46 protein-coding genes and 1 pseudogene are annotated in these 47,002 nt (G+C 67.7%); 23 read left to right on the top strand and 24 right to left on the bottom strand.

Annotation, left to right across the window (positions count from 1 at the left end; genetic code table 11):
* Positions 1–308: 308 nt before the first annotated feature.
* Genes rpsN through rpmB form a run of 3 tightly spaced genes read right to left on the bottom strand, consistent with a single transcriptional unit; the run spans position 309 to position 1,022 of the window.
* Positions 309–614, bottom strand: coding sequence for a 30S ribosomal protein S14 (gene rpsN / locus AC1DGD_RS20640; RefSeq protein ID WP_026266887.1), 306 nt, complete (start codon positions 612–614; stop codon positions 309–311).
* A 4-nt stretch (positions 615–618) separates the two neighbouring features.
* Positions 619–786: a 50S ribosomal protein L33 gene (gene rpmG / locus AC1DGD_RS20645; RefSeq protein WP_003798558.1), complete on the bottom strand. Its 168-nt coding sequence runs from the start codon at positions 784–786 to the stop codon at positions 619–621.
* Positions 786–1,022, bottom strand: coding sequence for a 50S ribosomal protein L28 (gene rpmB / locus AC1DGD_RS20650; protein ID WP_011693744.1), 237 nt, complete (start codon positions 1,020–1,022; stop codon positions 786–788). Before rpmB ends, rpmG begins: the two co-directional genes overlap by 1 nt.
* Before the next feature lie 506 nt (positions 1,023–1,528).
* Between rpmB and AC1DGD_RS20655 the strand changes: the two genes are divergently transcribed.
* The 3 genes from AC1DGD_RS20655 to AC1DGD_RS20665 are packed head-to-tail and all read left to right on the top strand — an operon-like array spanning position 1,529 to position 4,330.
* Positions 1,529–2,971: a ferredoxin reductase family protein gene (locus AC1DGD_RS20655; protein WP_476858069.1), complete on the top strand. Its 1,443-nt coding sequence runs from the start codon at positions 1,529–1,531 to the stop codon at positions 2,969–2,971.
* Entirely contained in the window at positions 2,968–3,519 is a 552-nt protein-coding gene (locus tag AC1DGD_RS20660; RefSeq protein ID WP_476858070.1) for an FMN-binding protein, read from the top strand. The genes AC1DGD_RS20655 and AC1DGD_RS20660 overlap by 4 nt, the downstream gene beginning before the upstream one ends.
* A 40-nt stretch (positions 3,520–3,559) precedes the next feature.
* Positions 3,560–4,330: an FAD:protein FMN transferase gene (locus AC1DGD_RS20665; protein ID WP_476858096.1), complete on the top strand. Its 771-nt coding sequence runs from the start codon at positions 3,560–3,562 to the stop codon at positions 4,328–4,330.
* Between the two features lie 9 nt (positions 4,331–4,339).
* Here the strand turns inward: AC1DGD_RS20665 and AC1DGD_RS20670 are convergent, their stop codons facing one another.
* Both AC1DGD_RS20670 and AC1DGD_RS20675 read right to left on the bottom strand, forming a co-directional pair.
* Positions 4,340–5,101 (bottom strand): SGNH/GDSL hydrolase family protein, encoded by a 762-nt coding sequence (locus AC1DGD_RS20670; RefSeq protein WP_476858071.1) that lies wholly within the window; start codon positions 5,099–5,101, stop codon positions 4,340–4,342.
* Between the two features lie 82 nt (positions 5,102–5,183).
* On the bottom strand, positions 5,184–5,663 hold the full coding sequence (locus tag AC1DGD_RS20675; protein WP_223915074.1) for a MarR family winged helix-turn-helix transcriptional regulator: 480 nt from the start codon (positions 5,661–5,663) through the stop codon (positions 5,184–5,186).
* 102 nt (positions 5,664–5,765) lie between these two features.
* Between AC1DGD_RS20675 and AC1DGD_RS20680 the strand changes: the two genes are divergently transcribed.
* Positions 5,766–6,053 (top strand): YciI family protein, encoded by a 288-nt coding sequence (locus tag AC1DGD_RS20680; protein ID WP_018776102.1) that lies wholly within the window; start codon positions 5,766–5,768, stop codon positions 6,051–6,053.
* Between the two features lie 10 nt (positions 6,054–6,063).
* Here the strand turns inward: AC1DGD_RS20680 and AC1DGD_RS20685 are convergent, their stop codons facing one another.
* From AC1DGD_RS20685 to AC1DGD_RS20710, 6 genes are all read right to left on the bottom strand, one after another.
* Positions 6,064–6,918 (bottom strand): SGNH/GDSL hydrolase family protein, encoded by an 855-nt coding sequence (locus AC1DGD_RS20685; RefSeq protein WP_476858072.1) that lies wholly within the window; start codon positions 6,916–6,918, stop codon positions 6,064–6,066.
* 440 nt (positions 6,919–7,358) lie between these two features.
* The gene (locus tag AC1DGD_RS20690) at positions 7,359–8,381 is read right to left on the bottom strand and encodes a siderophore-interacting protein (RefSeq protein ID WP_476858073.1); all 1,023 of its coding nucleotides are present in this window, start codon (positions 8,379–8,381) and stop codon (positions 7,359–7,361) included.
* A 119-nt stretch (positions 8,382–8,500) separates the two neighbouring features.
* On the bottom strand, positions 8,501–9,331 hold the full coding sequence (locus tag AC1DGD_RS20695; protein ID WP_476858074.1) for an ABC transporter ATP-binding protein: 831 nt from the start codon (positions 9,329–9,331) through the stop codon (positions 8,501–8,503).
* A gap of 1 nt (position 9,332) precedes the next feature.
* On the bottom strand, positions 9,333–10,370 hold the full coding sequence (locus AC1DGD_RS20700) for a FecCD family ABC transporter permease (RefSeq protein ID WP_476858097.1): 1,038 nt from the start codon (positions 10,368–10,370) through the stop codon (positions 9,333–9,335).
* A 134-nt stretch (positions 10,371–10,504) separates the two neighbouring features.
* The gene (locus tag AC1DGD_RS20705; protein ID WP_476858075.1) at positions 10,505–11,572 is read right to left on the bottom strand and encodes a FecCD family ABC transporter permease; all 1,068 of its coding nucleotides are present in this window, start codon (positions 11,570–11,572) and stop codon (positions 10,505–10,507) included.
* A 9-nt stretch (positions 11,573–11,581) separates the two neighbouring features.
* Complete coding sequence (locus tag AC1DGD_RS20710) at positions 11,582–12,691, bottom strand: iron-siderophore ABC transporter substrate-binding protein (RefSeq protein WP_476858076.1); 1,110 nt, start codon at positions 12,689–12,691, stop codon at positions 11,582–11,584.
* A 253-nt stretch (positions 12,692–12,944) separates the two neighbouring features.
* Between AC1DGD_RS20710 and AC1DGD_RS20715 the strand changes: the two genes are divergently transcribed.
* Entirely contained in the window at positions 12,945–13,073 is a 129-nt protein-coding gene (locus AC1DGD_RS20715) for a hypothetical protein (RefSeq protein ID WP_476851701.1), read from the top strand.
* Between the two features lie 119 nt (positions 13,074–13,192).
* Positions 13,193–13,687 (top strand): FBP domain-containing protein, encoded by a 495-nt coding sequence (locus AC1DGD_RS20720; protein WP_476851702.1) that lies wholly within the window; start codon positions 13,193–13,195, stop codon positions 13,685–13,687.
* 96 nt (positions 13,688–13,783) lie between these two features.
* On the opposite strand, the gene AC1DGD_RS20725 is transcribed toward AC1DGD_RS20720, so the two are convergent.
* The 3 genes and pseudogenes from AC1DGD_RS20725 to AC1DGD_RS20735 all read right to left on the bottom strand — a co-directional run bounded on the left by AC1DGD_RS20725 (position 13,784) and on the right by AC1DGD_RS20735 (position 19,889).
* On the bottom strand, positions 13,784–17,323 hold the full coding sequence (locus tag AC1DGD_RS20725) for an ATP-binding protein (protein ID WP_476858077.1): 3,540 nt from the start codon (positions 17,321–17,323) through the stop codon (positions 13,784–13,786).
* Between the two features lie 212 nt (positions 17,324–17,535).
* A pseudogene (locus AC1DGD_RS20730) lies at positions 17,536–18,414 on the bottom strand (DUF4194 domain-containing protein); the annotation flags it as partial.
* Positions 18,415–18,416: 2 nt separating this feature from the next.
* A complete protein-coding gene (locus AC1DGD_RS20735; protein WP_243178016.1) occupies positions 18,417–19,889 on the bottom strand; it encodes a DUF3375 family protein in 1,473 nt (490 codons plus the stop codon).
* Between the two features lie 164 nt (positions 19,890–20,053).
* Here AC1DGD_RS20735 and AC1DGD_RS20740 point away from each other — a divergent pair, with 164 nt between their 5' ends.
* The 4 genes from AC1DGD_RS20740 (at position 20,054) to AC1DGD_RS20755 (ending at position 23,960) form a co-directional block, all read left to right on the top strand.
* Entirely contained in the window at positions 20,054–20,434 is a 381-nt protein-coding gene (locus AC1DGD_RS20740) for a PepSY domain-containing protein (RefSeq protein WP_476858078.1), read from the top strand.
* 203 nt (positions 20,435–20,637) lie between these two features.
* The gene (locus tag AC1DGD_RS20745; protein ID WP_476858079.1) at positions 20,638–20,976 is read left to right on the top strand and encodes a hypothetical protein; all 339 of its coding nucleotides are present in this window, start codon (positions 20,638–20,640) and stop codon (positions 20,974–20,976) included.
* A 63-nt stretch (positions 20,977–21,039) separates the two neighbouring features.
* A complete protein-coding gene (locus AC1DGD_RS20750) occupies positions 21,040–23,076 on the top strand; it encodes an acyl-CoA dehydrogenase family protein (protein WP_476858080.1) in 2,037 nt (678 codons plus the stop codon).
* Between the two features lie 116 nt (positions 23,077–23,192).
* Positions 23,193–23,960: a hypothetical protein gene (locus tag AC1DGD_RS20755; RefSeq protein WP_476858081.1), complete on the top strand. Its 768-nt coding sequence runs from the start codon at positions 23,193–23,195 to the stop codon at positions 23,958–23,960.
* A 26-nt stretch (positions 23,961–23,986) separates the two neighbouring features.
* Here the strand turns inward: AC1DGD_RS20755 and AC1DGD_RS20760 are convergent, their stop codons facing one another.
* Positions 23,987–24,403: a YchJ family protein gene (locus AC1DGD_RS20760; RefSeq protein WP_476858098.1), complete on the bottom strand. Its 417-nt coding sequence runs from the start codon at positions 24,401–24,403 to the stop codon at positions 23,987–23,989.
* Positions 24,404–24,693: 290 nt separating this feature from the next.
* Here AC1DGD_RS20760 and AC1DGD_RS20765 point away from each other — a divergent pair, with 290 nt between their 5' ends.
* The 4 genes from AC1DGD_RS20765 (at position 24,694) to AC1DGD_RS20780 (ending at position 28,511) form a co-directional block, all read left to right on the top strand.
* Complete coding sequence (locus AC1DGD_RS20765) at positions 24,694–25,302, top strand: hypothetical protein (protein WP_476858082.1); 609 nt, start codon at positions 24,694–24,696, stop codon at positions 25,300–25,302.
* 40 nt (positions 25,303–25,342) lie between these two features.
* Entirely contained in the window at positions 25,343–26,347 is a 1,005-nt protein-coding gene (locus tag AC1DGD_RS20770; RefSeq protein WP_223915020.1) for an aldo/keto reductase family protein, read from the top strand.
* Positions 26,348–26,356: 9 nt separating this feature from the next.
* Entirely contained in the window at positions 26,357–27,211 is an 855-nt protein-coding gene (locus AC1DGD_RS20775; protein WP_230007270.1) for an SDR family oxidoreductase, read from the top strand.
* 166 nt (positions 27,212–27,377) lie between these two features.
* A complete protein-coding gene (locus tag AC1DGD_RS20780) occupies positions 27,378–28,511 on the top strand; it encodes a sulfite oxidase (RefSeq protein WP_476858083.1) in 1,134 nt (377 codons plus the stop codon).
* 24 nt (positions 28,512–28,535) lie between these two features.
* On the opposite strand, the gene AC1DGD_RS20785 is transcribed toward AC1DGD_RS20780, so the two are convergent.
* From AC1DGD_RS20785 to AC1DGD_RS20805, 5 genes are all read right to left on the bottom strand, one after another.
* Positions 28,536–29,417, bottom strand: a complete 882-nt coding sequence (locus tag AC1DGD_RS20785) for a cytochrome c oxidase assembly protein (protein WP_476858084.1) — start codon at positions 29,415–29,417, stop codon at positions 28,536–28,538.
* A 136-nt stretch (positions 29,418–29,553) separates the two neighbouring features.
* A complete protein-coding gene (locus AC1DGD_RS20790; RefSeq protein WP_476851716.1) occupies positions 29,554–30,333 on the bottom strand; it encodes an SDR family NAD(P)-dependent oxidoreductase in 780 nt (259 codons plus the stop codon).
* A 91-nt stretch (positions 30,334–30,424) separates the two neighbouring features.
* Positions 30,425–32,119 (bottom strand): DUF4389 domain-containing protein, encoded by a 1,695-nt coding sequence (locus tag AC1DGD_RS20795; RefSeq protein ID WP_476858085.1) that lies wholly within the window; start codon positions 32,117–32,119, stop codon positions 30,425–30,427.
* Positions 32,120–32,274: 155 nt separating this feature from the next.
* Positions 32,275–33,330, bottom strand: coding sequence for a zinc-dependent alcohol dehydrogenase family protein (locus AC1DGD_RS20800; RefSeq protein ID WP_079555420.1), 1,056 nt, complete (start codon positions 33,328–33,330; stop codon positions 32,275–32,277).
* On the bottom strand, positions 33,327–33,662 hold the full coding sequence (locus tag AC1DGD_RS20805) for a hypothetical protein (protein WP_028276886.1): 336 nt from the start codon (positions 33,660–33,662) through the stop codon (positions 33,327–33,329). Before AC1DGD_RS20805 ends, AC1DGD_RS20800 begins: the two co-directional genes overlap by 4 nt.
* A gap of 246 nt (positions 33,663–33,908) precedes the next feature.
* On the opposite strand from AC1DGD_RS20805, the gene AC1DGD_RS20810 reads away from it, so the two are divergent.
* Entirely contained in the window at positions 33,909–35,438 is a 1,530-nt protein-coding gene (locus AC1DGD_RS20810; protein ID WP_476858086.1) for an amidohydrolase, read from the top strand.
* Here AC1DGD_RS20810 and AC1DGD_RS20815 read toward each other — a convergent pair.
* Positions 35,435–35,944, bottom strand: a complete 510-nt coding sequence (locus AC1DGD_RS20815) for a hypothetical protein (RefSeq protein WP_476858087.1) — start codon at positions 35,942–35,944, stop codon at positions 35,435–35,437. The two genes, AC1DGD_RS20810 and AC1DGD_RS20815, sit on opposite strands and share 4 nt — an antisense overlap.
* A gap of 72 nt (positions 35,945–36,016) precedes the next feature.
* Entirely contained in the window at positions 36,017–37,741 is a 1,725-nt protein-coding gene (locus tag AC1DGD_RS20820; RefSeq protein WP_476858088.1) for a serine hydrolase, read from the bottom strand.
* Between the two features lie 230 nt (positions 37,742–37,971).
* Here AC1DGD_RS20820 and AC1DGD_RS20825 point away from each other — a divergent pair, with 230 nt between their 5' ends.
* The 3 genes from AC1DGD_RS20825 (at position 37,972) to AC1DGD_RS20835 (ending at position 40,952) form a co-directional block, all read left to right on the top strand.
* Positions 37,972–38,316 carry a hypothetical protein gene (locus tag AC1DGD_RS20825; RefSeq protein ID WP_230007308.1) on the top strand — a complete coding sequence of 115 codons (345 nt, stop codon included), beginning with the start codon at positions 37,972–37,974 and terminating at the stop codon, positions 38,314–38,316.
* 3 nt (positions 38,317–38,319) lie between these two features.
* Complete coding sequence (locus tag AC1DGD_RS20830; protein WP_476858089.1) at positions 38,320–39,879, top strand: HNH endonuclease; 1,560 nt, start codon at positions 38,320–38,322, stop codon at positions 39,877–39,879.
* Between the two features lie 455 nt (positions 39,880–40,334).
* Positions 40,335–40,952 (top strand): uracil-DNA glycosylase family protein, encoded by a 618-nt coding sequence (locus tag AC1DGD_RS20835; protein WP_028276890.1) that lies wholly within the window; start codon positions 40,335–40,337, stop codon positions 40,950–40,952.
* 61 nt (positions 40,953–41,013) lie between these two features.
* On the opposite strand, the gene AC1DGD_RS20840 is transcribed toward AC1DGD_RS20835, so the two are convergent.
* Complete coding sequence (locus tag AC1DGD_RS20840; protein WP_476858090.1) at positions 41,014–42,312, bottom strand: type II toxin-antitoxin system HipA family toxin; 1,299 nt, start codon at positions 42,310–42,312, stop codon at positions 41,014–41,016.
* Complete coding sequence (locus AC1DGD_RS20845; RefSeq protein WP_476858091.1) at positions 42,309–42,605, bottom strand: type II toxin-antitoxin system Y4mF family antitoxin; 297 nt, start codon at positions 42,603–42,605, stop codon at positions 42,309–42,311. Before AC1DGD_RS20845 ends, AC1DGD_RS20840 begins: the two co-directional genes overlap by 4 nt.
* A gap of 397 nt (positions 42,606–43,002) precedes the next feature.
* Here AC1DGD_RS20845 and AC1DGD_RS20850 point away from each other — a divergent pair, with 397 nt between their 5' ends.
* The 5 genes from AC1DGD_RS20850 to AC1DGD_RS20870 form a co-directional block, all read left to right on the top strand.
* Positions 43,003–43,623 (top strand): hypothetical protein, encoded by a 621-nt coding sequence (locus AC1DGD_RS20850; RefSeq protein ID WP_476851859.1) that lies wholly within the window; start codon positions 43,003–43,005, stop codon positions 43,621–43,623.
* A gap of 119 nt (positions 43,624–43,742) precedes the next feature.
* Positions 43,743–44,486, top strand: a complete 744-nt coding sequence (locus AC1DGD_RS20855) for a YcnI family copper-binding membrane protein (protein ID WP_476858092.1) — start codon at positions 43,743–43,745, stop codon at positions 44,484–44,486.
* A gap of 140 nt (positions 44,487–44,626) precedes the next feature.
* Positions 44,627–45,322: a FadR/GntR family transcriptional regulator gene (locus AC1DGD_RS20860; protein ID WP_476858093.1), complete on the top strand. Its 696-nt coding sequence runs from the start codon at positions 44,627–44,629 to the stop codon at positions 45,320–45,322.
* A 126-nt stretch (positions 45,323–45,448) separates the two neighbouring features.
* A complete protein-coding gene (locus tag AC1DGD_RS20865; RefSeq protein WP_476858094.1) occupies positions 45,449–46,495 on the top strand; it encodes an asparaginase in 1,047 nt (348 codons plus the stop codon).
* A gap of 9 nt (positions 46,496–46,504) precedes the next feature.
* Positions 46,505–47,002, top strand: a 498-nt coding sequence (locus AC1DGD_RS20870) for a lyase family protein (protein ID WP_476858095.1), incomplete at its 3' end; no start/stop codon positions are given.

Below are 47,002 nucleotides of genomic sequence, written 5' to 3' on the forward strand. Positions count from 1 at the left end.
GGATTGGCCGCCTCCGGTTCCCAGCATTTCCGCTGGTCTCCCTCGCGGCGACTTAGAAAACAATACACCCACCACGCCCCCACCGCAACTCCACCCCCCACACCCACCCCACCACCCAAAAACCCCGCCACCACAACCCAAAACCACCCAACCAGGCCCGCCGGCGTCGTAAGCCCGCAGTGTGTGGTGCGTCACCGCCGAAGGGAACAGTGGGGGGCGTGAAACCGCCAAGTCCTTAAACGCGAGAAGGGCCGGCAACCAAATGGTTGCCGGCCCTTCTTCAAGCCACTGGCTTCAGGAGTCCTGAATTACCAGGAAGACTTCGTGATGCCCGGGAGCTCACCGCGGTGAGCCATGTCGCGGAAGCGAACACGGGAGATGCCGAACTTCTGGAAGGTACCGCGCGGACGGCCATCGATGATGTCGCGGTTACGCAGACGTACCGGCGAGGCGTTGCGGGGCAGCTTCTGCAGGCCGAGGCGAGCAGCTTCGCGTACTTCGTCGGTTGAGTTGGGATCAACCAGAGCCTTCTTCAGTTCGAGGCGCTTTGCAGCGTAACGCTCGACGATGACTTTACGCTGTTCGTTCTTAGCGATCATTGACTTCTTAGCCATGTGTTTAGCGCTCCTCTCGGAATTCGACGTGCTGGCGGATTTTGGGGTCGTACTTCTTCAGGACCAGACGGTCCGGGTCGTTACGACGGTTCTTGCGCGTCACGTAGGTGTAGCCCGTGCCCGCGGTCGACTTCAGCTTGATGATCGGACGTACGTCCTTATCCTTTGCCATTAGAGCTTCACTCCTCGTGCCAGGATGGCGGCGACGACTACGTCAATGCCGCGGACGTCGATGGTCTTGATGCCACGAGCAGAAACCTGCAGCGTGACATTACGGCGCAGGGACGGAACCCAGTAGCGCTTCTTCTGGATGTTCGGGTCGAACCGGCGCTTGTTGCGACGGTGCGAGTGCGAAATGCTGTGTCCAAAGCCCGGCTCGGCTCCGGTCACCTGGCAGTGTGCTGCCATGACGACTCTCCTCAAAAAAATAAATGAAACGGCTAACGGAGTTCCCGTTGACCGTGCGTTGGGCGGCGTCCGCATCCGGCTCCCTCCCCCAGCCGTCGTTGTCCGCGGGATTCAGGCAGACGGCACAAACCGTCTGCTTCCTCACTGCGGCGAAGATTGTGGGCCACGGGCACCTGGCGCCGGCGATCTGTTGGACCGTCATTGCGAAGTGCCGGGATGCTGGGCGAATACAGGAATGCGCGCAACTTGAGCCCCTAACTACCGGCCTCCAGGACCGTCGATTTTTCAGACGGGTCCTGCCAACCGGAGCAATTGCGCACGCTCCGCGCCACCTAGCGCCTACCAAGTCTACGAGTTCGGCGATTTAAAGACCAATCCGGCGCTGAATGGTGTATGGGGCAGTGCCCCACAGCCAGGGCAGGCGTCGGGCCGGTGCCCTCCCGAGTCATATGCCCGACGAAGGCTTTTCACAGCGAAATGATAGGCAGGGGAGCAATTCTGGATCCATGAACACACAACTTCTGACGAACCGTCCCGGGATTCGCCGCAGCTCCGGCGGCGCTGTGAACCCCTTCAGGGCGCAGTACCGCCGGCGGTTGCTAAGAGCGGATCTGCTGACGATCCTTTTCTGGACGTCGCTGGCCGGCGCGGTCGCCTTGTGGCTGGCCGACGGCGGAATGGCCGGCTTCTCGACTCCAGCCGGTTCCTTCACAGCGCTGGGGATTGTGGCCGGCCTCGCCGGCATGGACCTGGTGCTTCTCATGCTGCTGCTGGCGGCCCGAATCCCACTCATCGACCAGACAGTCGGCCACGACCGCGCCCTTGAGTTTCACCGCAAGCTGGGCAAACCGGCCCTGTACCTGCTGCTGGCGCACGGAGTCCTCATTGCGATCGGCTACGGCATGGCGGAAGGGCTGGACCCCGTCAGCGAGTCGGTTGCCCTCTGGGTCCTTGTGCCTGACATGTGGCTGGCCTACATTTCCATGCTCCTGTTCATCGCCGTCGTCGTCACCTCCCTGGTAGCCGTCCGACGTCGGTTCCCTTACGAATTCTGGTACGCCGTCCACCTCCTGACATACGCGGCCGTCCTGACCTCGCTCCCCCACCAGTTCAGCGTGGGCGCTCTCTTTGCCGAGGGAACCTGGCAGCGCTGGTACTGGCTGGCCCTCTGCATCGCGACCGGCGCCGCGCTCCTCTACTACCGGGTGGTCCAGCCTGTGGTGGCAACACTCAGGCACCAGTTGACCGTCAAGCGCGTAGTGCGGGTGGCCCCCGGGGTGGTCAGCATTGAAATGTCCGGTCTTCGACTGGACGAGCTGACAGGCAGTGGCGGCCGGTTCTTTATCTGGCGGTTCCTGGCTCCGGGCCTGTGGTGGCATCCGCATCCGTTCAGCCTGTCCGCCGAACCCGTCCACTTCGACGCCGCCGGCCAGGGCACGCTGAGGATCACTGTCCGCAACCTGGGCAAGGGGTCATCCCAGCTGGCGTCGCTGAAGCCCGGCACCAAGGTGGCAGTGGAGGGACCGTACGGGCTGTTCAGCACGTCCGCCCGGAGCCGCACCCATGTGGTCATGGTGGGAGCCGGAATTGGCATCACGCCGGTTCGTGCCCTGCTGGAGAGCACGCCATTCCAGCCCGGCAACGCCACTGTCATCCTCCGCGGCCACAGCGAATCCGAGCTCTACCTGGGCGAGGAGATCCTCGATCTCTGCCGGCGCCGCGGCGCCACGCTCTTCCACTTGACCGGCTCCCGCCCGGCCGGCATCCAGACCTGGCTTCCGGAGCACGCCGCCCGTGCCGGCCACCGGCTTGCCAGTTATGACCCGAAGATCGCCGACGCCGACGTGTACGTCTGCGGCCCCTCCGCCTGGGCAGACAACGTGCTTGAAGACGCCCGCGCAGCCGGCGTCCGGGAAGACCAAATCCACTACGAAAGGTTCGACTGGTGAGAACCCGCGCAGCAGTTTCAGCCGCCCTGGCCTCCGCCGGCATCCTCATCGCCGGCTGGCAGTCCGGCGTCCATGTAGCCGATACCGGCAGCTCCGTCGCAAGCGCGGCCGCCGGGACCACCGGGTCCACGGGTTCGTCTGGCTCAAGCGGAACGTCCGGGTCCACGGGTTCTTCCGGCTCAAGCGGAACGTCCGGCTCCACGGGTTCGTCCGGCTCAAGCGGAACGTCCGGCGCGTCGGGTGCGGGCACCTCAGGGGCCTCGGCCAAGGCCGTAGGCACGTACCCTGGCTCGGTCGTCCAGACCCGGTTCGGCTCCGTGCAGGTGCAAATCACGGTTCAAGCCGGAAAGATCACCGACGTCACGGCGCTGCAGCTGACCGATGCTGAACGAAAGTCCGTGCAGATCAGCAACCGGGCCGCCCCGCTCCTGCGCGCCGAAGTGCTCCAATCCCAATCCGCGGATGTGCAGACCATCAGTGGTGCCACGGTGACTTCCGAGGCGTACTTGAACTCCCTGCAGGCGGCCCTCGATGCAGCCAACCTCTGAGCTGGGCGGCTCTGCCCTGCGGGCCAGGACGTTTGGCTCGATGGGCACAGTCATCAGCCTGACCGTTCCAGCGGGGGCCGTCCCGGAAACTGTGGGCGGGGAGGGCGGGCTCGACGCCGCAAGCGCCGCCGTCGAGCGCGTCTTTGCCGGGTTGGACGAAACCTTCAGCCTGTACCGCCCCGATTCGGAGGCGAGCCGGCTGGCGCGCGGCGAGCTTTCCCTGCGGGACTCATCCGCCGCGATGCGGGACCGCTACGCGGAGGCGCTCGGCTGGCGGCTCAGGACGGAGGGCGCGTTCTCCCCGGAGCGGCCCGACGGTGTGCTGGACCTTTCGGGGCTTATCAAGGGCTACGCGATCGGGCAGGCCGGTGAGGCGTTGCGGAGCCGCGGGATCACCGACTGGTGCCTGAATGCCGGCGGCGACGTGTTGGTGATGGGCTCGCCCGTGCCGGGCAGCGGAACCGCGTGGGCGGCCGGCGTCGTTGACCCGCTGGACCGCTCGGCGCTGCTTGCCGCCTACGAGCTGGGCGGACCTGGCCCCCGGTGCGCCCTTGCGACGTCGGGCTCAGCGGAGCGGGGTGACCATATCTGGGCAGCAGGAGCCGGAAGCCGGGCCGCGGGCTCATCCGGCGCAGGGTTCGCCCAGGTCTCCGTGGCCGCGGCAGACATTGTCACCGCCGATGTGCTCGCGACGGCGATCGTGGCCGGCGGGACCGCGATGCTGCACCGGGCCACGGACGGTTGGGAGATCGATGTCCTCGCCGTCCGCCGCAACGGGGAACTGCTCGCGACGCCGGGGTTCCGCGCCTAGGGTGCCGTTCTACAGGTGGGTCAGCTGGCCGTACTTCGGCTCCAGGCCGTCGCCGGACGACTTGCCGGTGACGCGCCGGACAACCCACGGGCCGGCGAATTCGCGGACCCACCGGGCATTCGCGCGGAGGGCGTCCACCCGGCTCAGCTCGGGAACCGGCGTCATGGGCGGGACGTCAATCGAGTGCTCGTGTGCCAGCACCGTGAGGACGCGCTTGGCCATGTTCGCGTGGCCGGCGGCAGACATGTGCATCCGGTCCGTGGCCCACATGCCCCAGTCGTAGTACTCGCTGAAACGCCAGTAGTCGACCAGCAGGGCCCCGTGGTCCCCGGCGATGCCGCGAACCAGTTCGTTGTAGATGGCCGTACGGCCGCGCATGGTGCCGAAAATCTTGGAGCCCCGCGCGTCGAAGCCGGTGAACATCACCACGGTGGCCCCGGTGGCCGCGAGCTTGCGGATCCCGGCATCGTATTCGGCCAGCAGGTCATCGATGTCGACCTTGGGCCGGAGGATGTCGTTGGCGCCAGCGTAGATGCTGACCAGGGTGGGATTGACGGCGACGGCGGCATCGACCTGTTCGGCCAGGATCTGGCGGAGTTTCCGTCCGCGGATGGCAAGATTCGCGTACCCGAAGCCGGGATCGGCGGCGCCAAGCCCCTCTGCCACCCGGTCCGCCCAGCCCCGGACGCCGTTGGGCCGGGTAGGGTCGTCGTCGCCGACGCCTTCCGTAAAGGAGTCTCCAAGGGCAACGTAGCGGGACGTGAAATCCATGGATCCAGTCTGCCAGCAGTTGCCGTGAGCAACAAAGACGGGGGAGTCCGACGTCGGACTGCGGCGCCCTCGGCTGTCGCGCTTAGATGTCGCGCAGGATCCAGTGGTCGTCGTCGAGTCGGGCCACGATCTTTTCGCCGATCCGGGCCAGGTCCGCGACGTCCTCGGGGCTCAGGGCGTCGAGGAACAGTGAGCGGACCGCCTCAACATGGCCCGGGGCGAGTTTCACAATCGTCTGCATCCCGGCATCGGTCAGGTGGGCAGTGGTCACGCGGGCGTCGCCCGGGTGCGGCCTGCGCTCCAGCCAGCCGCGGTTCTGCAGCTTGGTGACCACATGCGAGAGCCGGGACAGGGAGGCGCTGGTGCGCGCGGCGAGCTCACTCATGGGCAGGAAGCGCCCTTCGGCCTCGGAAAGCATCGCCAGCACGTTGTAGTCGAACAGGGAAAGCTTGCCCGCGGCGTGGAGCTGGGTGTCCAGGGCGGCCGGCAGCATGGTGTTGATGCTGAGCTGGGCCAGCCAGGCCCGTCGTTCGTCGGCGTTGAGCCAGCGGGGTTCGGTCATGACTACATTCTAGGAGACTGGAAGCTTGACGATTCAACTTCAGCCGGGCATTTCCGGAAAACTTCCCGCCTGTCCGTGGCCAGCTACCGGTAGGCTGGCCGCATGTACGTAGTCTCCCTGACATACAAAGTCCCCGAGGACATTGTGGAGTTCCATCTTCCGGCGCACGTGACGTGGCTGCAGGCAGCCTTCGACGACGGCGTCTTCATGGTCGCGGGGCGCAAAATCCCCCGCACCGGCGGTCTGTTGCTCTCGAACGCGGACCGGGCCAGCCTTGACGCCGCCCTGGCCAAGGACCCGTTCTACGTCAACGGTGTGGCTGAATTCGAGGTCATGGAGTTCCACGCCAACAGGGTGGCTCCGGGCTACGAAAACCTGCTGGACAGCTGAGTCCCGGCGGCTACCCGGCGCCGGGCTGGCCGCTGGCGCGCTGGTCGGGCAGCAGTTTCTTCAGGCCGCCCTTGCGCGGGACCCGCACGGGTTCGGGCCAGCGCGGCCGGAGCTGATCGCCGAGGGTTACGCCGCGGAGCTTCCGCCCGAACAACGGCAATACCCAGTCGCGGACCCAGCGGCGCTGCCGGCGTTCCCACTCCCGCAGGCCCGGTTTCACGGGCGGCTCCCATTCCCTGGGTTTGATCTTGTGCGGCACGCCGAGGTGGTCCAGGACCTGTGAGGCGAGGTATTTGTGGCCTGCCTTGGACATATGCAGCCGGTCCGAATCCCACATCCGCGGGTCATGGAAGGCGTCGAAGCACCAGTAGTCCACCAGCACCGCGCCGTAGCGGCCGGCGATCTCGCGGACGCGCCGGTTATAGAAGGCGTTGCGTTTCTTCAGCGGCTCCAGCAGCGCCGAGACCTTGACGTCGAAGCCGGTGAAGAGCACCAGCGTTGCCCCCGTGCCGGCGAGCGCAGCCACCAGGGACTCGTAGTCCCGCATGAGGGCCCCGATGTCCGTGCCGAAATCCAGGATGTCGTTGCCGCCCGCGTAGAGCGTGACGAGGGTCGGCTCCATGGCCACGGCGGGACCAAGCTGTTCGCCGGCGATGTGGCGCAGCCGTTTGCTGCGGATGGCCAGATTGGCGTACTCCCACCCCGGCTGCTCCTTGGCCAGCCCCTCCGCAACCCGGTCTGCCCAGCCCCGCACGCCGTTGGGGAGGCGGGGATCGTAGTCCCCCACGCCCTCGGTGAAGGAATCCCCCAAGGCAACAAAGACCCGCCGCCCGCCTCGATCCGGAAGCAAAGGAACTGAACCCATCCGTCCAAACTAACCCCCGCAAAAAGCGGCCAGGGAAAGGGAGAGTTAACCCAAGATGACCGGCCGAGCGAGCCGCAACCGCAACCGCAACCGCAACCGGCGAGTGTCCTTAATGTCACCCGGGCCGCACTGAAGGTAACCCACCCCCAAGACCGCAATCGCCGCTTTGCAAAGGAGCGCATCGCCGACTAAGGCCGCCCGGAGGCCGCCCGCGGCCGAACGAGGCGGCGGGAGGAAGGGCGGACCCGAGGGCCCCGAACTGAGCTTGCGAAGTTTGGGAAGGGTCCAACCGCTAAGCGACGGCAAAACTGGGATTGCGGGCGAAGCCGCACAGCAACCTGCACAACGGGAGCGACGGCAAAGGAGCGGTGGCGGGCGTAAGCCCGGAAGGACCTGCGGGAGCGTCGGGGCAAGAGCCGCAGGACCTGCGGGAGCGTCGGTTAGAGCTCAGCTTTCCCCTGCCGCCAGTACCCCATGAACGCGACCTGTTTCCGGTCAATCCCCACGTCCCGCACCAAGTACCGCCGCAACTCCTTGACGGTGCCCGCTTCGCCGGCGATCCAGGCGTAGAACGGCAGTGCCCCGGCGGGCTTGTCCGGGTTCTTGCCGGCTCCGATCATCGCGGCGTCCATCCGGGCGGGGGTCTCCCAGAGGATGTCCTGGTCCACGTTCACGTCATCGGGTTCGGGCCCTGCCCCGCCGCTGGCCGCAGAATCAGAGGGCGGCCGGAGGCCGACCCAGCCGGGTTCGGGAACAGCGGCGCGGACGGCTTCCTGCAGGAGTTCGCCGTGCGGACGTGAGCGGCCGATCGAGGCGCCGCGTGCCAGCCAGGTGATTTCGACGTCGGCGTCGGACCTCAGGTCCAGGAAGTCGCCGGGCTCGGGGACCTCCAGGAACGCATGTCCGCTGATATACGACGGGAGGCTTTCAAGGATGGCGCTGATGGCCGGGACAGCGGTCTCGTCACCGGCAAGCAGTACGCGCTGGGCCAGACCCGGCCGCCATTCGATGCCGGAGTAGGTCTCCGCCGTGACACAGTGCGCCGCCCGGTTGTTGGGTCCAATGAGGGTGAGGGCGTCGCCGGGCCTGGCGTTCAGGGCCCAGTTCGCGGCGGGTCCGCCGTTTCCGGCGGCGTCCAAGTGCATGACAAAGTCGACGTCGATCTCCGGATACACGGAATCGAGGCGTTCCTGCCGCACTGTGTAGGTGCGCATGGAGCCACGGATCGCGGGATCCATGGCCAGCCATTCCTGGTACCAGCCGGACTGCTCCGTGTGGAACACCGGCAGTGGCAGCTGGGTGCCGTCCCCGGCAAGGGACGGGATCATCAGCTTCACGCGCAGGTCCAGGGTTTCGCCGTGGACGCCGAAGCCACGCAGGGAGTACCCGCCGAAGGTGATCCGGCGGAAGTTGGGGCTGAGCTCCTGCACCGCGGCGACCGTCACGTCGAACGCCAGGGTCATTGGTTGGCTGGGCGGCTGGCTGCTTACCCCAGAGGGAGCACGGCGTATCCGCGACTGGCTGCTGCCTGCTGCAGTGCCGCCCGTTGCACTGCCGGCTGTTGCACTGCTGTTAACTGCCCTCATGGGACCAACTCCAGGGTTGCTGTTTCTGATTTTGGGAACTCGGCGTGGTGCCGGCCGAGCGGGATGATCAACGGCGTGCCGGAAATGGGGTCGGGCAGCACCCGCGAGTCCAGGCCGAAGACGTGTCGGACCAAGTCCTCGGTGACGACGTCGGTAGAGGTGCCCTCGGCCACGATCCTGCCGCCTTTCATGGCGATGACATGGTCCGCATACCGGGCCGCCAGGTTCAGGTCGTGCAGGACGATTGCCACGGTGGTGCCGCGGCGCCGGTTCAGGTCCGTGATCAGGTCCAGGACCTCCACCTGGTGGGCCAGATCCAGGTAGGTGGTTGGCTCGTCGAGCAGCAGAACGTCGGTTTCCTGGGCCAGCGCCATCGCGATCCAGACGCGCTGGCGCTGCCCGCCCGAGAGTTCGTCGACGTTGCGTTCGGCGAGCTCCAGCGTTTCGGTGGCTTCCAGCGCACGGTGCACAGCGAGATCGTCACCCGTGCTCCAGCTGCGGAAGAACCCCTGGTGCGGGTAGCGTCCGCGGCCAACGAGGTCCCGGACCAGAATGCCGTCGGGGGCGGTGGGGTGCTGCGGGAGCAGGCCGAGGATGCGGGCGAGTTCTTTGGCCGGGCGGGAATGGATGTCCTTGCCGTCCAGGGTCACGGTGCCGCCAGCCGGCTTCAGCAGCCTGGACAGGCCTCGGAGGAGCGTGGATTTACCGCAGGCGTTGGCGCCCACGATCATTGTCACCTTCCCCTCGGGAATCTCCGCCGTGAGGCCTTCCACCACCCGGCGCTGGTCGTACTGCAGCGTCAGGTCCTTGGCGTTGAGAACTGCCATGTCAGGCGTCCTTTCGGTTGGCCGTGACCAGGAGCCACAGCAGGAACGGTGCTCCCAGCGCGCCGGTGACCACACCGACGGGAAGGACGGTGCCGTCCAGCAGCAGGGGTGCGATGTTGGCGGCGAAGTAGTCGGCGGCGAGGACAATCAGGGCGCCGACGAACGCGCCGGCCGGAAGACTGGCCTTGCCCGTGAAGCGGCGCGCGATGGGGCCGGCCAGGAAGGCGACGAAGGCCACGGGCCCGGCAGCTGCAGTGGCGACGGCGGCAAGGGCGACGGCAACGGCCACCACGCCCAGCCGGGCGATGCCCACCCGGATGCCGAGCCCGGCGGCGGCGTCGTCTCCGAGTTCCAGGATGCGCAGCGGGCCGGCGAGGACGGCGGCGGCGGGCACCAGGACCAGCAGCGCCAGGGCCAGCACTCCGGCACGGTCCCAGCTGGCGGAATTCAGGGATCCGTTCAGCCAGATCAGGGCCTCGGCCGCGGTGCGGATATCGGCCCGCGTCATGAGGAAGTTGACCACGGCGTTCAATGCCGCGGCGATGCCGATGCCGGCCAGGATGAGCCGGCTTCCGGCTGTGTTGGAGTGATTGCCGCCGCCAGATCCGGGGGAACCGCTCCGCGAGATTGTGTAAATCAGGACGGCTACCGCCATGGCCCCGCACAGTGCCGCGCCGGACACCGCCGCTCCGGAGGCTCCGAAAACGACGATGGCGGTGACGGCGGCCGCGCTGGCCCCGTAGCTGATGCCGATCACGTCGGGACTGGCCAGTGGATTGCGCAGCATCGTCTGGAACAGGGTGCCCGAGAGCCCGAAGGCAATGCCGATCATGGTGCCGATGACTGCCCGCGGCAGCTTGGTTTCCATCACGATGAAGCTGGCGCCGGGGATCCTCTCGCCACCGGTGAGGTGGGCCGTGAGGATCCTGACGAAGTCCGGGACGGTGACGGTGTAGCTGCCCAGCAGGATGCTGACGGCGAGGAGCACAACGACGGCGAAGGCCAGCAGGGCCGTCCGGCCCATCGACACACGGCCCATCAGCACACGGCCCATCAGCGCACTGCGCAGCGGCCCCCCATTGGCGCGGACCGGGCCGGCCGGTTCGGCCAGTTCGCGCTCGGCGGGTGCGTTCTCCCCCAGCTCGCGCCTGACGTTGGCGAGGTCTGCTTTGCTCACAGCCCTGCCCCCTTCCCGCGGCGGACCAGCCACACAAAGACAGGCGCACCCACCAGCGCCGTCATGATGCCCGCCGGGACTTCGCCGGGCAACAGGATGACACGGCCCACCACGTCCGACAGCAGGAGCAGCACCGGTGCCAGGACCAGCGAGAACGGCAGGATCCAGCGGTAGTCCGGGCCGGTCAGGAAGCGGACGGCGTGCGGAACCACCAGGCCGACGAATCCGATCGGCCCGGCCAGCGCCGTGGCCGAGCCGCAGAGCAGCACAATGCCCAGCGCGGTGACGGCGCGGACCAGTCCGACGCGCTGGCCCAGGCCGCGGGCGATGTCATCCCCGAGGGCCAGGCTGTTAAGGATCCGTCCGGTGAACAGCACAATCAGCGCCCCGGCGGCCAGGAACGGCAGCCCGGGCAGCACCACAGACCAGTCCCGGCCGGCGATCCCTCCCACCTGCCAGAAGCGAAACCGGTCCAGGGTGTCCTGGCTGGAGACCAGGACGACGTTCATCAGCGAATACAGCCCCGCGCTCAGGGCCGCGCCGGCCAGTGCCAGTTTGACCGGCGTCGCGCCTTCCCTGCCAAGTGACGCGATCAGGTAGACGACGACGGCGGCTGCCGCGGAGCCGATGAACGCGAACCAGATGTAGCCGGTCAGCGACGAGACGCCGAAGACGTAGATCCCGGTGACGACGGCGAGGGCCGCGCCGGCGTTGACACCGATGATCCCCGGGTCCGCGAGCGGGTTGCGGGCCACCCCCTGCATGGCCGCGCCGGCCAGTCCGAGGGCGCCGCCGGCCAACAGACCCAGCACGGTGCGGGGGATGCGGGCGTGGATGACGGCGTGGTCGCCGTCGGCGGGGTCGAACTGCGTCAGGGCCTGCCAGACGGTGCCGAGCGGCACTCCGCGGGCACCCACAGCCAGGGACGCCGCGCAGACCAGGACAAGGACGACGACGGCGGCCAGCAGCCAGGCGGCCTGCTTGGCGGCGGCTTTCCTCCCGGCGGGGGCGACAGGTGCGCCGGGCACACTGCCGGCGGGCGCCGTCGCCGTACTGATTGTCATGGAAGCGTGTTACTTCGCTGCGGCGGCGACTTTGTCCGCGGCGCCGGCCAGCTGCGGCAGGAACGTATCCAGGGACCACGGCAGGCTCAGCGGCGAGGAAGCGGAGATGGACAGGGTCAGCGTGTTGTTCGAGTCGGCAACCAGCGCGCCGGTCTTGACGGCCGGGATCTGGCCCAGCAGCGGGTCAGCCTTGATGGAGTCGGTGGTGGCGGCATCCGGCACCCAGGTCACGAAGATGTCCGAGGTGAGTTCGTTGGCCTTTTCGGCGGACCACGGGATGAAGAATTCCTTGGAGCCCTTGGAGTTGTCCTCGACAACGGATGCGAGCTTCATGCCGATTTCGTTGAGGAAGCGGGGACGGTTGTCGTTGGCGGTGTAGACGTTGACGCCGTCGCTCTTGTCCGGTTCCAGGTTGCCGTAGATGAAGGACTTTCCGGCGATCTGGGGGTACTTGGAGACCTTGTCCTTGATCGTGGCCTCGGTGTCGGAGACCAGCTTGGCGGCTTCGACTTCCTTGCCAAGGGCCTTGCCGATGATGGTGGTGGAGTCCTGCCACGGCGTGCCGTAGGCCAGCTCCGGGTGCGCCACGACGGGGGCGATCTCGCTGAGCTTCTTGTAGTCCTCCTCCGTTAGGCCGGAGTAGGCGCCGAGGATGACGTCCGGGTTCAGCTTGGCGATCTCGGTGAAGTTGATGCCGTCAGCCTCGGAGAACTGGACGGGAGCCTTCGCGGAACCGAACCCGGCGCCGAGCTCTTCCAGCGCGGCGTCCTTCCAAGGTGTGGAGCCCTTGTCGTTACCGCCCCATTCGTTCTTGGGCACGCCCACGGGAACCACGCCGAGGGCGATCGCGACGTCGTCGTTGACCCAGGAAACGGTGACTACGCGCTTGGGCTGTTCTTTGATGGTGGTCTCGCCGAAGACGTGCTTGATGGTCACCGGGAAGACGGTGCTGGCCGGCTGGGAGGGAGCGTCCGCCGCCGTCGAGCCGGCAGGTCCGGTAGAGCAGGCGGTCAGGGTCAGCGCGACGGCGGCCAGGAGGGCTGCGGCCCGCCCTGCGCTCTTGCGGAGGCGGCGGCCGGCGGGGCGGCCGCCTGAACGGGTGAAAAGGGCGGAAGCCACGGAACTCCTTAGGTAAGTGATGCAAACCTAAGTAAGGCTAGCCTATCCTTTGTATAATTAAGAAAGGTTTGAGTAACGTAATTGTCTCAATTGCCCTTTGAAGTGCACCGGAGCATCGATGCGCCCCTCGTTGCACTACTCAAGGCCCAGCCGCCGGGTGCGGAATGCGAACTGGACACGAATCCCGGGCTTTGCAAGGATGGGCTCGCCGGATAATCGGAACCGGTGATGTATTGGGACGGGGGAAGTGAGCATGGACATCGCGACGATGACTGTTGCCACGGTTAGCGGGGTGGCCGCTGTGGCCTGCTACGCGCCCGCGCTCCTGCCAGCCCCGCCCGCGCAGGCCCTTCCCGCGAAGTCCCGGACCAGCACGGACTAGTCCCGCGAGACGCCTTGCCCCACACCGGAGTTGCAGGCTGGCAGTCTTCTGCCCACAATCCGCCTGGCGCGCCGCGCGCCCGTCTGGCCGGAGCCATCCGATTTTCGAAAGTGTCCGTCATGCAAAAATTCACGGCGCAGCAGATCCGCTCGTCCTTCATCAACGCGAGCCGCTCAGAAGCCGCCAAACTCAATCTGCCCAAGAGCTTCGACACCCTGGACTGGGAAGCATTGGACTTCCTGGCCTGGCGAGACGCGAAGATGCCCCTCCGCGGCTATCTCGTGGTGCAGGGGCCGAAGGGTCCCACCGGCATCATGCTCCGGGCCCCTGAAGGCGGGGCCAAGAAGAACCGTTCCGTGCTCTGCGAGCTGTGCCGGGACGTGTTCTCCAAGGACGACGTCCTGCTGTGGGTGGCCAAGCGCGCCGGGCAGTCCGGCCGCAACGGCAACACGCTGGGCACCCTGATCTGCGCCGATTTCCTGTGCTGCCGCAATGTCAGGGTGGAGCCTGCGGCCAACGAGATCAACCCGGACCCGGCCGCGGTCGTGCTGCGGCAGATCGAAGGGCTGGTGGCCCGCACGGCCCAGTTCGTGGAGCGCGTCCAAGGCAATTAGCCCCGACACAAGCAACGCGGGGTCACTTACGGCCCATTCCGGAGGCGTTTATGGGCCGTAAGTGACCCCGCGTTGCTTCAAGGGAGAGGGGTGAGGTCAGCGCAGGACGATGTCCACGGGGTTCGCCTCGGAGCGCCAGGTGCCCTCCGTGCCCGGACGTGCGGCGATCACCGGAGCCGTCAGGACGCCGGAACGGTTGGTGCGCTTGTCCCGGAGGATCTCCGTCACCGAGCCGAGGTGCCGGGAGAGGTCGATGACGTTCTCCGGCGCGGCCAGCAGGAGCTGGAAGCCGAACTCATGCAGCGCCTTGATGCCCGCGCCGGCGAATTCCTCCGAGGCGAGCACGAACGCCTCGTCCATCATGACCGTGCCGTACGTGGTGAAGCCCTGCTCGGCGATGCCCAGCTGGTAGCTCAGCGCCGCCGCCATGATGAATGCGGTGAAGCGCTGCCGCTCGCCACCGGACATGGAGCCGGTGTCCGCGTGCATGTAGACCTCGGTCTTCTTCGCGCCCTTCGCTGCCCACTTGGCACCGGCGCCCTTGGCACCGGCACCCTGGACTTCGCGGTGTTCCTTGCACTGGATGAACAGGTGGCCGCGGACGTCCAGCACTTCGGCCCGCCAGCGGCGGTCCTCCGGGGTCTGCGAGCCGAGCCGCTTCACGAGCGTTTCGAGCGACTTGTAGCGGGTGGTGAGCTCGGCGTCGTCGCCCCCCTCCGCCCCGGACGCAGCAGCGGACGCCGCAGCGGACGCTGCAGTAACAGCCTTCCCGGGCCGGGTGTGCCGGACCTTGAGCGCGTTCTGGATGGCGTCCTTGAACTGCTTCGCCGTCGCCGGCAGCGTCTGCTTGATGTCGAGTTCCAGGAAGCTGCCCTCGTGGAAGTTGACCTCGGACAGGATCCCGTTCAGCGGCAGGATGCGGCTCGTGATGGCGCGCCGCTCCTCGTCGAGCAGGTGCAGCAGGGTGGAAAAGGATTCGTGCGTCCGCTGGTTGAAGAACTGCCGGAACTCGGCCTCCTGGGCGGGCAGCCCGTCGCTGACAATCGCGTGGTAGCGGGACTCGAACTCCCCCGCGGCGCCGATCGAGGTGCCGTGGTCCGCGGATATCGCCGTGCCCCACTCCCGGACGAAGCCCTCGAAAATGCGGGTGAGGCGCTCCGAGGTGGCCTGCCCGCGGGACTCGGCGACGTGCAGTTCGGCCAGGAGCCTGGTGCGGACCTGGTTGGCGAGGTTGTCGAGTTCGTGCATCTCCAGGACGTCACCGAAGCCGGTGAAGTACGGTTCCAGCGCGGCGACGCCGGCGTCCGACGGCGGTGCCTGCGCCAGCCGGGTGCGTGCGGCATCGAGCAGCGCACCAGCGGCGGTCATGCGCGCATCGAGGGCCTTGTACTCGCTTTGCAGCACGGCCGCGGATTCGGTGCTGGACTGGTGCTTGTGCCGCGCGGCTTCGATGCTGGCGCGGAGCGGTTCGAGGTCGGCCTGTGCGGCGAGGGCGTCCTTGAGGCGCTTCTCGATCCGGGCGAGCTCCTCGCCGGCCACGGCGGCCGACACCTGTTCCCAGGGCCGGTGGTCCTCGGCCACCCGGCGCAAGGCTTCAAGCTGCCGGGTCATGCCTTGGTGCGACTCTTCCCGGCTTTGCGCCAGCTCGGCGGCCTTGGCCAGCTCCTGCTGCAGGTCCTCAACCTGGGCCGCCACCAGTTCGAGCTTGGCGGCATTGTCGAACCCGAGGACGTAGTCCTGGCGGGATGTGAAGCGGTCATCCTTTTCCACTGTGTGGCGGTTGCGCTTGACCACACCGCCCAGGCTCAGGCCCTTGTCCAGGCCGGCGAGCTCGTCCGGGTTTTCCACACACGGGTAGGCGAAGTCGAGGGCAATCCGTTCGCGGAGCCAGGCGCTGGACTGCGCAAGCGCCTGGGCGTGTGGCCCGGCCGGCAGCCCGGCATCGGTGAGGAAACTGAGCTTGGTCAGCAGGTCGCGATCGGCCACGTCCTCGACGGCCAGCGCGCCGCCGGCCAGGGGCCGGGAGACGTCCACGGCACGCAGCGCCCCGCGCACGGAATAGTCGTTGAGGTAACGGGTGACTGCCGCGAAGTGCTCGCCCGGGACCAGCAGCGTGGTGGCCAGGCTCCGCAGCGCGCGCTCGGCAGCCGGGCGCCACTGTTCCTGGCCCTCGGCAAGGTCGATCAGCTCGCCGCCGAAAGGCATCTGCTCCTCGGGCACGCCCGTGGCAGCGGCAATGGCGCTCCGGTTTTCAATGCTCGACGGCGGCAGCAACGATTTGCGCGTCTTCAGCGAGACGAGCTCCTGCTGGGCCGCGGCGAGTTCGCGCTTCCGGGTGGCGTGGCCATCAAAGGCTTCGAAGCGCAGTTCCTTGAGCGCCTCGGAATCGTCCTGGAGCTCAGCCGAGCGTGCCGCGGCGTGCTCGTGGGCCTGATCCCAGCCGGCGGCCGACCACTGCAGTTCCAGCCCGGCGTCGGTCAGCGCCTTGCGGGTCGATGCCTCGACTTCCTGCCGGAGCTTGAGCCCCACCCGGGCGTTCTCCAGGGACTGCTCGATCGCGGAAATCGCGTTGCCGCCCTGGTTGTTGTACTCGCCCTCCAGCTGGCGCAGTTCCTTGGCGAAGCCGTCACGGACAGCGCGTTCGGCGGCCAGGTCCGTGGCCTTCGCCTGGGCCAGCTCCTTCAGCCGCGCCAGGGTCTTCTCGTGGACTGTGACCGCGAGCTGCTGCCTGTAAGCCTCGAATTCCTCACCTGTTAGGTCCCGCAGCCGGTTCGCGTCCAGGAGCGCCTGCGCGTATTCCTTATTCAGCCCGGGGACGGGGGCCAGCTGGTCGCGCTGCTGCCGGACGTCCTCGAGGCGCTGCCGGATGGACATGAGGTTGCTGAATTCCTCGACGACGTCATCCGCCGCGGCCAGCGTGGCAGGGGCATCGAGGACCTGGTCGCGGAAGAAGGTGTTGACGCTGCCCCCGAGACCCTTGCCGGCCTGGATAACGCGCAGCAGCGGAAGGGCCTGATCCGAATTGATGCCGAGAAGCCGGCGGAATCGTTCGGCGAAGGCCTTGTGGACGTCGAAGATCTGGGCGTCCGGGAAGATCGCGTCCAGCGCAGACTTGGTGAACCGCTTCTCCGCGATGCCCTCGATCGCCGCGAGGTCCAGCGGCTTATTATCGATCACGTAGTACCGGCCGACGCTGGATTCCGTGCCGTTCTTGGGCAGGTCGAAAAGCGCCGAAACCGTCACCCGCGTGCCGGCGGCGTTGTCGAACGTCAGCGCGACGGCGGACCAGGTCGCGCCGGGGCGCTGGAACGCACTCGCCGAGCCCTCTCCCACGGCCTTGTCGCCTACCTTGCCGCGCATGTACGTGAACGTGGTGCGCTTGTCCTCGACAGCGCCGCCTGCCCGCTGTGCAGCCGCTTCGTTGGAGCGCGGACGGGCGTCGAAGACCCGAAGCATGGCATCGAACAGCGTGGACTTTCCGACGCCCGAATTGCCGGTCAGCAGTGTGCCGTTGCGGTCCACGTGCATCGTGTGGGCGCCATGGAATGTGCCCCAGTTGACCACCTGGACCAGGGCCAGGCGCATCTGGCCGGGGTTCGTGAGCTCACCCATGGGCAGCATGGTTGCGATGCTCACTTGGTCTCCTCGGCTTCTTCAGTGTGGCTGGGTGACGACGACGGCGATGCCGCCCCCGCCCCTGCGACGCGCAGCTGATCTTCGATCAGCTCAGCGCGCGGCTCCGACAGGCCCGATGCCACTCCCGGGGCGGCATCGCCGTCGTCGTTGTACGGGTCACCGTGGGCGTCCGCAGCGACTGCGGTGCCGCTGTTCACGTCACGTTCGGCGACGGCATCGCCGTCGTCGTCCGGGTCTTCCTCCGCGTTTGCCGAGGTGTCTGTGTCGAGCTCCAGGAGCGGCTCCGTTCCCGACTGGTCTGTGCTGGCTGCCACCAGGGCTTCGATTTGGGCCGGGATGTCGCCGATGTTTTCGAACGGCAGGGCCAGCGGGAGGGCGTTGGAGATGGTGTAGACCTCGTCCAGGCCCGTGGCGAGCAGGAGCTGGCGGGCCAGGAGCTTGGTGATGGCGCGATTGACGACGTCGGCATCGCGCAGGGCGTCCTGCTGGCCGGTGGGCTGGTAGTGGGCGACGAGTTCGGCGATTTCCTCGCGCGTGATCGTCGGGTCCGTCTGGGCGGTGACGTGCCGGTCCAGGAGCAGGCGCAGGCGGAGCAGGACGATGGTCTCGACCCGGCTCAGGGCACGCTGCTGGCGCAGGATACTGGAACGCGTACTGCCGCCGATCGCCTCGGGGTCAACCGGGCGCAGCACGGCGACCTTGCGCTCGTGGTCCAGTTGCAGCGTGAGGAAGAGTTCGGAGAGGCGGCTGCGCAGGATCAGCTGGTTGTCCAGGAGCGTGGTCCACAGCTTCTCGTCGCGGCCGCCGTCGATGTAGGGGCCCTTGAGCAGCTTCACGAGCGCCTGCCGCACCTTCATGGGCAGCACGCCGGTGTCGCCGGGGAAGAGCGCGGCGCCGTCGACGAACGTGTCCCGGGGGGTGACGATGAAGGGGTCGCTCCGGACGTGGGCGCCATCGCTGTCCGCAGGCGCAGACTCGGGCGCGGACTGCGGGTCCGACGCCGCGGTCTCTGCCAGGGTCTCGGTCGCGGTCTCCGCAGTGGTCTCTGCCGTGGTTTCTGTCGTGGTCTCGGTCACAGTCTCTTCAGTCATGGTCAATCCTTCGCGAGCGTGACGACGGGCAGGTAAGCGGTGCGGGTGGTGCCGTCGATTTGTTCGAATTCGATGGGGCCCCAGGTCCCCCGGTCGAAGCCGGCACCTTCGTGGAGGGTCTGCGACAACAGGGCCCGGATGGAGTTGATGTGGCGTTCCTCTGCCGGCAGCTGCGCCCAGGCCTCGGTAAGGGTTGAGGCCCCCGCGAGCGCGGCGCGGATGGCCTCCGGCTTGGCCTTGGCGGTCCGGGGCGAGCGCGCCCGGTCCGAGTCGGAGAACGCGATGGGGTCGGCCAGCTTGGGTGGAGCCGCGAATTCGTCAGGGTCGAAGAGCTTGACCATGGCCAGGGACTCGAAACCGGCGCTGAACAGCACCGGGCCGCGGACCAGGCCGGGCCGTTCGCGCTCGTACGGCAGGGTGCGGATCGCCTGCTCAGCCTCGCGCAGGACCTTCCGGAGCCGGACCGACTGCCGGAAGTCGTCACTTTGGACGTAGGTGTTGAGGCTCTCGCTGAGCTTGCCGTAGATCCGCTGGATCTGGCTGTGCTGGGTGCGGAGTTCGGCCACAAGGTTCTTGAGCGTCTCGCGTTCATCGTGGCTGAGCTCGTCCGCGAACTGCCGGCTCAGGACTTCGCCGATCGCCGACCGGAACCTCAGCTGCTGTTGCGGGTCCTCCAGGAACGCGGTGAAGGAGCGGAACGTCCGGCCTTCGGGGCTCTGCCGCAGCCGCTTGTCGGCCTCGAGCACCTGGGCCATGGTGGCGCCCTTGCTGAGCGATTCCTCGATGATCTGGTTGCGCAGCTCCCCCACGAGCTCTTCGATCCGGTCACGCATCTTCTTGTAGTCCGCGGGCAGGCTGGCCGCGAGATCGAGGATGTTGCCTGCCGCCTCCACGGCCTCGTCGTCGTCGAGCAGCCCGTCGAAATCGCCGGAGCTGATGTCTTCCATCAGCTGGCGGCGCTCGTCGATCTCCTCCTCGAGGGATTCAATGCGTGCGCTCTGGTCCGGGTTGGTCTCGTTGGCGAGCTTCTCGACGTCGCCCAGCAGTGTGCCGAGCCGGGAGCCGTTCAGCGTGGACCGCTCACTGGAGAGGCTGTCCAGGAAAGCCAGGACGCGGGCAGCAGGCTCCGTGACTTCGTAAACGATCTGGCCCGACTGGTTCCGGCGGGTCAGGAAGTTCTTGCGGGTCCATTCGTCCGCGTATTTCTTTCCGGAAAGTGTGCCGTTGGCCGAGCCGCTGTGCTGCTCTCCCGTGCCGGGGGCCTGCCGGCGGAGCTGCTCGAGGAAGGCGTCGACGTCGGCGTGGAACTGTTCCAGCGGCAGCTGGGCGCGCGTGCGGGTGAAGGAGGCCTGGAGCACGGCGATCACCCAAGGCGCCGAACGCGTCAGCGCCCAGGCAGGTCCCTTGGTAAGGAGCTCAAGGTCCCGGAGCCGGGTGCTGATGGCGTCGGCTGATGACACGGCGGAACGGGACACGCGCTCTCCTTCGGCTGCCAGGGGATGGTTTGGGGTGGCGTTGCGGGGCAGCGGATTCGAAAAACTGCCAGCTACAAGGTTAACGCAGGGCCCCGTCCGCATTTATCGTTGTCTGCTCCCCTATGTCGGCGCACACTGGAATGACCAGCCGAAGGGAGACGATCATGCGCAAGAGAACGATCTGGATCACGGGGGCGGCCTCTGCAGCGGTGGTGCTGGGGGGAGCGTCAATTGCGGTCGGGGCCACCCAGGCCAGGGATGTCTGGTCCGGAAGTGCGGGCGCCCTCACCGCCAAGATCGGGAACTTTGAGATCGGTGACGATTCCGATGGGCCGGCGCTCAGTGACGCCGACCGTGCCATGGCAACCAAGGCCGCGTTGGCGAAGGTGGGCCAGGGCAGCGTCACCGAAGTGGAGCGCGATGACGACTCCGGCGCGGCCTACGAGGTCGAGGTACGCCTCAACGACGGGTCCCAGGTCGAAGTCGCCCTCGGCGCGGACTTCCAGGTCATGAGCCAGAGCGCCCCTGAACACGACGAAGACTGACACCGGGCAGCCTCCCGGCACTGACAAGCGGTGCGACCCCCGCGATCGGTGAGGGTGCCGCAACCCCGCCGTGACCTACGCCCCGGTAGCATTTCGATCCCGTATCAAGAGGCCGCCACCGTCCAAGGACCCTAGTTCAGCCCGCCCACGGCACCCTACGCTCGGGCTACTGGTTCAACCGGAGCAATGGTGCAGGGGGAAGAATGCAGTTCGACCTAAGCGCAGTGGAAACCGGCACGATGGTGGTCATTGGAACCCTCGTGTTTGCCGTGATGATCGGCGCCTTCATGATGGTGTCCGCGTTCGCGGCCATGGTTTTGGTCGGTGTCGGCCGGCTCGCCTGGTACCTCGTGGCCGGCGCGGTGGTGGGCCTGGTCCACGGCATCAACCACGGTTGGGATCGGCTGGTTCACCACGCCTCAACGGTGGAGATGCCCGCCGATTTCCAGGTCGACTTCGGCACGGACTTCCGGTCCGACTTTCCGGGCCAGGCCTCCCCTAGCACAGGCACTTACCCGCGAGTAGTATTGCGGGACAGCTGAAGGGTCCTCCACCCGCGGCGGATCCAGGGCTCAAGCCGGTCACCCGGTTAGAGGAGATGCCCAGTGAGCTCCGCCATCGAAGATCCCGCCACCACACCCGGTACTCCAGCGTCAGGTTCTCCAACATCAGGCATTGAAATTCCGGCGGCCGCCGGGGCGCCTGAGCACGTCGGCCCCGACGCGACGGCCGCCGACGCCCGCGCCATTGCCGAGGCCGCCCGCGAAACCAATTGGAGCCAGCCCAGCTTCGCGAAGGGCCTCTACCTTGGCAGCTTCGATTTGTCGCTGATACATCCGTGGCCCGAGGCCCCCGCCGACGACGTCGAACGCGGCGAGGCGTTCATGGCCCGGCTGGCCGACTACTGCCGCACGATGTCCGGGCGCACCATCGAACGCGACGACCGGATCCCGGACGCCTATCTCAAAGGGCTCGCGGACCTCGGTGTGTTCGGAATGAAGATTCCCCGCGAATACGGCGGACTGGGCCTCACGCTCGTGTATTACGGCCGCGCACTGGCCCTGCTGGGCTCGGTGCACCCAAGCCTCGGCGCCCTGATCTCGGCGCACCAGTCGATCGGCGTCCCGGAGCCCGTCAAGGTCTTTGGCACTCCGGCCCAGAAGCGCGAATACCTGCCCCGCTGCGCCGCCGGCGCCGTCACCGCTTTCCTGCTCACCGAGCCCGACGTCGGCAGCGACCCCGCCCGGATGGGCAGCACGGCCGTCCTCTCCGACGACGGCGAGTCGTACCTCCTGGACGGCGTCAAGCTCTGGACCACCAACGGTGTTATCGCCGAGCTCGTCGTGGTCATGGCCCTCGTGCCGCCGCACACCGATGCGGACGGGACCGCCCACAAAGGCGGCATCAGCGCCTTCGTGGTCGAAATGGACACCCCTGGCATTACCGTGGAAAACCGCAACACCTTCATGGGGCTCCGCGGGATCGAAAACGGCGTCACCCGCTTCCACCAGGTCAGGGTCCCCGCTGCCAACCGGCTGGGCCGGGAAGGCCAGGGCCTGAAGATCGCCCTCACCACGTTGAACACGGGCCGGCTCTCCATCCCCGCGCTGTGCGTCGCCACGGGCCGGTGGAGCCTGAAGATCGCCCGCGAATGGTCCGACGCCCGCACCCAGTGGGGCCGGCCGATCGGCCAGCATGAGGCAGTGGGCAAGAAAATCGCCTTCATCGCCGCCAGCGCCTTCGCCCTGGACGCCGTGTTTGAACTCTCTGCGGAAATGGCCGACGCCGGGCAGAAAGACATCCGGATCGAGGCGGCCCTGGCCAAGCTGTGGTCCACGGAGATCAGCTGCCTCATCGCGGACGAACTCGTGCAGATCCGCGGCGGCCGGGGCTTTGAAACGGCGGACTCCCTCGAAGCCCGCGGCGAGCGCGCCGTCGCCGCGGAACAGCAGCTCCGCGATATGAGAATCAACAGGATCTTCGAGGGGTCCTCGGAAATCATGAGGTTGCTGATCGCCCGCGAGGCCGTGGACGCGCACCTGGCCGCCGCGGGAGACCTCGCCTCGGAGGATGCCCGCCTCTCCGACAAGGCGAAGGCCGCCGTCGGCGCCTCCGGTTTCTACGCGAAGTGGCTGCCCAAACTCGTGGCCGGCGCCGGCATGGACCCGCGCTCCTACAGCGACTTCGGCCGGCTCGCGAAACAGCTGCGCTACGTGGAGCGCTCCTCCCGGCGCCTCGCCCGGCAGACCTTCTACGGGATGGGCCGCTGGCAGGCCAAACTTGAGCACAAGCAGGCGTTCCTGGGCCGGATCGTGGACATCGGTGCGGAGCTGTTTGCCATGGCAGCCTGCTGTTCGCGCGCCGAGATGCTGCTGCGGACGCAGCCGGAACGCGGCGCCTCCGCGTACGAACTCGCCGAGGCGTACTGCGAACAGGCCCGTGTTCGCGTCGACGAATATTTCGACCGGCTGTGGCGGAACACCGACGACGCCGACCATGCCCTGGCCCGCAAGACACTGGCCGGGGACTACACCTGGCTGGAAGCCGGAATCCTCGACCAGTCTGAAGGGACCGGTCCATGGATCGCGGACGCCAGCCGGCGCGCCTCCGTCCGGGAGGACCTGCACCGCAAGTACCGCTGACGGGCCGCCGCCACGGATAGTAAGCATCCTTGCTAACCGGATTCCGCCGTGGTTAGGTTGACGCCAGACCGGCGTCTCCAGTGTGCCCGGTCATTCAGCGAAAGTGAGCAGCCCTCATGAGCAGCACCGCAGGCCCCGACGACAAGACGACACAACACGCCGCGCAGGACGACGCCACAACCCGCCCGGTGACAGCAGTCCGCCACGACGACCCCGTCCGCGACGCACCGGTCCGCGATGCTGTTCACGACACTGTCGTGGAAGAGATCCCCACGCGCGAGACGGTAGTGGCCCGCGAGAAGGAACAGTTCGGCGGCATCAAGGTCGGCTCGGCATTCTTCGGCTGGCTGACGGCCACGGGTACGGCCGTGCTGCTCACCGCGCTGGTCGCTGCCGGCGGTACCGCCGTCGGTCTGGCCACCAACACCGATGTGAACGACGCCGTCGACCAGGCCTCCAGCAATCAGACGGTCGGGCTGACCGGCATCATCGTGCTGCTCGTGATCCTCCTGGTCGCCTACTACTGCGGCGGATACGTCGCCGGGCGCATGGCCCGCTTCAACGGCGCCAGGCAGGGCTTCATGGTCTGGATCTGGGCCCTGATCGCCGCGATCGTCGTCGCCGTGCTGGGCCTGGTCGCCGGGCAGCGCTTCAACATCCTGGCCAACCTGAACAGCTTCCCGCGGATCCCGATCAACGAGGGCGAATTGAACACCCTGAGCATCATCGCGGCGATCGTCGTGGCCGCGGTGGCTTTGGTGGGCGCAGTGCTGGGCGGCCTCGCGGGAATGCGTTTCCACCGCAGGGTGGATCGGGCCGGCTTCAGCCCGGCAGCAACGGTTGAGAACCACCCCGTCAGGGACAACTCAGCCGGGCGCCCCTAGCCGCGACGGCGTCAGCCCCGGAAGGCTCAGCCAGCAACGACGCCATCTACGTAGTACCAGCGCCGGTCCAACCGCACAAAGCGGCTGGTTTCGCGGTGCAGGCCGCGTTCGCCCTCGTGCCGGTAGTGCGCCGCGAATTCCACCGTGCCTTCGCTGTCCAGCGGGCCACCGCGGCTGGTGGAGAGGATGTCCAGGCGTCGCCACTGCATGCCGGAATCAAACTCCAGCTCAGCGGGCCGAGTGTCCGGGTGCCAGGTCCGGAGCAGGTACCCCTTGTCGTGGACCACGAAGGCGCTGTACCGGGAGCGCATAAGCTGCTCCGCCGTAGGCGCCTCGGCGTCCCCGCGATGGAACCGGCCGCAGCAGTGCACATACGCCTCGCCCGACAGGCACGGGCAGTTCCCCTCATACGGCGCGGAATATGCCGCTTCCGGAATACTCACGGAGCGGTCCGTGCCAGATGCTCCGGCGGGCTCGGAATCGGCTGCTGCGGAGTGCGTCACAAGGTGTCCTTCCGGCGGGCCGGACGACGCCGGCGGGGCTGTCTCCGACTATAGACGCCCGGCCGGCGGTGCCCGTGCCCCGCCCGCGGATAACGGCTTTGACACATATTCGCCACGACTGCCGGGGGCGGCACGGGGCCAGCGAAAAGTACGTATTGTTAAGGGGGCTCCTGCCCGCCGTGTGCTTGCGGCAGGGACCACGCTGAAGCAGGCCGGCAAGGAGAGGTGACATGGAAGATCCAACGACCATTGCGCTGAACCTGACTTTTTTCGGGACCCTCGGCGTGGCGTTCTTCATGTTCCTCGGCCTCTTCCTGGTCTTCGCCGCCACCCTCGTGCTCGCAGGGATCGGCCGGCTGGCGGCAGTCATTGTCCTGGCCGTCGCCGGGCTCGTCCGCGGAACCCCGGTATCACGGGAAAATGGGGCTGGGGAAGAGCCGGCGCCGCACCGGCCGGCCAAGGCCGCGAAGCCCGCACGCCCCGCCCGGAATGCAGCCAAAAAGGAACCCGCGCTGTCCCCGGAGTGGGCGGCCGCCGTGGCCCGGGCAGATGCCCGCGCCGCCGCGAGGGCCAGGGCCGAGGCCGGACCCGCCGTCCGGGTCACCGTCCGGGACCTGCCCGACCCCCTGGCACCGGCACAGGACATCACGGAAGTCTCTGCCCTCGTGCAGTCTGCCACGGACACCAATGGAACACTTGGCTCCGTCCCGCGGGCGTTCAAAAAGCCGCCCATGCCCGCAGGGAAGTCCTTGCTGGACACCGGATCGCTCGTGGCGCTGCGCGGCACTCCGCCGGCCGGGAAGGCCAAACAGCCGGTCCAGGAACGCAAGGCCGGCTGAGCCCTTACCCCGGGCAGGCAAGTCCGCTACGTTGGAACCCATGGAATTCAGATACCTCGGGAACAGCGGCTTCAAGATTTCAGAAATCACGTTTGGCAACTGGCTGACCCATGGCTCCCAAGTGGAGAACGATGTCGCCACCCAGTGCGTCCGGGCCGCGCTCGACGCCGGTATCAGCACCTTCGACACGGCCGACGTGTACGCCAACACAGCGGCGGAGACGGTCCTCGGAGCAGCCTTGAAGGACGAGCGCCGCGAGTCGCTGGAAATTTTCACGAAGGTCTTCGGCCCCACCGGGCCCAAGGGCCACAACGATCTCGGCCTGTCCCGCAAGCACATCATGGAATCCATCAACGGCTCCCTCACCCGGCTGCAGACCGACTACGTGGACCTCTACCAGGCACACCGCTACGACTACGAGACGCCGCTGGAAGAGACCATGCAGGCCTTCGCGGACATCGTGCGGCAGGGCAAGGCCCTGTACATCGGGGTCAGCGAGTGGACGGCCAACCAGATCCGCGACGGCCATGCCCTCGCCAAGGAACTGGGCTTCCAGCTGATCTCCAACCAGCCTCAGTACTCCATGCTGTGGCGGGTGATCGAGGCCGAGGTGATTCCGGCGTCGGAAGAATTGGGCCTGTCCCAGATTGTCTGGTCCCCAATTGCCCAGGGCGTGCTGAGCGGCAAGTACCACCCCGGCAAGCCTGCCCCTGAGGGCAGCCGCGCCACGGACTCCAAGGGCGGTTCGCGGATGATCGAGCGTTGGATGTCCAACGAGGTCCTCACCGGCGTCCAGCAGCTCAAGCCGATCGCGGAGGAGGCCGGGCTGACCATGGCGCAGCTCAGCATCGCCTGGGTGCTGCAGAACAAGAACGTGGCCTCCGCGATCATGGGCGCGTCCCGGCCGGAGCAGATCGAGAAAAACGTCGCGGCAGCCGGCGTGAAGCTGGACGCGGTGATCATGGACAAGATCGACGCCGTCATCGGCTCACTGGCCGAACGCGACCCCGCGCAGACCAAATCGCCCGCCTCCCGCGAGGCCTAGACCATGACCATGACCAACGCTCCCGAGCTTGCCGTCACCGGGTCCACCGGCCAGCTGGGCGCCCTGGTGGCCAGGCTGCTGGCCCAGGCCGGCAGCCAGCAACGGCTCCTGGTGCGGGACGCCGCCCGGGCACCTGAGCTCGAAGGCGCCGTCCCCTTCGTCACCACCTACGCCGAGCCGGAGCAGGCGAAGACGGCGCTTTCCGGGGCGAAAACGTTGTTCATGGTCTCCGCAGCCGAGGCCGAGGACCGGCTGCAGCAGCACTACGCCTTCGTCGATGCCGCGGCCGCAGCGGGCGTCCAGCACATCGTGTACACCTCGTTCTTCGGCGCGGCGCCGGACTCCACGTTCACGCTGGGCCGGGACCACTTCGCGACCGAGGAGCGCATCAAGGCCTCCGGCATGGACTACACGTTCCTGCGGGACAACTTCTACCTGGACTTCCTGCCGCTGCTGGCCGGCGAGGACGGCGTGATCCGCGGCCCCGCCGGAGACGGCGTCATGGCTGCCGTGGCGCGGTCAGACATTGCCCGCTCGGCCGTCACCGTACTGCGGGACCCGTCCCTGCATGTGGGACGGACCTATGACCTGACCGGCCCGGAAGACATCTCGCTGGCCCGCGCCGCCGAACTCCTGACCGCCGGAACCGGCCGGGCCATCACCTTCCACAACGAGACCCTGGCGGAGGCCTACGGGTCCCGTGCCTCGTACGGCGCCCCGCCATGGCAGGTGGACGCCTGGGTGAGCACCTACACGGCCATCGCCGCCGGCGAACTCGCCGGTCCGACGTCGGCAGTGCATGAGCTGACGGGCCGGGAACCGCTGAGCCTGGCGCAGTTCCTGGCCGAGGCGCACACGCTGTAGCCCCTTGACCGGAAGAGACGGGACCGGAAGGGACGGGACCGGCGCGTCCCGGTGTTGACGGTTTCCGGGCTGCGGCGTAGACCTGAGACCAGGTGATACCTACTAAAACCGGCGGGTCCTTCACAGGAGCGGGACCGGGCCGGTCCGGAAAGAATCGCGGCATGCCATGCCAAAGCAAATGTCCAGACACTCTTCTGTCCTGAAGAGTCCGCGCCGGCAGGCCGGACAACCCCGGGCGCATCCCGGCGAACCGAGCCACGGCCCGCTGACGGCGGAGGAACTCCAGCTCGCCGTGCGGAACCATTCCATGCCGCTCGAGGCCCTGCGGAGCGACACCACACCGCCCGGACTGCACTACGTGCTCACGCACTTCGACATCCCGTTCATCGACGCCGATCACTGGCATCTGTGGATCGGCGGCGCCGTGCAGCGGTCCTTCGAACTGAGCCTGCGGGCCTTGCTCCGGGCACCGAGCATCACCCTCCCGGTCACCCTGGAGTGCGCCGGCAACGGCCGGTCCCTCCTGCGGCCCCGCCCACTGAGCCAGCCGTGGGTACTCGAGGGCGTGGGGACCGCCGTGTGGACCGGTGTCCCGCTCGCCTACCTGCTGACGCGGGCCGGAGTGGAGGACGACGCCGTGGAGGTGCTCTTCACCGGGGCCGACGCCGGCAGCCAGGGCGGCGTCGCCCAGCAGTACGCGCGCAGCCTGCCGATCGAGGAGGCCTTGCGCCCCGACGTCGTGCTCGCCTACCGGATGAACGGCGCAGACCTGCCGCCTCAGCACGGCTATCCGCTCCGGCTTGTGGTGCCCGGCTGGTACGGCATGGCGAGCGTGAAGTGGCTGACCTCGATCAAGGTTCTGACCAAGCCCTATGACGGTTTCCAGCAGGCAGTGGCGTACCGCTACCAGCATGACGCCGAGGATCCCGGAACCCCGGTCACCTGGATCAAGGTCCGCTCGCTCATGATGCCCCCGGGGGTCCCGGATTTCTTCACCCGGAGCCGGATCCTGCCCCCGGGACCGGTGATGCTCACCGGCCGGGCCTGGTCCGGGCAAGGCGCCGTGCAGCGCGTCGACGTCGGAATCGACGGAAAGTGGGCAGCGGCCCATCTGGAGCACCCGGCAGCGCCGTTCGCGTGGTGTGCGTGGTCGATGCCGTGGGTGGCCGATCCGGGCGAACACGAGCTCTCCTGCCGTGCCACGGATGCCAGCGGCGCGGTCCAGCCGCTGGAACCGGAATGGAACTACCAGGGCATGGGCAACAACGTGGTGCAGCGGATCAAGGTCAGCGTGGCATAGCGCCCCCACCCGGGGCGCGGGGACTTAGCGGCCGCGCCGCAGGTGCTCCGCATTCAGTTCATCGAGCTGGGAATCCGTGAGCTCGTCAAAGCCGCGGGCCTCGCGTTTGTCGCTGCGGGAGAAGCGGATGAACATCAGGATGATCAGGGGCAAGTCGACAATTTCGCAGATGAACCACAGGACGTCCCCCGCCAGCTGCTGGTCACGCAGGGCGTTGGGGAACCAGCCCATCGCAGACGGCGTCGTTGCGACGTGATCCAGCACCTGGCCGTTGAGGCGCAGCAGGATCCCGGGCACGGCATCGACCAGCAGCTCGATGAAAACAAACACGAACTCCATGATGAAGAACGCGCTGGAGCGGCGGAAGTCCGCGTCCTCGATGATCGGCAGGGCCATCATCATGCCAAGCAGCGGGACCCCGACCGTCAGGAGCGCCTCGGCCCAAGCGGCTGTGCGGAGGGTGTAGAAGGCCGGAGTCAGGAAGGTGGCGAAGAGGGCAAGGCCCAGGAGCGGGGCGGCCATGGAGTTGCCGGCAAACCGCACCGCGCTGTGCGCGAGCGCCCTGTTCAGCCGGCCGACGCCGCGCGGCGGCAGGGCCGCACGGCCGAGGGAGATGGGTTTTCCCAGGCCGATCAGCAGCGGCACCACGAAGAGCAACAGGGAAATCTTGAGCGTGAAGGCCCACCGGAGCTGCGGGCTGTAGACGCCAGGGAACCCGCACGTCAGCACTGTCAGGGACCCAAGGCCCAGAACATAGAACGCCAGGGTCCGCCACCCGGGATGGCGGTGCCCGCGCGCCGCCGCGGCCCTCAGGCCCAGCGCGTACAGCAACGCCGAGCCGCCGATCAGGGCGGCGGCGGCCCAGTCGATCTGCCAGGCGGTGAGGACTACATCAAGGGGCGGCACGGGCTCATGATAGATACCATTTCTTGGAAGACGCCGGGCCCGTGCCTGGCCGGGCGGCCGGGGCAGGCCTCAGCATCCCTCGTAGCCGGTGAGCACCTTGACCTTGTCCGCCGAGGCGGACGACGGATCGAAGGCGTCAGTAGTCCACGATCGCGCCGGCGGAGATGTTGACGGTCGCGTCCGTGATGGCCGCCGCCTTGTCCGAGACGATGAAGGAGGCCACGTTACCGACGTCCGTCAGCGTGGCCGTCCGGTTCAAATGCGCGGCCCTGGCAATCTCCACTACGATCTCTTCGCGGCCCTCGGCCTGCCACGGGATGGTTTCGATAATGCCGCCCGTGACCATGGTGACCACCCTGATGCCGTGTTTTCCCAGTTCCAGGGCCCATTGCCGGCGCAGTCCTTCCATCGCGTCGAGCGCCACCTTGAAACCGCCCAGGCCGGGGATCGTCTGCGGGCCCGAACCGCCGAACATGAGCACGACGCCGGAGCGTTGCTTGACCATGTAGGCGGCGGCCGCGCGGGTGGTCAGGAAGTGCGTCCGCGCGGCCAGGGTGATGGGCTGGGTGAAGTCATCCACATCGATCTCCATGAGTGGCTGCTGGATGTCGCCGAATGAGATCACGTTGAAGGAGATGTCGATCCTCTTGCTCTTCTTCGCCACCCGGCTTACGAAGGCATCCACCTGCTCTTCGTCCAGGGCGTCGACGACGGCGGTTTCGGCTGTGCCGCCCGCCTCGCGAATGTCATTGGCTACTTTTTCCAGCCGCGATTCCGTCCTTCCGGCAATGTGCACTGTGGCGCCGTCGGCCGCGAAAGCCCTTGCCACCGCCCCGCCGACCGCCCCGCCGCCGCCATAGATCAGGGCGGTCTTGCCGTGAAGCATGCCGTTTTCCGGAATCCCGATGTTCACCATGGTCGCCTGCCTAGTGCCGCGGAGTACGTGAATTCCCTCAACTATGTTCTTGCGGAGGGCGGGTGGCAAGAGGACCGGGCGCAGCGCGGCATTAGCTTCTGGGCGGCCCTCCGGGTCCGGTGGCTGGTCCTCCGGGTCCGGGCGCGGGCCCGGGTCCTGGTCCGGCGGAGGGTCCGGGTCCTCCTGTTCCGAGCGCGGGTCCGGCGGCGGGTCCTCCGGTTCCGAGCGCAGGCCCGGCGTATGCAGGCACCGGCAGCTCGCCCGGATCGACCGGACCCATATCAAGGTGGAACGGCGGATATTCGTCCCGCATGAGGGCAACGTAGGCGATAACGCGGTAGATCCAGCGGTTCAGGCCAAGCAGGAGGTCGAAGAGCCCCCGCCGGTATTGGCCCGTGAACAACAGGATCACGCCGGCGATGAGGACCAGCAGCCCCAGGAGGGAGATGCCCACACCTTGCTGTACCCACTCGCCGTCCCGGTACTCCCACGTCCTCGCGGTCCCCGTCAGCAGGCTGATAAGCAGCAGATGTGGAATGGCCAGCAGCCACGATTTCACCAGCACCAGGCCGCGGGACAGCCGTTCGGGATAGTCGACGTCGAAGTCCGCCGGGTAATCGGTGCGGGCCAGGGTGAAGGGGGGATAGACATCCGTGCCGATCGCGCTGAAGGCGTAGAAGGCCACACGCCAGTTCCAGCGGATCACACCGACACTGAAATTGAACAGCGAGCGCGGGTAGCGCGCCGTGAACAGGATCGCGAACCACGCCACAATCGTGACCACTCCGAAGGCGAACCAGAGGATGAACAGGACGATGAAGTGCGGGATGGCCAGGAACCACTTCACGAGCCACATCCACCGTGACAGGTTCGGGTCGAGGTAGCCGTGGAGGCGGGCGGGGTACACATATGCGGTCGTAGCACCCGGCGACACCGGATACGGAGTCCCCGGCGGGGCAGCGTATGCCGCCACGGCACCCGGCGTGGCCGCACTGTTCTGCTGGCCGGGGGTGGCATTGGGCGGGTAGGGACCCGCGGGATACGGCTGGCCGGGCTGGGCCGGCAGGTGGCCGGGAGGGACACCGCTGCCCGTCCCGCCTTGGCCCGGGCCGCCACGGCCGAGTCCAACGGCGCCCAGCACTATCAGCGGCACGCCGATCAGCAGCATCACGAGTCCGCCGATCAGCAGGCCGATGAACAATGGCAGGAGCAGGTCTGTGCGTGCCCCTGCCTGCAGATTCACGCTCACCGGAGAGGTCGCGTCGGCATTCATGACCACCACTGCCCAGGATCCGGAGCGGAGGTTCCAGGTCAGTTCCTGTTCCCCCGGGCCTGTGGCAGTCGCGGCCCAGAAGGTCTGCTGCGCCGGATTGGACGGGATTTGGGAGCCGGCCACTTCGCGGTACTGCGCTCGGAAGGGGTTGAACCTGACGTCGACGATTTCGGTGCGCCGGACACCAGCCAGGTACGTCGCGACGTCGGCCCGCGGGGCAATTCCGATGAAGATTTCCTTGCCGGGATCGGTGGAGGAACCGCGGAGCAGCACGCTGCCCGCCATGTCCACCGGAACGCCGTCGTCCACGCCGCCGCCGGTCATGAGGTCCAGCCGGGGGGTCGTCAGCGCGTAGGAATTGCCTGAGAAAGGCGCCGACGGCGTGATGAAGTACCTGCCGTCACGTTGCTGGTAGTTGACCCAGCCCGCAAAGCCGGCGCCCGCCAACAATCCCAAACCGACCAGCGCGCACAGCGAGCCGATCACCAGCATGACAATCCGGCCTGCCTTCATGGCCGCCGTCCTTTCAGATGGTCCGTTTGCCACGCCCGGCCGGACGTGGCTTCCGGAAGCTGGCGGCCCGGGCCGCTACCGCCCGAGCGGGATCACGAACGGCTTGGCTTCGTCGATCGCGCCGGCACTGCCTGCGTGGAGGACAACGAGCGCGTTCATGCCGTGATCACGACTTTGAGGGCCTTCGTCTCCGCGGCGCGGGCGAAAGTGTCGTACGCCTCCATGAACTCGTCAAAGGTGAAGTGGTGGGTGGCGAAACTGTCCGCGGGGATCTTTTGCTGTGCCACGAGCTTGAGCAGCATGGGGGTGGTGTTGGTGTTCACCAGGCCCATGCTGATGTTGATGTTCCGGATCCAGAGGTCTTCGACGTGCAGTTCCACGGCCTTGCCGTGCACACCCACGTTGGCCACGGTGCCGCCGGGACGCACGATGTCGGTGCACATCGTGAAGGTCGCCGGGACGCCCACGGCCTCGATCGCCACGTCCACACCCTGCCCGTCGGTCAGGAGCATGAGCTGCTCCTTCCAGTCGGCATCGGATGAGAGGACCACGTCGGTGGCTCCGAATTCGCGGGATTTCTCGAGCCGGTTCGCGTCGAGGTCGACGGCGATGATCGTGGCGGCGCCGTAGAGGCCGGCGGTGGAGATCGCGGCAAGTCCCACGGGGCCCGCGCCGATGACGGCGACCGTGTCGCCGGGCTTGACCCGGCCGTACTGCACGCCGATCTCAAAGCCGGTGGGGAGGATGTCGGAGAGCATGACGGCCTGCTGGTCGCTGACTCCCTCAGGCAGGAGGTGCAGGGAGTTCTCTGCATAGGGGACGCGGACGAACTCGGCCTGCGTGCCGTCGATCAGATGTCCGAATACCCATCCGATGCCGGAGGTTCCTTCCTCCCCCAGGCAATGGGAGTACAGGCCTGTCTTGCAGTTGGCGCAGTGCCCGCAGGACTTGATGCACGAAATGATGACGCGGTCCCCGACCTTGAGGCTGGTCACGGAGGCGCCGATCTCCGTGATGGTGCCGACCCCTTCGTGGCCCAGGATGCGGCCCTTGGTCACCGCGGGGACGTCGCCTTTGAGGATGTGCAGATCGGTCCCACAGATGGTGGTGGTGTCCACTTTGACGATCACATCGCTGGGATTCTGGATTGTGGGATCGGGGACCTCGGTCCACGATTTCTCCCCGGGACCGCCATAGACGAGGGCTTTCATACGTGCTCCTTGGTTTTGAGGATGACCAGCGGGTCCACGAGGCGCAGACGGCACGGAGTCTCCGTGCCATCGATTCCCGAATACAGCAACGAGGCGCGGGCACGCTCACGGAGTTCCTCGATCGCGGCGGCCGACACCCGGGCATGGGCGAGGTCGAGCACGAGTTCGAATCCGGGAAGCTTGCTTGTGACGCGGCGGCAAACGACGTACAGTGCCCGCACGTTGGCCACGGTCACCACACCATGCACGTCGATCCGAGCTGTTTCGGCGTCGGCGTTCAGGCGGATGAGCACCTTGAGTTTAGGGTCCCCCGAATGGTGATGGATACTCATGTGGCCGTGGTCTCCTGCCTTTTCCTGCTGAAGCCGGAAAGTGCAAACGCCATTTCCTTCCCCAATTCGCGGTGAGACCCGTGCCGTATTTACGTGAAGTGGTTTTTCGCTCGACACGTCCCCCAACTGGCCGTGCAGCAACCTCCCCACACATTCAGCTTGGGGGGCGCTCGTGGCAGAGGTAAGGGGCGAAAGTCCCGTGTGCGCCTGTTGGGTCCTGCGGCGTCGCCCGCCTAGCCTGTTCCTATGCCTGTTCCGCTCGATCCCTGCCGACCCCCGGACCTCGTGCTGGCCTCCGTGCGGCACCCCGGGGAGGAAATATGCTTCGACGTTCATGTTCGCGCCGGGGCCGTGTCAGCGATCATCCCGTCGCGCCCGGGCTCGGGTGCGCTCCCCGCTGCAACCCGGGTGGTGGATCTGGAGGGCCGCTACGTCATTCCTGGGCTGTGGGATGAGCACGTTCATATGACGCAGTGGGCGCTGGCCTCCAACCGGCTTGACCTCTCCAGTGCCGGCTCGGCGCGCGAGGCGGCCGCCGTCGTCGGGGCCCATATCGCCGGGGACACTAGCACCGGGACCGGAAGCGGCGCCGGAGCTCCGGGTCCCGTCCAGACGCTGGTGGGCGTCGGTTTCCGCGATGCCATCTGGCATGACCTGCCCAGTCTGGACCTCCTGGACGGCGTGACGCGCGGCCGGCCTACGGCCCTGATCAGCCACGACCTCCACTGTGTCTGGCTCAACTCCGCAGCGGCCCAACAGTACGGAATGCCGGTGGATGCGGGCGGCCTGCTCCGGGAAGAACCGGCGTTCGCCCTGACCCGGGAGCTTGGCCAGCTGCCGGACGCGGTGGTGGACCCGTGGGTGCGGCAGGCAGGTCAGGCTGCGGCCGCGCGGGGCGTGGTCGGGATTGTGGACTTCGAGATGACGTGGAACCGCGACGCCTGGCTGCGGAGGATCTCCGGCGGCTTCGCTGCCCTGCGGGTTGAAGCGGGCGTCTATCCGCAGGACCTGGACCGGGCCGTGGCAGAGGGGCTGCGGACAGGTTTGGCGTTGGCCGGCAGTGGCGGGCTGCTCAGCGTGGGCCCCCTGAAAGTGCTGATCGACGGCTCGCTCAATACCCGCACAGCGTATTGCGTGGACCCGTATCCGAACGGCGGCCACGGGCTGCTGACCTTGAGCGAGGCGGAGCTGCTCGCCCTGTTGGTCCGGGCCCGGCAGGCGGGTTTTGTGCCGGCGGTCCACGCAATCGGCGACGCGGCCAACCAAGTCGCCTTGGATGCGTTTGAGGCGGCGGGCCTCGCCGGACGGGTGGAGCATGCCCAGTTTGTCCGGAGCGAGGATTTCGCCCGCTTCGGCCGGTTGGGCGTGACCGCGAGCGTTCAGCCTGCGCATGCCCTCGATGACCGGGACGCCGCCGAGGCGAACTGGCCGGGGCGCACGGACCGGTCCTTCCCGCTTCGTTCATTGCTGACCGCCGGGGCGACTCTCGCCTTGGGCTCGGACGCTCCGGTGGCCCCGCTGGATCCGTGGATTGCCATGTCCGCTGCCACGGCGCGGGCCCGGCTGGATGGCCGCGGGCCGTGGCATGCCGAGCAGGCCCTCACGCGGCAGGAGGCCCTCACGGCCTCGACCCGCGGTCGCGGCCGTCTCCGGGTCGGGGACCCCGCCGATATTGCAGTGCTCGACGCCGACCCCCTGACCGTGTCGGATGCGGAGTTTGCGGCCATACCGGTGGCCGCCACGTTAGTGGCGGGACGGTTCACGTGCGGCGGCTAAGCACCTTTGACGCGCGCCTGGACTAAGTTGGCGTACGGCAGGCGGCCGTATTCTTCGATGAACGCGGCATGGTACCGGGCTTCGGCCGCGTTGAGTTGCTCAACGGGCAACTCTTTCCACGCGATGATCAGGGCCCCGGGCACGGCGAGCTGCCAGATGAGCCGCCCGTCCCAGTGGCCCGGCGGCTTGCCTTCGCCGAAGTCGACGAATTCCTGGATTTGCCGGCGCAGTCCGCGGTTGCCCTTGCTTCCGGGGCCGGCTTTGCCCACGAAGAGGACATCGGCGCCGTCCACCCATTCGGCGTCGAGAGCGTCCGCCTTGAGGGTGGGGTTCTTCTTCTTGAAGATGCCGGCGGTGCTCCTGGCCAGGAACTGGGGCCGGAAGCCCTCGGGCCGCAGTACCGCGAAGATCCCGGGCTTCTGCGGGATCCGGTTGATGTCAAGGTCCTGGAGCGGCCGGAAACCGGTGAAGCCGTCCTGTTTCAGCGACTGTGTGTTGATGGGCATGGGTTCCTTGGATCGGGGCTCGTGGCGTTTCTTTGAAGCTTACGGAAGAAGCTCACTCACTGAAGTCCGGGCTCAGCTGCGGGTGAAGGTGCCCAGCCCGGTCTGATCGTAGAAATCAAGCCTGACGCTCGGAGCCGTGCCGCCTCGGGCTGCGGCGTCCGCACCAGGGGCTGCAGCCGCGCCGGGGGCGAAGATTGCCCCGGCAAGACCGTTGGCGTTCTCGCCGATTGATTCAAAGCTGAAGGTGTCGCCGTCAAAATGAGTGAGCGGGAACTTGGTGGTCCTGCCGGCCGGGCCCAGCTCAAGGGTCAGCACGCCGTTCTCCACCGCGACGGTGAGCGGGCCGTAGTAGGAGTTCGTGTAACTGCCGATGTAGAAGTCGTTGCCCTGCGCCGGTTTGGCCTGGGCCGGCGCCTTGGAATAGTCGACTTTCGGCTTCTCCGCCTCATCGATCTTCTGGAAGACGCCCGAGGTGAATCCGATCCAGTCCACTGTCGGGGCGCCGTTCTGGGCCGTGTCCAGGAATGCGGCGCAGATGGCTTCGGGGATGCCCTGCGGCCGGCCATTGGTCAGGGCCACAATGCCCAGCTGCTCGCCGGGGAGCAGTGAGACGGCGGTCGCGGCACCAAGGTTGAAGGCTCCCGAGTGCCCGAGCATCAGCCGGGCGTGGTCGTCGTAGGAGACGTTCCAGCCCAAGCCGTAGAAGCGGGTGCGGGCGCCCGGCGTCGCCGGTGGGCCCGACACGGCGTGCGGGACATGCGTGACACCAAGCGCGTCCGGATCGATAACCTCGCTTCCCTCAAAGCTGCCGTTGGCGAGCTGCAGGCGGATCCAGCGGGCCAGGTCGCGCACGGAGGAACTGGCCCCGCCGGCGGGTGCTTCGGCGTCGGCATCCCGGGTGTATTTGGCCACCCAGGTCTTGTTACCGGCTGGGACGTGGATCAGTGCCTTGTTCGTTGCCTTTTGGTAGTCCGCGTGGCGATAGCTCGTGGATGACATGCCCAGGGGCTTGAACAAGACTTCTTCGGCGAGGTCTGCCCAGGGTTTGTTCATGGCATCGGCGACAGCCTGCGCACCAGCCGTGTAGCCGAAGTTGCTGTAGTTGTAGCTCGACCGGAAGGAGTCCAGCGGCTGCTGGTTGAGGTGGCTGAGAATATAGGACTGGTCGAATCCGAGGTCTTCCAACAGATCGCCCGCCCCCGTACTGAGGCCGCCTTGATGTGACAACAGGTCGGCCGCCGTGGCGTTCCGCGTGACGTAGGGGTCTTTCAGGGCGAAGCCGGGGGTGTGGTTGATCACCGGTTCCGTCCAGGAGATGGCCTTGCGGCCCACGGCCACGGCCGCCACCGTGGAGGCCAAGGGTTTGGACACCGAGGCCAATTGAAAAACGGTATCCGCGTCCACTGTCTCGGGCCGGCCCGATTCCCGCACGCCGAAGCCCTTGGCGTACACCATTTGGTCTTGGTAGACCACGGCCACGGCGACTCCGGGAACACCGGTACTCTCCATCACGCCCTGGACCATCCCGTCCAGCTTTGCCAAGGCGGCGTTGACCTTCTGTTGGTCCAGGAGCGGTTTGACCTGCGGTTCCGGCGCCGGAAGCAGAGACGCCGACGGCGCACCGGAGCCGCCGGAGGCACTGCTTCCGGTACCGGCGGGGGCACTTTGGGCCGTGCAGGCGGCCAGCAGCGGCATGCCCGCTATACCCGCGGCGCCGACGCCGACGGCTTTAAGTAACGAGCGGCGGTCCGAAGGCAGCGAGCTGATACTCGTCGCGATAGATTCCCTCTGGTTCATGGACAATCCTCCGCCCGGTTCCGCCTGGGGCGCAGAGCTAACGCCCTCTCCCATGATGGACCCGTGCCCGTTTTTGAGACAGGGGCGGTGCGCTCGGGTGTGGGTCCTCGGACGCCGGGATCTCGGGGCCACACCTCCACAACCGCCAACGAATCCCACCAATCCCGCTAACCTCGCGGCCTCCTTCTGGTTGCCCTATTAATGTCCGATCCCCGGAGGAGACTGGATTCATGGACGGCAATCAGGGGCCCGAAGTGGTTCCGGCGGGAGACGGCGACTACGGCCTCGGCCGCGCCGGGAGCAGTGACGGCGGCGTCCAGGATTTGCTCGCATTCTGCTCCCGCGTACTCCGGGACCTGCGTCAGGCCGAAGATTGCGCCGGGATGATCGAGCAATACCGACGGCTTGACGAGTTTCACTCTGCGCTCGACGCGTTGCGGACGCGTCTTCAGCTCGACGTTTTCCTGGGCAGCGTTTCGGGAGTGACATTGGGATCTGGAAGGTCGCCGATGGCTTCCGAAGCGGTGGAACGGCTCCGGAGGGCCATAAATGTCATAGCCCGCAGGGACACTTAACTCATGGACGGCAATCAGGGGCCCGAGACGATTCCGGCAGACCCGGCACCGGCAACTGCGGGGACCGTCGCTGAACTGGCCCGGATCCTGGCCTTCCTCCCGGCCCCGGACAGCGCTGCCGCACTGATCGACGAGATCCGGGACCTGGAGGACCTGAAGTCCGCCATGGCAGCCCGGCAGGCCCGGCACGCCGTGGCCTTCGACTTGCTCCAACGCCGCGAACAAGCCCGGCTCGGGGTCCCGCCCGAGAATCTCGGCGCCGGGATCGGCGCGCAGATCGCCCTGGCCCGGCACGAATCCCCCGCCAGGGGCGGCCGGCTCCTGGGCCTGGCCAAAGCCCTCGTGACCGAGATGCCGCACACCCTCACCGCCCTGGAAACCGGGCAGCTGAACGAATGGCGCGCCACCCTGCTCGTACGCGAAACCGCCTGCCTGACCGCCGCCGACCGGGCCGCCGTCGACGAGGAATTGGCGCCCGACGCCGGGACGTTCGCCGGGGCCGGTGACCGGTCCCTGGTCGCCGCGGCCCGCACCGCCGCGTACCGGCGTGACCCCCGCTCCGTCACCGAACGCGCCGCCCACGCCGCCAGTGAGCGGCGTGTCAGTCTCCGCCCGGCCCCCGATGCGATGACCTGCCTGACCGCGCTGCTGCCCGTGACCGCCGGCGTCGCCGTCTACAAGGCGTTGAGCGGGCACGCCGACACCCTCCGTGCCGCCGGGGACCCGAGGGGCCGCGGGCAGCTGATGGCCGATGCCCTGGTCGAACGCACCACCGGCACCCCGGGCGGGATCACCGGGGTCGAGATCCAGCTCGTCATCACCGACCGCACCCTCTTCCAGGGAGACTCCGAACCGGCCGTCCTGCCCGGCTACGGGACCGTCCCCGCCGGCTGGGCCCGCACCCTCATCAACGGCACAAGGGGTGCACACAGAGGTGAAGGCGGCCGTCCCCCCGGACCCGGCGGTGCGGCCACAAACAGGGACAGAAAAACGGACAGAAACGGTGACGGCCAGTCCGGCGGTCCGGGGCACAGTGGTCGCCCTGGACCGGGTGGCACCGGAGGGAGCGGCGATGACCCCGCGTTCAACCTCTGGCTCCGGCGGCTCTACACCCACCCCGGCACCGGCGAGCTCATCGTCATGGACTCCCGCGCCCGGCTCTTCCCACCCGGGCACCGCCGCTTCATCCAAACCAGGGACGACACCTGCCGCACCCCCTACTGCGACGCGCCCATCCGCCACCTGGACCACATCATTCCCTGGCACACCGGAGGCCCGACCACCACGGACAACGCCGCCGGACTTTGCGAAGCCTGCAACCACACCAAAGAAACCCCCGGTTGGAAAGCACGCCCGGCCCCCGGCCCCCGCCACACGCTCCAGCTGACGACACCGACAGGCCACAGCTACTACTCCACGGCGCCACCCCTGCCGGGCACGCCGCTTCGCCTAACGGCCACAGACCAGCCGAGGTCCCAGCCGGGCTCCCGCCGCCGGCGCCAGCTCCGGCACCAAGCCAAAGCGCTCAGGCGTGGAAAGCCCAAAGTTGGGGCAGCGGCATAGGGACCAGTCCGCTGGCTGCCGTGCAGGCCCGAACGAACATTGGCTCGGCCTCGGGGCACAGTTGCCGGGCGACAGGCCGCTATTCGAAGCACTCGATTCGCGGCTCTTGCCCTCGGCTCCGCCACGCTTCATCGCATCCAGCAGGTCGGCGGCGAAGAAAAGCGCCCGACCACCTGGGCGGCGGCGGACGTCAGGCCTGCAGGTACCTTCGCGATCTCGCTAAGAGACGGCTCGGACACTTCCGTGTCCCGAACAACCCGGAGTCATCAGATGGTTACCTGCAGGCGCTTTAAGCCTACGCCCGCCTCACGGCCGTCACCAGAGGGCGCGTTGACTCATAAAAAACCTCCGCGCAGCCCCGGCCGAATAGGTCCCGGCCGAAACACCCCCTGCCGCGAAAGCGTAGAGTGGAGGAAGCCGCCTGATTCTGGACGCCAAGTGCTGAGGGAGAAATCGTGACGATTGACTGGGACGAAAAGAAGACCCTGCTGCAGGAGCCGAACATCGCCGCCGTGACGCAGCTGTGTGACGAACTCATGGAAAAGAAGCCTGGATCCGTGGTCCCGTACATCGACCCCATCCACGACGAGGACGAATGCCGGATCGTCAGCCTGCATATCAGCCCGGGCAAGGGCACCGAATCGGGCTTTGTCTCGCACTTCAACGACGATGAAGCCGCCCGCCGCGCCACCTCCATCTACGAGGCCGCAGAGCTGGACCCCCGCTATGTGATGCCGTGGAACGCCTACCCGTGGATCCGCGATCCGGAGGCATCCTCGGCCCTGAACGTCCAGGAGAAGACGGACGGCCTCCGGCCCTTCCGCCAGTTCCTCAAGATCAACAAGCGCGTCTCGGCCGTTATTGCGCACGGCGCGGACGCCCACTCCTTCCTGACGCTTTTCGAGAAGACCTACCATTCCTCGCTGAAGAATCATGGTGTCAAGATCTACAAGGCCACCGCACTTGGCGGCCGCGCCTTCGCGGTATCTCCGGCCAAGCAGGAAGAGCTCCTCGCCAAGAACGTCGAGGTCTACAAAGACGCCATGCAGCGGGCGGGCATCCAGCACCTCTGAGGCTCCACGCAACCCCGTCCGGCAACGGCATCCGGCGCAAGCCGAGCCGGCGCCGGCGGCATCACCCGGCCAGCAGCCTGCGCCGGTGTTTGAGTTCCTTGACCCAGTCGCGGGTGACCATCGCTGAAAACGGCGAGGCGCCGTCGTCGGACATGGAGCGGAACGCCGTGCCCGCCTGAAGGTCCACCAGCAGCGGTTCCGAGGCCTTCAGCGCCAGTTCCAGCACCTGGACGGCGGCACGTTCAGTCAGCCCCATCCCCGCGGCCCAGCCCAGGAAGTGCTTCCGGGAAATCCCTGTGCGCTTGCCGTCCAGGGTCAGGGCGAGTGTCTTGTCCCCGTAGACGACCGTGGACGGGATGTCGTATACCGGCGCGATGGACCACTCTCCGGCCGGCTGCTGCACCATGGAAACGTTCTTCGCGTGCAGGTCGCCGTTGCCCGTCAGCCACGCAAATGCCGCCTGGAGGGCCAAGTTCCGCACCGCGGGCAGCGGAGCCGCGCAATACGCCGCAAGCGCATGGCACACCTGCCCGTATCCCACGTTGTACTTGTCGGCCGGGTAGAGGCCCAGCACCTGCGCACCGTCCTCGACGGCGAGCCGCTGCACGGCCCGCGGCGACCTGGCCGCCGCCTTGGGCCCCGACACGCCGGCGACAGGCCCACCGGATACTGTGCCACTGGCCACAGTGCCACTGGCTAAAGGCACCCGGTCGAAGCGTTCCACGAGCAACCCGGGCCGCCCGGCGACGTCGCGGATCAGCTGGACCCGGCTCAGAGGGATCCGCAGCCGCGCCGCGTACCGGAACATCGCGTACTCGTTTTCGACGACGTGCGGGAACTCGGGCGCGTTGAGTTTGAGGATGTAGCGCCGGCCGGCGCTGGCCACCGGCATGGAGATCATTCCAGCGGACAGCTTGTCCTGCACCCCCGCCAGGGCCACCGGGTCGATCAGCCCGGAGTCGCCCAGCAGGGCCTCGAAATCCACGGGCGTTGCGGGGTCAAGCTCGACGGCGTGCTCGTCCGGGTCCAGCTTCTCGCCGTGGCCGACGATCTGCACGTCACCCACCGGGTTGGCACCGGCCGCGATGAGCAAGGACAGCTCATCATCCACGCTGGTCTTGATGGAACGGCGCAACGCATTCAGCCGCCGGCCCTCCGGCAGAAGCCCGGTGAAATACGGCGGGGCTGCCCCCGCCGCGGACAGTACAGGTTCCGGCGTTAGCGGCAGGGAGCTCGCGACGGCGGGGCCCCCGGACGCCAGATAGGCCGGCAGGTAGCTGAACCTGGTGCCGCCGTCGTGCCGCTCCAGCCGGGCCGCCAGCACGCCGGCCTTGTAGATATCCGCGATCCGGTGCCTCATGGCCGGGCTTCCGGCCCGTCCCGCAGTTCACCGTCGGCCCGCAGGCCGGCCACCGGGCCTGCGAGGGCACGGGCTGCGGCGCTGGTCCGGGTCTGGACCCGGAGTTCCAGCCCCAGCGTGTCCAGGAGCGCCAGCAGGGAGTCCAGCTGCACCGTGCGTTTTCCCTGTTCGACGAACCGGACGAAGCGCTCTGAGACTCCGGCCAGTTCGGCCAGCTCACGCTGGCTCAGGCGGAGCGACCCTCGCCGGGCCCGGGCCTCGGCAGCGAGTTCGCCCGGAAATGCTTTCCCCATGGCCACCTCCCGTTGATCAAGATACGTCCGAGGGTCCGGCGTTCGTGCGTACGAACCTGCGGGATCGAACCTGTGTGCGTACCAACCTGTGGGATCGAACCCTGCGGGTCCGAACCCTGGCGGTACGAACGTGCCGCTTTGCAGGCATTTCCAGTATAGGACGGGGCAAGATGCCTGCACAGGGCTATAACGGCACGTACGTACCGGCGCACTGGGCAGGCAGGGGCAACTGCCGGCGACCGAAGGCACCCGCCATCACTGCACGGCTGGCGCAGCCCTGCCGCCACAGATTGGGCGGTTCAGCCGCGCGCGGGCGTGACGGGTCACAACGGCCCGTAAGATTTAAGGGACTTAAGCGACAACCAGACCCCACGGAATCCGGAAAGGACTGCACACGATGACGCGCGCTCCCTTCCGGCTGTTCCGCACAGGTCTGATCGGATCCATCATCGTGGCGCTGGCAGCCGGCGGCCACCTGGCTGGCGGCGGACGTCTGCCCGAGCCGGCGATCGTGACGGCGTTGTGTGCCGTGGCGATGGTCCCCGTGGCCGTACTGACCCGCGTCCGACTGTCCTTTCCGGCCCTGGCCGGCCTGCTCGGCGTAGGGCAACTGTGGCTGCACTGGTCCTTCGGCGCCTTGTCCTCAGGGGCGCCAGCGGCCCTCCAGGCCCGAATGGCTGCGGGTCATCCGGGCCATCCGGGCCATTCGGCGGCTGCCATTGCCCCGGCGATGCCCGACCCTTCCATGGCGGTTTCGGCGGCCGACATGGGCGGAGCCATGTTCGCCGCACACGCGATGGCGACGCTCGGCACGGCACTGTTGCTCGCCCGCAGCGAGCAGGCTCTGTCCGCACTTGCTTCCTGGCTGCGCCCACTCGTGCAGCTGCCCCAGCCCTCCGCCGCCGCGCCCCTGCGCGTCCCCCGCCCCCGCGCGGTCAACCTGGTCCTCCCCAAAGCCCGGGCTGGCCTTCGCCTGCCGGCCAGGCGCGGACCTCCGGAGCTGTCGCCCGCCGCCTGACATAAATCCCTTTCACATATGGACGGGGACAGCAGGTGGCCACCCCACTGCTACCGCCGGAAGGACAACGCACCGGACGGCTCCCCACCTGATATTTGTTAGTGAAAGGCACCCTTGCCATGAAGTCCCCCCTTCGCCGTACCCTCAAAACCGCCGCTGCCGCCACGATGACCGCGGGCCTGCTCGCCGCCGGCGCAGCAGCCGCCTCCGCCCACGTCCACGTCGACACCGATGATCCGGCCGCGGGCGGCTACAGCCACCTGACGTTCAATGTCCCCAGCGAGTCCGAGTCGGCCAAGACCAGCAAACTCGAAGTCACGCTGCCCACGGACACCCCGTTCACTTCGGTGTCGGTGAAGCCTGTCGAGGGCTGGAAGGCCGTCATCACCACGAGCGACCTGCCGAAGCCGATCACGATCGCCGGCGCCACGGTCACCAAGGCCCCGAGTTCCGTGGTCTGGACCGCGGACGAGGCCCACCAGATCGGACCGGACGAGTACCAGGCCTTCTCACTGTCCGTCGGCGTCCTGCCGGACGCGGGAACCACGGTGACGCTGCCGACGGCCCAGACCTACACCGATGGAACCGTCGTCAAGTGGGACGAGAAGACGGTCGAGGGCCAGGCCGAACCCGGGCACCCGGCACCCTCCTTCGTGACCACGGCCAAGGACGCCGACGCCCACGGCGCAGCCGTCCCCGCCGCAGCCACGACGACCGCACCCTCGGCGGCCCCGGCAGCGGCAGCGGGCATGTCCAGTGACGGCGGATCCGCCGCCGGCTGGATCGGGCTGGCCGCAGGGCTGATCGGACTGGCCGCGGGCGTCACCGCGCTGGTCCGCACCCGCCCGTCCAAGGTCCAGTAGTCCCGGCCAGCAGCCCGGACACAAACCCAGGCAAGTAGGCCGCCGCCGGAACTCCGGCCCGAGCGGCGACGGCGGCCCCGGCCCCCCGGGGCCGCCGTCATACTTGACACCCCGGTGTGATCCCTGCCATATTTTAAAGCGTGAACCTGTCAGACAGCCGGACAGCAGGACAGCCATTGGCTCGCCTCAGTGCCGCCGAAGCCGTTTTCAACGTCCTCCGCACCGAGATCGAATCCGGCAGGCTCGGCATCGGCGCCAAGCTGAGCTCCGAGGCCACTCTTGCCCAGCAGTACGGCGTGAGCCGCTCCGTGATCCGGGAGGCCCTGCGCTCCTGCACCGCCCTGGGCTTGACGGTCACCAAGACCGGGCGGGGCACGTTCGTCGTCGCCAACCGCGTGGCAAAGGACCTGGTCCTGGGCCAATACTCGGCCCGCGACCTCACGGAGGCGCGTCCCCATATCGAGGTTCCCGCCGCCGGACTGGCTGCAGAACGCCGTTCGGCCGAGGAGCTGGGAACGCTGCGCGACATCGTCGCCGCGATGAGCGGCGAGGACGACCCCGAAATGTGGGTGGGCCTGGACTCCAGCTTCCACGCGTTGATCGCGCGGGCCAGCCGCAACAAGGTCTTCGAGAACGTCGTCGCGGACATCCGGGACGCCCTCGCCCACCAGTCCGAGACCCTGAACATGGTGGCGGACCGCCAGCACGCGTCCGACGAGGAGCACCGGCGCATCCTGGCCGCGATCGAAGCCGGCGACGCGGCGACGGCGCGCATCGCCATGAGCCAGCATCTGCACGCCGTTGGCATTGCCCTCGACTCGATCCTCAACGCCTGACGTCAGGCGCCTGGTGCCTGGTTCCGTCAGCAATGCCGGAAGCAATCCGGGCAGCACCGGCAAAACCAGCACCAACACAGTGACCAGCCACCACAACCGCATCAAACGCCACCGCCAAAGGACGCAATGACTTCCCCTGCCCTCGACAACACCCCGACCCCGCTCGCCCCGGAGTGGCTGCCGCAGCACGTCCCGCTTGCGGTCCAGACCCGGGACGGGCTGGTCGAGAGTGTCCACTACGGCTCGGTCATCGCCACCGCAGCGGACGGCCAGATCCTACTCACTGCCGGGGAGCCCCTCGCCCCGTTCTACCCGCGGTCCGCCCTGAAGCCCCTGCAGGCCGTCGCCATGGTCCGCGCCGGGCTGGACCTCCCGGACGAACTGCTCGCCCTCGCCGCCGCCAGCCATTCCGGCGCAGCCAGCCACCGTGACGGCGCCCGGCGCATCCTGGAGCTGCACGGCCTGACGCCAGCGGACCTCGAGAACAGCACCGATCTCCCCTACGGCGCCCGCGAACGCGAAGACTGGCTCGGCGGCGGCGGCCGGGCCACCCAACTGACGCAGAACTGTTCCGGAAAGCATGCCGCCATGGCGGCCACCTGCGTCCTCAACGGCTGGCCGGTCCAGGGCTATCTGGACCCGGCGCACCCGCTGCAGCAGCTGGTGGCCCAGACCGTGGCGGACCTCACCGGTGAAGACCCCCAGCGCACCACCACTGACGGCTGCGGCACCCCGCTCTTCGCGCTCACGCTGCGCGGCATGGCCCGCGCCTTTGGCCGCCTGGCCGCGGCTGCCGCGACCGGATCCGGCGAAGCGGAAGCCGCCGTCGGCCGCGCCATGCGCCGGCACCCCGAGATGGTTGCGGGCGAGGACCGGGACGTCACCGCGCTGATGCGCCTGGTCCCCGGCCTGCTCGCCAAGGACGGCTTCGAGGGCGTCCAGCTGGTAGGCCTCCCGGACGGCCGCGCCCTCGCCGTGAAGGTTTCCGACGGCGGAGACCGCGCCCGGATGCCCGTCACCGTCCGGGTCCTGGCCGCGCTCGACGTCGACACCTCCCCCTTGGCGCGCCTCGCCGCCACACCTGTGCTGGGCGGCGGCCGGCCCGTAGGGCTGCTGCAGGCCACCGATTTCCTCGCTGACCCCAAGATCTCTCCCGCCCCCAAAGACCTGTAAGGGACCGCCATGACCTCGCTCGACGAACGCGCAGAATTCCGCTCCGAACACGACCTCCTGGGCGACCGGGATGTTCCCGCCGGCGCCTACTGGGGCGTCCACACGCTCCGGGCCGTGGAGAACTTCCCCATCACCGGCCAGCCACTGTCCTCGAACATGCACCTGGTCCGCGGCCTGGCCGCCGTGAAACTCGCCGCCGCCCGCACCAACCACGAGCTCGGACTGCTCGACGCCGGGCGTGCCGCCGCCATCGGGCAAGCCTGCACCGAGGTCATGAACGGCAAACTCAGCGAGCAATTCGTCGTCGACGTCATCCAGGGCGGCGCCGGGACCTCCTCGAACATGAACGCCAACGAGGTCATCGCCAACCGGGCCCTGGAAATCCTCGGGCACCCGAAGGGCGACTACGCCCGGCTGCACCCCAACGACCACGTCAACCTCAGCCAGTCCACCAACGACGTCTACCCCACCGCGGTCAAGCTCGGCACGATCTTCGCGGCCCGGGAA

The organism is Arthrobacter sp. 05T45 (assembly GCF_056395875.1).

Excerpts from the sequence above, each read along its gene's own strand:
- rpsN (WP_026266887.1), bottom strand. The coding sequence starts at position 614 with ATGGCTAAGAAGTCAATGATCGCTAAGAACGAACAGCGTAAAGTCATC.
- rpmG (WP_003798558.1), bottom strand. The coding sequence starts at position 786 with ATGGCAAAGGATAAGGACGTACGTCCGATCATCAAGCTGAAGTCGACC.
- rpmB (WP_011693744.1), bottom strand. The coding sequence starts at position 1,022 with ATGGCAGCACACTGCCAGGTGACCGGAGCCGAGCCGGGCTTTGGACAC.
- AC1DGD_RS20655 (WP_476858069.1), top strand. The coding sequence starts at position 1,529 with ATGAACACACAACTTCTGACGAACCGTCCCGGGATTCGCCGCAGCTCC.
- AC1DGD_RS20665 (WP_476858096.1), top strand. The coding sequence starts at position 3,560 with ATGGGCACAGTCATCAGCCTGACCGTTCCAGCGGGGGCCGTCCCGGAA.
- AC1DGD_RS20670 (WP_476858071.1), bottom strand. The coding sequence starts at position 5,101 with ATGGATTTCACGTCCCGCTACGTTGCCCTTGGAGACTCCTTTACGGAA.
- AC1DGD_RS20675 (WP_223915074.1), bottom strand. The coding sequence starts at position 5,663 with ATGACCGAACCCCGCTGGCTCAACGCCGACGAACGACGGGCCTGGCTG.
- AC1DGD_RS20680 (WP_018776102.1), top strand. The coding sequence starts at position 5,766 with ATGTACGTAGTCTCCCTGACATACAAAGTCCCCGAGGACATTGTGGAG.
- AC1DGD_RS20685 (WP_476858072.1), bottom strand. The coding sequence starts at position 6,918 with ATGGGTTCAGTTCCTTTGCTTCCGGATCGAGGCGGGCGGCGGGTCTTT.
- AC1DGD_RS20690 (WP_476858073.1), bottom strand. The coding sequence starts at position 8,381 with ATGACCCTGGCGTTCGACGTGACGGTCGCCGCGGTGCAGGAGCTCAGC.
- AC1DGD_RS20695 (WP_476858074.1), bottom strand. The coding sequence starts at position 9,331 with ATGGCAGTTCTCAACGCCAAGGACCTGACGCTGCAGTACGACCAGCGC.
- AC1DGD_RS20700 (WP_476858097.1), bottom strand. The coding sequence starts at position 10,370 with ATGGGCCGTGTGTCGATGGGCCGGACGGCCCTGCTGGCCTTCGCCGTC.
- AC1DGD_RS20705 (WP_476858075.1), bottom strand. The coding sequence starts at position 11,572 with ATGACAATCAGTACGGCGACGGCGCCCGCCGGCAGTGTGCCCGGCGCA.
- AC1DGD_RS20715 (WP_476851701.1), top strand. The coding sequence starts at position 12,945 with ATGGACATCGCGACGATGACTGTTGCCACGGTTAGCGGGGTGGCCGCT.
- AC1DGD_RS20720 (WP_476851702.1), top strand. The coding sequence starts at position 13,193 with ATGCAAAAATTCACGGCGCAGCAGATCCGCTCGTCCTTCATCAACGCG.
- AC1DGD_RS20740 (WP_476858078.1), top strand. The coding sequence starts at position 20,054 with ATGCGCAAGAGAACGATCTGGATCACGGGGGCGGCCTCTGCAGCGGTG.
- AC1DGD_RS20745 (WP_476858079.1), top strand. The coding sequence starts at position 20,638 with ATGCAGTTCGACCTAAGCGCAGTGGAAACCGGCACGATGGTGGTCATT.
- AC1DGD_RS20755 (WP_476858081.1), top strand. The coding sequence starts at position 23,193 with ATGAGCAGCACCGCAGGCCCCGACGACAAGACGACACAACACGCCGCG.
- AC1DGD_RS20765 (WP_476858082.1), top strand. The coding sequence starts at position 24,694 with ATGGAAGATCCAACGACCATTGCGCTGAACCTGACTTTTTTCGGGACC.
- AC1DGD_RS20770 (WP_223915020.1), top strand. The coding sequence starts at position 25,343 with ATGGAATTCAGATACCTCGGGAACAGCGGCTTCAAGATTTCAGAAATC.
- AC1DGD_RS20775 (WP_230007270.1), top strand. The coding sequence starts at position 26,357 with ATGACCAACGCTCCCGAGCTTGCCGTCACCGGGTCCACCGGCCAGCTG.
- AC1DGD_RS20780 (WP_476858083.1), top strand. The coding sequence starts at position 27,378 with ATGCCAAAGCAAATGTCCAGACACTCTTCTGTCCTGAAGAGTCCGCGC.
- AC1DGD_RS20790 (WP_476851716.1), bottom strand. The coding sequence starts at position 30,333 with ATGGTGAACATCGGGATTCCGGAAAACGGCATGCTTCACGGCAAGACC.
- AC1DGD_RS20795 (WP_476858085.1), bottom strand. The coding sequence starts at position 32,119 with ATGAAGGCAGGCCGGATTGTCATGCTGGTGATCGGCTCGCTGTGCGCG.
- AC1DGD_RS20800 (WP_079555420.1), bottom strand. The coding sequence starts at position 33,330 with ATGAAAGCCCTCGTCTATGGCGGTCCCGGGGAGAAATCGTGGACCGAG.
- AC1DGD_RS20805 (WP_028276886.1), bottom strand. The coding sequence starts at position 33,662 with ATGAGTATCCATCACCATTCGGGGGACCCTAAACTCAAGGTGCTCATC.
- AC1DGD_RS20810 (WP_476858086.1), top strand. The coding sequence starts at position 33,909 with ATGCCTGTTCCGCTCGATCCCTGCCGACCCCCGGACCTCGTGCTGGCC.
- AC1DGD_RS20815 (WP_476858087.1), bottom strand. The coding sequence starts at position 35,944 with ATGCCCATCAACACACAGTCGCTGAAACAGGACGGCTTCACCGGTTTC.
- AC1DGD_RS20820 (WP_476858088.1), bottom strand. The coding sequence starts at position 37,741 with ATGAACCAGAGGGAATCTATCGCGACGAGTATCAGCTCGCTGCCTTCG.
- AC1DGD_RS20825 (WP_230007308.1), top strand. The coding sequence starts at position 37,972 with ATGGACGGCAATCAGGGGCCCGAAGTGGTTCCGGCGGGAGACGGCGAC.
- AC1DGD_RS20830 (WP_476858089.1), top strand. The coding sequence starts at position 38,320 with ATGGACGGCAATCAGGGGCCCGAGACGATTCCGGCAGACCCGGCACCG.
- AC1DGD_RS20840 (WP_476858090.1), bottom strand. The coding sequence starts at position 42,312 with ATGAGGCACCGGATCGCGGATATCTACAAGGCCGGCGTGCTGGCGGCC.
- AC1DGD_RS20845 (WP_476858091.1), bottom strand. The coding sequence starts at position 42,605 with ATGGGGAAAGCATTTCCGGGCGAACTCGCTGCCGAGGCCCGGGCCCGG.
- AC1DGD_RS20850 (WP_476851859.1), top strand. The coding sequence starts at position 43,003 with ATGACGCGCGCTCCCTTCCGGCTGTTCCGCACAGGTCTGATCGGATCC.
- AC1DGD_RS20855 (WP_476858092.1), top strand. The coding sequence starts at position 43,743 with ATGAAGTCCCCCCTTCGCCGTACCCTCAAAACCGCCGCTGCCGCCACG.
- AC1DGD_RS20865 (WP_476858094.1), top strand. The coding sequence starts at position 45,449 with ATGACTTCCCCTGCCCTCGACAACACCCCGACCCCGCTCGCCCCGGAG.